The organism is Desulfobotulus sp., from assembly GCF_034006065.1.
In the GTDB taxonomy this organism is placed as follows: Bacteria; Desulfobacterota; Desulfobacteria; order Desulfobacterales; family ASO4-4; genus Desulfobotulus.
In genome coordinates this window covers 1-57671 of sequence record NZ_JAVETM010000017.1, presented here as the reverse complement: position 1 = coordinate 57671, position 57671 = coordinate 1, and the positions used below count along the sequence as shown (strand labels likewise).

47 protein-coding genes and 1 pseudogene (1 of these 48 running past the window's edge) are annotated in these 57671 nt (G+C 55.8%); 25 read left to right on the top strand and 23 right to left on the bottom strand.

Annotated features, from left to right (window positions below):
• From glnD to glnA, 4 genes are all read left to right on the top strand, one after another.
• Positions 1-1395, top strand: the 3' portion of a protein-coding gene (gene glnD, locus RBR60_RS08425) for a [protein-PII] uridylyltransferase (RefSeq protein ID WP_320355675.1). 1230 nt of this gene lie to the left of the window's left edge; the window shows 1395 of its 2625 coding nt (coding positions 1231-2625); the start codon falls outside the window, past its left edge; the stop codon is at positions 1393-1395.
• A gap of 129 nt (positions 1396-1524) precedes the next feature.
• A complete protein-coding gene (locus RBR60_RS08420; RefSeq protein WP_320355673.1) occupies positions 1525-2739 on the top strand; it encodes an ammonium transporter in 1215 nt (404 codons plus the stop codon).
• Between the two features lie 92 nt (positions 2740-2831).
• Positions 2832-3170 (top strand): P-II family nitrogen regulator, encoded by a 339-nt coding sequence (locus RBR60_RS08415; protein WP_320355671.1) that lies wholly within the window; start codon positions 2832-2834, stop codon positions 3168-3170.
• A 188-nt stretch (positions 3171-3358) separates the two neighbouring features.
• Positions 3359-4771: a type I glutamate--ammonia ligase gene (glnA, locus tag RBR60_RS08410; protein ID WP_320355669.1), complete on the top strand. Its 1413-nt coding sequence runs from the start codon at positions 3359-3361 to the stop codon at positions 4769-4771.
• 254 nt (positions 4772-5025) lie between these two features.
• On the opposite strand, the gene RBR60_RS08405 is transcribed toward glnA, so the two are convergent.
• Positions 5026-6582 (bottom strand): sigma 54-interacting transcriptional regulator, encoded by a 1557-nt coding sequence (locus RBR60_RS08405; protein ID WP_320355667.1) that lies wholly within the window; start codon positions 6580-6582, stop codon positions 5026-5028.
• Between the two features lie 248 nt (positions 6583-6830).
• Here RBR60_RS08405 and RBR60_RS08400 point away from each other — a divergent pair, with 248 nt between their 5' ends.
• Positions 6831-8093, top strand: a complete 1263-nt coding sequence (locus RBR60_RS08400) for an OmpA family protein (protein WP_320355665.1) — start codon at positions 6831-6833, stop codon at positions 8091-8093.
• Positions 8094-8229: 136 nt separating this feature from the next.
• Here the strand turns inward: RBR60_RS08400 and RBR60_RS08395 are convergent, their stop codons facing one another.
• Complete coding sequence (locus tag RBR60_RS08395) at positions 8230-8775, bottom strand: shikimate kinase (RefSeq protein WP_320355663.1); 546 nt, start codon at positions 8773-8775, stop codon at positions 8230-8232.
• Between the two features lie 442 nt (positions 8776-9217).
• Between RBR60_RS08395 and RBR60_RS08390 the strand changes: the two genes are divergently transcribed.
• From RBR60_RS08390 to RBR60_RS08380, 3 genes are read left to right on the top strand one after another with little or no spacing between them, the layout of a single operon-like run.
• Positions 9218-9745: a DUF4402 domain-containing protein gene (locus RBR60_RS08390; protein WP_320355661.1), complete on the top strand. Its 528-nt coding sequence runs from the start codon at positions 9218-9220 to the stop codon at positions 9743-9745.
• A 4-nt stretch (positions 9746-9749) separates the two neighbouring features.
• A complete protein-coding gene (locus RBR60_RS08385) occupies positions 9750-10226 on the top strand; it encodes a DUF4402 domain-containing protein (RefSeq protein ID WP_320355659.1) in 477 nt (158 codons plus the stop codon).
• A gap of 8 nt (positions 10227-10234) precedes the next feature.
• Positions 10235-11050, top strand: coding sequence for a molecular chaperone (locus RBR60_RS08380; protein WP_320355657.1), 816 nt, complete (start codon positions 10235-10237; stop codon positions 11048-11050).
• An 82-nt stretch (positions 11051-11132) separates the two neighbouring features.
• On the opposite strand, the gene RBR60_RS08375 is transcribed toward RBR60_RS08380, so the two are convergent.
• Positions 11133-15116, bottom strand: coding sequence for an SPOR domain-containing protein (locus RBR60_RS08375; RefSeq protein ID WP_320355656.1), 3984 nt, complete (start codon positions 15114-15116; stop codon positions 11133-11135).
• 222 nt (positions 15117-15338) lie between these two features.
• Here RBR60_RS08375 and RBR60_RS08370 point away from each other — a divergent pair, with 222 nt between their 5' ends.
• From RBR60_RS08370 to RBR60_RS08335, 8 genes are all read left to right on the top strand, one after another.
• The gene (locus tag RBR60_RS08370; RefSeq protein WP_320355655.1) at positions 15339-16118 is read left to right on the top strand and encodes a DUF3450 domain-containing protein; all 780 of its coding nucleotides are present in this window, start codon (positions 15339-15341) and stop codon (positions 16116-16118) included.
• Positions 16115-17554: a MotA/TolQ/ExbB proton channel family protein gene (locus RBR60_RS08365; RefSeq protein ID WP_320355654.1), complete on the top strand. Its 1440-nt coding sequence runs from the start codon at positions 16115-16117 to the stop codon at positions 17552-17554. Before RBR60_RS08370 ends, RBR60_RS08365 begins: the two co-directional genes overlap by 4 nt.
• The gene (locus RBR60_RS08360) at positions 17551-18147 is read left to right on the top strand and encodes a MotA/TolQ/ExbB proton channel family protein (protein WP_320355652.1); all 597 of its coding nucleotides are present in this window, start codon (positions 17551-17553) and stop codon (positions 18145-18147) included. Before RBR60_RS08365 ends, RBR60_RS08360 begins: the two co-directional genes overlap by 4 nt.
• On the top strand, positions 18147-18557 hold the full coding sequence (locus RBR60_RS08355) for a biopolymer transporter ExbD (RefSeq protein WP_320355650.1): 411 nt from the start codon (positions 18147-18149) through the stop codon (positions 18555-18557). Before RBR60_RS08360 ends, RBR60_RS08355 begins: the two co-directional genes overlap by 1 nt.
• 64 nt (positions 18558-18621) lie before the next feature.
• The gene (locus RBR60_RS08350; RefSeq protein ID WP_320355649.1) at positions 18622-19263 is read left to right on the top strand and encodes an energy transducer TonB; all 642 of its coding nucleotides are present in this window, start codon (positions 18622-18624) and stop codon (positions 19261-19263) included.
• A complete protein-coding gene (locus tag RBR60_RS08345; RefSeq protein WP_320355648.1) occupies positions 19260-20474 on the top strand; it encodes a tetratricopeptide repeat protein in 1215 nt (404 codons plus the stop codon). Before RBR60_RS08350 ends, RBR60_RS08345 begins: the two co-directional genes overlap by 4 nt.
• Before the next feature lie 123 nt (positions 20475-20597).
• Positions 20598-21761, top strand: coding sequence for a hypothetical protein (locus RBR60_RS08340; protein WP_320355646.1), 1164 nt, complete (start codon positions 20598-20600; stop codon positions 21759-21761).
• A 35-nt stretch (positions 21762-21796) separates the two neighbouring features.
• Entirely contained in the window at positions 21797-22228 is a 432-nt protein-coding gene (locus RBR60_RS08335; RefSeq protein ID WP_320355644.1) for a hypothetical protein, read from the top strand.
• An 80-nt stretch (positions 22229-22308) separates the two neighbouring features.
• Here RBR60_RS08335 and RBR60_RS08330 read toward each other — a convergent pair whose 3' ends face one another.
• Genes RBR60_RS08330 through RBR60_RS08315 form a run of 4 tightly spaced genes read right to left on the bottom strand, consistent with a single transcriptional unit; the run spans position 22309 to position 25505 of the window.
• Positions 22309-22959 (bottom strand): lysophospholipid acyltransferase family protein, encoded by a 651-nt coding sequence (locus tag RBR60_RS08330; protein ID WP_320355642.1) that lies wholly within the window; start codon positions 22957-22959, stop codon positions 22309-22311.
• A 58-nt stretch (positions 22960-23017) separates the two neighbouring features.
• Complete coding sequence (locus RBR60_RS08325) at positions 23018-24028, bottom strand: MlaD family protein (RefSeq protein WP_320355640.1); 1011 nt, start codon at positions 24026-24028, stop codon at positions 23018-23020.
• A 6-nt stretch (positions 24029-24034) separates the two neighbouring features.
• A complete protein-coding gene (locus tag RBR60_RS08320) occupies positions 24035-24733 on the bottom strand; it encodes a hypothetical protein (RefSeq protein ID WP_320355638.1) in 699 nt (232 codons plus the stop codon).
• Complete coding sequence (locus RBR60_RS08315) at positions 24726-25505, bottom strand: ABC transporter permease (protein WP_320355636.1); 780 nt, start codon at positions 25503-25505, stop codon at positions 24726-24728. The genes RBR60_RS08320 and RBR60_RS08315 overlap by 8 nt, the downstream gene beginning before the upstream one ends.
• A 180-nt stretch (positions 25506-25685) precedes the next feature.
• On the opposite strand from RBR60_RS08315, the gene RBR60_RS08310 reads away from it, so the two are divergent.
• Complete coding sequence (locus RBR60_RS08310; protein WP_320355634.1) at positions 25686-27287, top strand: SpoIID/LytB domain-containing protein; 1602 nt, start codon at positions 25686-25688, stop codon at positions 27285-27287.
• A 125-nt stretch (positions 27288-27412) separates the two neighbouring features.
• Here RBR60_RS08310 and htpG read toward each other — a convergent pair whose 3' ends face one another.
• Positions 27413-29329, bottom strand: coding sequence for a molecular chaperone HtpG (htpG, locus tag RBR60_RS08305; RefSeq protein WP_320355632.1), 1917 nt, complete (start codon positions 29327-29329; stop codon positions 27413-27415).
• A gap of 274 nt (positions 29330-29603) precedes the next feature.
• On the opposite strand from htpG, the gene RBR60_RS08300 reads away from it, so the two are divergent.
• Both RBR60_RS08300 and tkt read left to right on the top strand, forming a co-directional pair.
• Complete coding sequence (locus RBR60_RS08300; RefSeq protein ID WP_320355630.1) at positions 29604-30473, top strand: radical SAM protein; 870 nt, start codon at positions 29604-29606, stop codon at positions 30471-30473.
• Positions 30474-30784: 311 nt separating this feature from the next.
• Entirely contained in the window at positions 30785-32794 is a 2010-nt protein-coding gene (tkt, locus tag RBR60_RS08295) for a transketolase (protein WP_413815453.1), read from the top strand.
• An 82-nt stretch (positions 32795-32876) separates the two neighbouring features.
• On the opposite strand, the gene RBR60_RS08290 is transcribed toward tkt, so the two are convergent.
• Positions 32877-33374 (bottom strand): Lrp/AsnC family transcriptional regulator, encoded by a 498-nt coding sequence (locus RBR60_RS08290; protein WP_320355626.1) that lies wholly within the window; start codon positions 33372-33374, stop codon positions 32877-32879.
• A gap of 20 nt (positions 33375-33394) precedes the next feature.
• Positions 33395-34234 (bottom strand): class I SAM-dependent methyltransferase, encoded by an 840-nt coding sequence (locus tag RBR60_RS08285; protein ID WP_320355624.1) that lies wholly within the window; start codon positions 34232-34234, stop codon positions 33395-33397.
• Between the two features lie 447 nt (positions 34235-34681).
• Here RBR60_RS08285 and RBR60_RS08280 point away from each other — a divergent pair, with 447 nt between their 5' ends.
• Positions 34682-36451, top strand: a complete 1770-nt coding sequence (locus tag RBR60_RS08280; protein WP_320355622.1) for a PHA/PHB synthase family protein — start codon at positions 34682-34684, stop codon at positions 36449-36451.
• Between the two features lie 76 nt (positions 36452-36527).
• Here the strand turns inward: RBR60_RS08280 and mtnA are convergent, their stop codons facing one another.
• The 9 genes from mtnA to RBR60_RS08235 all read right to left on the bottom strand — a co-directional run bounded on the left by mtnA (position 36528) and on the right by RBR60_RS08235 (position 47134).
• Entirely contained in the window at positions 36528-37628 is a 1101-nt protein-coding gene (mtnA, locus tag RBR60_RS08275) for an S-methyl-5-thioribose-1-phosphate isomerase (RefSeq protein ID WP_320355620.1), read from the bottom strand.
• Positions 37629-38402 (bottom strand): glycerophosphodiester phosphodiesterase, encoded by a 774-nt coding sequence (locus RBR60_RS08270; RefSeq protein ID WP_320355618.1) that lies wholly within the window; start codon positions 38400-38402, stop codon positions 37629-37631.
• 45 nt (positions 38403-38447) lie between these two features.
• Positions 38448-40184, bottom strand: a complete 1737-nt coding sequence (gene ade, locus RBR60_RS08265; RefSeq protein ID WP_320355616.1) for an adenine deaminase — start codon at positions 40182-40184, stop codon at positions 38448-38450.
• Positions 40185-40231: 47 nt separating this feature from the next.
• The gene (locus RBR60_RS08260; protein WP_320355614.1) at positions 40232-41512 is read right to left on the bottom strand and encodes a response regulator; all 1281 of its coding nucleotides are present in this window, start codon (positions 41510-41512) and stop codon (positions 40232-40234) included.
• Positions 41512-42036: a hypothetical protein gene (locus RBR60_RS08255; RefSeq protein ID WP_320355612.1), complete on the bottom strand. Its 525-nt coding sequence runs from the start codon at positions 42034-42036 to the stop codon at positions 41512-41514. Before RBR60_RS08255 ends, RBR60_RS08260 begins: the two co-directional genes overlap by 1 nt.
• A 294-nt stretch (positions 42037-42330) precedes the next feature.
• A complete protein-coding gene (locus RBR60_RS08250; RefSeq protein ID WP_320355610.1) occupies positions 42331-43641 on the bottom strand; it encodes an amidohydrolase in 1311 nt (436 codons plus the stop codon).
• Entirely contained in the window at positions 43641-44462 is an 822-nt protein-coding gene (locus RBR60_RS08245) for a purine-nucleoside phosphorylase (RefSeq protein ID WP_320355608.1), read from the bottom strand. The genes RBR60_RS08250 and RBR60_RS08245 overlap by 1 nt, the downstream gene beginning before the upstream one ends.
• A 34-nt stretch (positions 44463-44496) precedes the next feature.
• Complete coding sequence (dapF, locus tag RBR60_RS08240; protein ID WP_320355606.1) at positions 44497-46446, bottom strand: diaminopimelate epimerase; 1950 nt, start codon at positions 46444-46446, stop codon at positions 44497-44499.
• A gap of 238 nt (positions 46447-46684) precedes the next feature.
• Positions 46685-47134, bottom strand: coding sequence for an Hsp20/alpha crystallin family protein (locus tag RBR60_RS08235; RefSeq protein WP_320355605.1), 450 nt, complete (start codon positions 47132-47134; stop codon positions 46685-46687).
• A gap of 365 nt (positions 47135-47499) precedes the next feature.
• Between RBR60_RS08235 and RBR60_RS08230 the strand changes: the two genes are divergently transcribed.
• The 5 genes from RBR60_RS08230 (at position 47500) to RBR60_RS08210 (ending at position 54337) form a co-directional block, all read left to right on the top strand.
• Positions 47500-48606 (top strand): M20 family metallopeptidase, encoded by a 1107-nt coding sequence (locus RBR60_RS08230; RefSeq protein ID WP_320355603.1) that lies wholly within the window; start codon positions 47500-47502, stop codon positions 48604-48606.
• Entirely contained in the window at positions 48603-49148 is a 546-nt protein-coding gene (locus RBR60_RS08225) for an isochorismatase family protein (RefSeq protein WP_320355601.1), read from the top strand. Before RBR60_RS08230 ends, RBR60_RS08225 begins: the two co-directional genes overlap by 4 nt.
• A gap of 130 nt (positions 49149-49278) precedes the next feature.
• Positions 49279-51030, top strand: a complete 1752-nt coding sequence (locus RBR60_RS08220; RefSeq protein ID WP_320355599.1) for a DEAD/DEAH box helicase — start codon at positions 49279-49281, stop codon at positions 51028-51030.
• A gap of 160 nt (positions 51031-51190) precedes the next feature.
• Positions 51191-52888, top strand: coding sequence for an FAD-dependent oxidoreductase (locus tag RBR60_RS08215; RefSeq protein WP_320355597.1), 1698 nt, complete (start codon positions 51191-51193; stop codon positions 52886-52888).
• 108 nt (positions 52889-52996) lie between these two features.
• Positions 52997-54337 (top strand): FAD-dependent oxidoreductase, encoded by a 1341-nt coding sequence (locus tag RBR60_RS08210; RefSeq protein WP_320355595.1) that lies wholly within the window; start codon positions 52997-52999, stop codon positions 54335-54337.
• A gap of 106 nt (positions 54338-54443) precedes the next feature.
• Here the strand turns inward: RBR60_RS08210 and thiC are convergent, their stop codons facing one another.
• The 4 genes and pseudogenes from thiC to RBR60_RS08190 all read right to left on the bottom strand — a co-directional run.
• Positions 54444-55748 (bottom strand): phosphomethylpyrimidine synthase ThiC, encoded by a 1305-nt coding sequence (thiC, locus tag RBR60_RS08205; protein ID WP_320355593.1) that lies wholly within the window; start codon positions 55746-55748, stop codon positions 54444-54446.
• Positions 55745-56806, bottom strand: a complete 1062-nt coding sequence (gene thiE, locus RBR60_RS08200; RefSeq protein WP_320355591.1) for a thiamine phosphate synthase — start codon at positions 56804-56806, stop codon at positions 55745-55747. Before thiE ends, thiC begins: the two co-directional genes overlap by 4 nt.
• Positions 56803-57459 (bottom strand): sulfur carrier protein ThiS adenylyltransferase ThiF, encoded by a 657-nt coding sequence (gene thiF / locus RBR60_RS08195; protein ID WP_320355589.1) that lies wholly within the window; start codon positions 57457-57459, stop codon positions 56803-56805. The genes thiE and thiF overlap by 4 nt, the downstream gene beginning before the upstream one ends.
• A 23-nt stretch (positions 57460-57482) precedes the next feature.
• Positions 57483-57671 (bottom strand): annotated as a pseudogene (locus RBR60_RS08190) (2-iminoacetate synthase ThiH); the annotation flags it as partial.

The window sequence follows — 57671 nt, the reverse complement described above, 5'->3', positions numbered from 1 at the left end:
TTTGATTACCATCCTCTGAACGAGATGCAGGCCACAGGCCTTCTCACCCGGCTGATCCCGGAGTTTGCCTCCATCATCAGCCGCATCCAGTACAACAAGTACCATCTGTATCCCGTGGCCAAGCACTCCTTACGCACCGTGCAGACCACAGCGGGTTTCGCCTTAAACCCTGACCAGATTTCCCTCACCCATGGAGCCCTCTACCACGAGACTTTCCTTGAGATCAAAAACAAGCGTCTTCTGCTCTGGGGATCTCTCCTCCATGACATCGGCAAAGGTGTAGTCAGCAACGACCACAGCAGCGCCGGAGCCGAACGAACCCGGGAGATTCTCGGCCGCCTGGGTCTGCGCTCGGACTATGTGGATACGGTGGTCTTTCTTGTTCAGGAACATCTTTTCCTCATCAAGGCCGCCACACGCCGGGACATCAATGACGAAGAAACCGTCATCGCCTGCGCCATGAAGATCCGGGATCCGGAACGCCTGCGCATGCTCTTTCTCCTCACGGTGGCGGATTCCGTGTCCACAGGCCCCAAGGCCTGGAACGAGTGGACGGCCAGCCTTCTCACCAGTCTTTATTTCAAAATTTTAAAAATGCTGGAAAAGGGCGAGTTGTCCGACGAGAAAGCCGTGGACCGCATTGAGGAAAAACAGCGCCGCATTCTGGAAGAAGCCGCAGAGACCGAGCGGGAAACCATGAAAAATCTGATCATGGGCATGCCCCCCGCCTACCTGCTGGAGCTTTCCGTGACGGACATCCGTACCCACCTGCGCCTGGGAATGCAAAGGGGTGAAACCCCCTTTGCCTGGCACATTGAGCGTTGCCCGGACGCCAATCTCCGCAGGGTACTCATCCATGCCGAAGACAAGCCCGGATTTTTTTCCAGAGCTGCAGGGGCCTTCACCCTGAACCGCATTGATATCCTCGATGCCCGCATCTACGGCTGGAAGGACGGGTCTGCCGCCAATCTTTTTATCCTCAAGCCCCCGCCGGATCAGATGTTTGAGGAGGAGGTCTGGGAAAAAACCAGAAAAGACCTTGCAGACCTTCTCAGCGGCAGGATTGAGATCGGCTCCATCGCGGCTAGCCCGCCGGTGATCCGCTCCAGAAAAGGGCTTCCCGTGGAGCCGCCCGTAATCCGCATCGACAACGAGAGTTCCAGCTTCTACACCATCGTGGAAGTGCACACCTACGATTTTCCGGGACTGTTGTTCCGGCTGACCAGCGCGCTTTTCCGGTGCAGACTGGATGTGAAAAGCGCCAAGATCGCCACCAAGGTGGATCAGGTGGTGGATGTGTTCTACGTCCGGGATTTTGACGGAGAAAAGATGGATTCACCGGAGCAGGAAGCCCTGATCCGGCAGACGGTGCGCAACGTTCTGCCCGATGCATGAGCCAGGTTTCAGAATCCATCCGGATACGATAACCCCGTAAAAAAGGAGAAAAAAGATGGGCTGTTCGACCCCGGCCAGAAAAAACAGCTTACCCCTTTTCCTTTTTTCCGAAATCAAAAGGAGAGTCTGATGGATACCGGAGATACTGCTTTCATGCTCATTGCAGCCGCCCTTGTCATGTTCATGACCCCAGGCCTTGCCCTTTTCTACGGCGGTCTGGTGCGTTCACGCAATGTGCTGTCCACCATTTTGCAAAGCTTCATCTGTCTTGGACTGGTCTCCCTCATCTGGGTGACCTACGGCTACACCCTGGCCTTTGGCACGGATGTGGGCGGCTTTATCGGCAACCTGGAATTTCTTTTCCTGAAAGGCGTGGATGCGGGTGCAGGCCCTTACTCGGATACCATTCCCCACATTCTCTTCTGTGCCTTTCAGCTGATGTTCGCCGTCATCACAGCGGCGCTGATCACCGGTGCCTTTGCCGAACGCATCCGTTTTTCCGCCTTTCTTGTCTTCACCTTCTTCTGGACCACCTTCATCTACCTGCCCGTATGCCACTGGGTATGGGGAGGCGGCTGGATCGGCGAACATGGCACCCTGGACTTTGCAGGCGGTACCGTCATCCACATCAACTCCGCCGTGGCGGCCCTGGCGGCGGCCATTGTCATCAAACCCCGTAAAAACTGGGGCAAGGAAGCCATGCAGCCCCACAACGTCTCCATGACCGTGATGGGGGCAGGTATTCTCTGGCTGGGCTGGTTCGGCTTCAATGCGGGCAGCGCCCTGGCCGCAGACGGCATTGCTGCCAATGCCTTCATGACCACCCAGATTGCCGCAGGTGCTGCCGCCTTCTCCTGGCTCATCTATGAATGGAAGAGCCATGGCAAGCCCACGGCTCTAGGCGCAGCCTCCGGCGCTGTGGCCGGTCTTGTGGCCATCACCCCGGCTGCGGGCTTTGTCAGCCCCATGTCCGCCCTTATCATCGGACTTGTGGCAGGTGTACTCTGCTGCGTGGCCATCCGCATGAAAGTCCGTTTCGGGTACGATGATGCCCTGGATGTGGTGGCCATCCACGGTGTGGGAGGACTCTGGGGCGCTCTGGCCACGGGACTTTTCGCCTCTCTCGCCATCAACCCCGGTGGGGCCAATGGCCTCTTTTACGGAAACCCGGCGCAGCTGGGCATTCAGCTCATCGACGCCCTTGCAGTGATTGCGTTTTCTCTGGTAGGTTCGCTGATTATCCTGAAGCTGATTGACCGCTTCATCGGCCTGCGCGTCAGCCCGGAAGAGGAACTCCAGGGGTTGGATCTCTCCCAGCACAGCGAGGTCGGGTACACCCTCTGATTCTCAAGGCCTTGCCTGCGGTATCCCCCCAGGGCAAGGTCAGCCAGAAAAAACGCATGCCCATAAAAATGTCTGAAGAAAGGAGCTCGTCCATGAAAAAGATTGAGGCCATCATCAAACCCTTCAAGCTCGATGATGTGAAGGAAGCCCTGAATGAAATCGGGATCCAGGGCATGACCATCTCCGAAGTCAAGGGCTACGGGCGGCAGAAAGGCCACAAGGAGATCTACCGGGGAGCGGAATATGTGGTGGATTTCATTCCCAAGGTGAAAATCGAAATCGTTCTGCCCGCAGAAAGGGCGGAAGAGGTGGTGGAGGTCATCCGCAAGGCGGCCGTGACGGACAAAATCGGTGATGGCAAGATCTTTGTCATGCCCGTGGAAACCGTGGTGCGGGTGCGCACCGGAGAAACCGGAGCGGACGCCATCTGAAAACATCCGGTTTTACAGATGGATGACTCAAGGATGCCCGAAGTCCTGGGGCAGAAAAGCAACAGCGTAAAAAAAAGCAGGTTTGTCAGGTTGTTCTGGCAGGAATCAGAGAAACACAGGCGGAAAAAAAAATTCTGGTTTTCCCGCCTATCCGACCCTAAGAAAAGAAATTGATAAGGAGAGGTATCATGACCCCGAAAGAAGTTCTGGCCTTTGCCAAGGAAAATAATGTGAAAATGGTGGATGTCCGCTTCATGGATTTCCCCGGCACCTGGCAGCACTGCTCCTATCCCCTGAGCGAGCTGGATGAGTCCACCTTTGAAAACGGCTTTGGCTTTGACGGCTCTTCCATCCGTGGCTGGCAGGGTATTGAATCTTCCGACATGCTGGTGATTCCCGATGCCAAAACAGCCAAGATCGATCCCTTTTTCAAGCACACAACCCTGGTGCTCATCGGCAACATCGCAGACCCCATCACCAAGGAACCCTACAGCCGGGATCCCCGTCACATCGCGGCCAAGGCGGAAGCCTACCTGAAATCCACGGGTATCGGCGATGTCTGCTTCATGGGACCGGAACCCGAGTTCTTTGTGTTTGACGATATCCGCTATGAATCCACCCAGCAGTCCTCCTTCTACCGCATTGACTCCAAGTCTGCCACCTGGAACACGGGTCGGGATGAAGGCCCCAACCTGGGTTATAAGCCCCGCTCCAAGGAAGGCTATTTCCCCCTGCCTCCCCTGGATAAACTCCAGGACCTGCGCTCTGAAATGCTTCTGACCCTCCAGAATGTGGGCATTGAGATGGAGTGCCATCACCATGAAGTGGCCACAGGCGGTCAGTGCGAAATCGACATGCGCTTCAAACCCCTTCTGGAAATGGGCGATCAGCTGGCCTGGTTCAAGTATGTGCTCAAAAATGTGGCCTACAGAAACGGTCACACCGTAACCTTCATGCCCAAACCCCTTTTCGGGGACAACGGCTCGGGCATGCACATCCACACCTCCATCTGGAAGGAAGGCAAGCCTCTTTTTGCAGGAAACCGCTATGCAGGCCTTTCCCAGGAAGGGCTCTGGGCCATCGGTGGCATTATGAAGCATGCCCGCGCCCTCTGCGCCATCACCAACCCCACCACCAACTCCTACAAACGTCTGGTGCCGGGTTTTGAAGCGCCCATCAACATCGCCTATTCCGGCAGAAACCGCTCCGCCGCCATCCGCATTCCCATTGGCAATGATTCACCCAAGGCCAAGCGTGTTGAGTTCCGTACACCGGATCCCTCCTGCAACGGATACATGGCCTTCTCCGCCCTGCTCATGGCCATGATCGACGGCATCCAGAACAAAATGGATCCGGGCGATCCCATGGACAAGAACATCTACGATCTGCCGCCCGAAGAGCTGGCCAACATCCCCAACGCACCCGGCGACCTGGAAGATGCCCTCAATGCGCTCAAGGCGGATCATGCCTTCCTCCTCAAGGGAGATGTCTTTACCGAAGACGTGATCTCCAAGTGGATCGCCTACAAGATGGAAAAGGAAGTCACGGAAGTACGGCGCAGACCTCACCCCCATGAGTTCCACCTGTACTACGACATCTAATCAGGATATTTCAGAATCCCACCGGATTCATCCATAAAGAAAGGGAATCGGAGGTCTTCACCTCTGGTTCCCTTCTTTTCTTTGTTTGCTGGAAAGTAACTATTCAGCAGAGCCCTCCTGACTTTGACAGCCTTTTAAAATCACCAGAAAAAGCCCATGGGCAAGGCACCTTTTATTGCTTTCTTCCCTCACTCCTGGCCCCTCTCCCGGAGAGAGAGGGGAAAATTTGTTGAATAGTTACGCTGCAAAAAAACTTACCGGTATTCCCGGTAATCAATGTCATAGGCCTTGGCCTTATATGAAAACTTGCGCACTGTGGTTTTGAGCAGGGTGGCAGCCTGGGTGACATTGCCCCTTGTGTTTTTCAGAGCGTCAATGAGCATGTCCTTTTCCAGCTTGGCCACAGCCTCCTCCAGAGAATGAAGGGGAAGGCTGTCCGTCTCAAGGCCTGTCTGCAGGGTAGGGGGCAGATGGTAGGTGTGAATCACCCCTTCCTCACAGAGGAGAACGGCCCGCTCAATGCAGTTTTCCAGCTCCCGGACATTGCCCGGCCAGTGATACCCCATCATCATGTCAATGGCAGGTGTGGAAAAACGCTTGATGTCCTTCTCATTTTCCTTGGCGTATTTTTCCAGAAAATGATCGGCAAGGAGCAGAATATCCGTTTTACGCTCCCGCAAAGGCGGCATGTAAATGGGAAAGACATTGAGGCGGTAATAGAGATCCCCTCGGAAACTGCCGTCTTCCACAGCCTTTTCCAGGTTCTTGTTCGTGGCGGTCACCACCCGCACATCCACCTTGATGGTCTTGTGCCCGCCCACCCGGTCAAACTCCCTTTCCTGCAACACCCGCAATAGCCGGACCTGCACATCCGGAGACACAGAGCCCATTTCATCAAGAAAAATGGTGCCTTTGTGGGCCAGTTCAAATTTGCCCTTCTTCTGGCTGATGGCACCGGTGAAAGCCCCCCGTTCATGGCCGAAAAGCTCGCTTTCAATGAGATTTTCCGGCAGGGCCGCGCAATTGACCTTCACAAAGGGCTGGTTGGCCCGGTTGGAATTGTAATGGATGGAATTGGCCACAAGCTCCTTACCCGTACCCGACTCCCCACGGATCAGCACCGTGGCGTTGCTCCTCGAAACCTGGGAAATCATCTGATAGACTTCCCGCATTTTGTTGGAATTGCCCACAATGTTGGTGAATCGGTATTTTTTTTCAAGTTCTTCCTGAAGCCTGCGGTTTTCCGCCTTCAGCCTTTCTTTTTCCATCTGGATACGCTCAAGATTGCTCACATGACGGGCGATCATGGTGGCAATGACGGAAAGAAGCTGCATCCCCCTCTGGAGATTGAACTCCGGCTGATAGGGCCTGTCCGTACTTAAGGCACCCATCACATGGTCCCCCTCCTTGATGGGAACACAGATGAATGAAAAATCCTCGTCCGGTCTGCGCACGGAAGTCCGGTTGAGAAAGGAGGGATCCTGGGAAATTCTTTCAATGGCAATGGGTTTTGCATCTTTGATGACAGATCCTGTAACCCCTTCGCCAAGCTTGTAGATTCCCTTGGCCATGGCCCCCTTACTCAGGCCATGGGCCACTTCAATGCGGATTTCACCGGTCACGGGGTTCAGGAGGGTGATGGTTCCCCGGAGCATGTTGCCGTGGTTGGCCAGGATGTCCATGACCGTATAAAGGGATTTTTTAAGATCCATATGTTCGCCAAGGGCTTTGGAGATCTCATAGAGAAGGGTGACCTCTTCAATATTGGCGGTGAGGGGATGAACTCTGACGGTTTCTGAGACGCTGGACATGAAAGCTCCTTGGAAAAAAGTTCTGAGGCTTCAGCTTTTAAACAAGGAAAGGGTTAAAATCAACAAATTTGTATGGCCTTTTCTGAAAAAATGCTTTTTTGGTCTGAAGACCCCCCATCCCTGACCCTGCATGGAATGTTCTGATTTCCCGCCATCACGCTTGCCAAGGAAGCAAACTGAGAGTAAGGTATAGCCTCGTGGCTCTGAAATCTTCCCTTTCACGGACCCTTTTTTCCTAAGGAGGCGTTATGCATCAAAATCATCTTCTGAAACCCATTGTCCTGCTTGGCCTTGCGGTTGGGCTTCTGGGATTTTCCCAGGCAGGGGCCTTTGAAAAGGAGGTCGTAGTGACTCCCATGGTGGGCGTACACGAATTCCACGATGATCAGGACCTTGATACGGGCTTAAGCTTAGGCGCGGGCCTTGGGTATCGTTTTGCTCCCCGCTGGATGGGGGAACTCATGGTTCATGGGGTCACAACAGAAGAAAAAAAGACCAAGGTTGATACCAAGGGCCTGCACATTTCCGCCAATGCCCTGCGCATTTTCAGACCAGACACGGGATTCCGCCCCTATGGAGCCGCAGGCCTTGGAATGCTCACCCGGGATCCCGAAGGAAAAAGCAGTGACAAGGATTTTGCCGTAAACGCTGGCGCAGGCTTTTTTGTGGACATTGTAAAGGATCTGGCCTTTCGTATGGATGGCCGCTTCATCCTGCCGCCCGACGGCATGGACTGGAACCTTGCCGCCCACGCAGGTCTGGCATGGACCTTTGGTCGGACCCAGGCGGTTGAGCCTGTGAAGCTGACCCCGCCCCTTGTCCTGGATTCCGACGGGGACGGCGTTCCCGATACCCAGGATCGCTGCCCGGATACTCCGGCAGGCGTGGTTGTGGACGCCAGAGGCTGCCCCCTGGACAGTGACGGCGATGGGGTTCCCGACTATCTCGACCACTGCCCCGGCACACCCGCAGGCGTGGCTGTGGACGCCAAAGGCTGCCCTCTGGACAGCGACGGTGACGGGGTTCCCGATTACCAGGATGCCTGCCCGGATACCCCCGCAGGCGTGGTTGTGGATGAACAGGGATGCCCCGTTGACAGCGATGGTGACGGTGTTCCCGATTATCTTGATGAATGCTCCAATACCCCCGCAGGCGCCCGTGTGAATGAGCGGGGATGCTGGGAAATACAAGGTCTTATTTTCACAACCTCCAGTACCACCATCCAGTCCCACCAGTACGATATTCTGGAAGAAGTCGCCGAGGTGCTGGCCCTGAACCCCGGTATCCGCGTTGAAATCGCAGGCCATACGGACAGCCGCGGTGCCCACGCCTACAACCTTCGTCTTTCCGAAGCCAGGGCCAAGGCCGTACGGGATCACCTTGTGGCCGAAGGCATCGGGGCAGAACGTCTCAGCGTGAAGGGCTATGGACCGGACAAGCCCATTGCGGATAATGATACGGATGCAGGCCGCGCACGAAACCGCCGTGTGGAACTTACCGTCCTGCCCTGAAAACAAAACCCATTTCCTGTCCTGATACAGATCCCCGCCTCCTTTAAAGGAAGCGGGGATCTGCATTTTCAGGCAGGGTACAACCAGCCCTACCGCCTTGGGATGCAGGAGAAAAGGAAGAGACGCTTTTTCCACATTAGCGACATTTTTCTGACACTCGCAGGGAGGATGGTAAAAGAGAATTTAGTTGCTCAAGACAGGCTTCCGGAGAAAGGCCATCACAGACCAGCGTCCCATGGGCCCAGGCTTCATAAAGAGGGATACGCTCTGCAAATAGGGCGGCAAGATCCTGACCCGGTCTGCGCACAACCCCCCGCTCATCGAGATTTCCCAGGCGCTGCAAAAGATTTTCCAGGGAAAGGGAGAGATAAAGGATAAATCCCGTTCTGGCCAGAGACTCCATAGCTCTCTGGCTGTATACCACGCTCCCCCCCGTGGCGATGACGGTGCGGGAAACCAAAAGTCCTTCCACATACCGGGCTTCCAGCTCCCGGAAGGCATCCAGCCCTTTTTGCCGAATGATTTCATGCAATCGCAAGCCTTCCCTGGACTGAATCACAAGGTCCGTATCCATGAAATCCATGCCAAGGATTTTAGCAACCAGCACGCCCAGGGTGCTCTTGCCTGCTCCGGGCATACCGATGAGGATGAGATTGGCATCGGAAGGCAGGGTTTTTTCCATGGGTCACTCCTCCAGGACTTCTTTCATGAACCATTAAAACAAGCACAGGGCTTTCCCTGGGACCAGAGGGTCGTTTTTTCTGGAAAAGGGGAAGCTTTTTCCCCTGCGTCCAAAAAGTCCCCCCTTCAACGGATGAAAACAAGCTTTGGAAGAAGCTGTTTTTTACATTTTTAAATCCATAAGATACCCATAAAAAACCTGGATCAAAAAAAGAAAAACATCCCAATCAGAAGATATCTTTTACATCTGGAACGGATTTTGCTTTTTTGGGACCTGCAAAAGCTAAAGTCCCATGGCAGGAATCCGATACCGTAGAAGGAAGGGCATGTAAGGTTTTCACCGTAACAGCAAGACAAGTTTTCTCTGCATGCTGCCAGCGCACCCATCAGACGCAGATGCTGCGGCGCAACTTGTTTCATTGTATCCTGAAAAAGGAGGTTCCATGAAAAAAAAATTTGCAGTTTGTCTGACAGCACTGATGGCTTGTGCATTGTTTGGGGCAGAGCACACCAAGGCCGCTTCTGTGAACATGACAGCCGAAGCCACCATTGAGTCGGCGGTTCTCAGCGGCAGCCAGGACCAGTCCTTAAACTTTGGGACCATTGTGGCAGCGGGAAGTGCGGCAACGGTTACCATTGACGCCTCCGGAGGCGGGGGCGTTCTTCCCGCAGTCACCGCAGGAACCGCATCGGTCAGCGGGGGCCATAACGGGCGTATCAATGTAACCACAACCCTGGATGCAAACATCAATATCACCTACCCAGGATCCATTCTGATTACCATAACTGGGGGGGGAGCTCAAACCATGACCATCAACAACATTGCCGCCAACTCCACGGCCTCTCCCATGGCCATCACCACGGCGGGACCGAACAAAATTTTTGTGGGAGGCGCCTTACAGGTAGGGGCAGGCCAGGTGGTGGGAACCTACAGAAACACCTTGGTCCCCATCACCTTCATCTATGAGTAAAACCATGCTCGCCCAGGTTTTTCTCCGAACTTTTGCCGCAGGATTGCTGGGCTGTTTTTTCTGGGCTTCAGCCTCTGCTGCGGATTTTGCCCTGGTTCAGGATATCTCCTTTGGCCATATCATCGCCAGCCCCTATGCCGACGCCATTGCCATGGACGCCAGCATGGGCCCCGCAGTACCCCGGAATACCGGCAGCGGATGGAGTCAGGTGTCGGGAGGAAGAAGTGGTCGCATCCGCTACAGACCCGACACCCTGGGGCAGCAGGTACAGCTCCTTTTTCCTGCAAAGCTGGACCTGAATAATGGATCCGGGGGCACGCTCCCCATAACTTCCATGAACACCCATTCCACCCAGATGCTTGTGGCTCTGGACATGACGGATCATTTTCTTCATATTGGGGGGGTTCTCCATGTACTCCCCGGCGCCTCCGGAACCTATAGCGGGACCATGACCATCTCCATTACGGTTTTAAACCCTTGAGAGGTTTTATGCTGCGATCTGCCCTTTGCATCTCCTGCCTGTTTTTTTTCCTTGCTTTTCCCATCGCCCTTGCTGCTGCGGAAAAAGGCGTTGTTCTTTCTCCCTTGCGCATGGTTATTGAAGGAAGGGATCGTTCTGCCACGCTGCGTATCATCAACCCCAACGACCGGCCGGTAACCTACCGCATTGATGCGGAGGTTCTGGATCAGGATGTATATGGCAACCTGAAAATCTCAGAAAATAAAGAGCGTACCGAAGCCATCCTTCAGATGATCCGGTTTTCTCCCCGGCAGGTGCTTCTGGAGCCAGGGGCCATGCAGGCTGTACGCATCATGGTGAAAAAACCCGCAAAACTGGCGGATGGAGAATACCGGGCCCACATCAAGGTTTCCCCCATGCCCGCTCCGGAAGCCCCGGACAAAACGGAGCCCACAGAATCCTCGGGAGAAACCCGGATTGATCTCCGTTTTCTTGTGGCCACATCCATCCCTCTCATCATTCGTCATGGGGAAACCGCTGTCCGCCTGGAAGCCCAGGGACTGGAAGCCCAGACATTTTCTGATGGCAAAAAAGCCTTCAAAACCCGCATCTTTGCCAAAGGCAACCGTTCCGCATACATGGATGCCGCCCTTTTCCATGGCACTTCCCTGGTGGGAGAAATGAAAGGATTTGCCGTATATCAGCCCTTGGGCGAAAGGGAAGTGATGATCCCCCTGAAAGGGGAGTTTCCTCCTGTCGGCAACCCCCTCCGCCTGCTCTTATATGACAGGGAAAAGGAAGGAACTCCTCTCATCCGGGAAATTCCCCTCACGCTTGAACCTTAAAAAAAAGAGGGCAATGAAAGGTCTGAAGTCAACCTTTCATTGTCCTCTTTTCTTCATATCCGCCCTCCCTTCTTCCCAAGCCCTATTCCAGGACCCTGGCATACCCTCCCTCTGCAGCCACCGCATCACGGAAACGTTCAGCCCCTTCCTTTTCCTTAAAATTCTGCACCAGCACCCGGTAGCCCGTGCTGTCCTTTGAGATTGCCATGGCAAGCTCTTCTCCCAGCAGGGAGCGGAAACGCTGCTCCAGGTGACGAATGCCTGCTTCTGCGTCCCTGCCCTTTGCAAAGCTTGCAAGATGCACGGAAATTTCCCCCTCCACAGCAGCGGGAAAAACCCGACCGTATCCTGTTTTTTTCGCCATCTGAGCGGCTATTCTCTCCGCATCCTCCCTGTTTTCAAAATCTCCGAGAATGACACGGTACCAGCGCCCCTTTTCCCCCAAATCCACAGGCTGGATACGGGCCTCTTCAAGAGACGCCAGCTCAGGCATCTGCCTTCTGGCCCATGCAATGCCCAGGAGGGCCCTTTCACGGCTCTGATAAGAACCCGCATGCACACCCAACCCGCCCTTTCTCCCGGACCCGGAAACTGGTGAGGCGGTCTTCGCCTCAAAAAGAACCCTTTCTTCCACGACAACATCTTCATTTTCCATCATTCCTCGGCCAGGAAGATCCTCTGAGATCCATGATTCAGGCCCTCGGAGCAGGGAAGAAGGAGGGGCTTTAGTGGCTTCAAAAAGTATCTCTGTTTCGGTAAGCAAGTCCCTTTGCGCTTCTGGGTCTTTCTGGGAGACGTCGGAAAACCACTTGCCCCGCTGGTACAGTAGAACTTCGTTTTCTTCAAAAACAGGTCTGACGGATCTGCGATTCTCCCCTTGCGCAGGCTCTGTCCACTTTCCTTCATTAAAAAGTACCCATTCCTCAGGCTCTTGCGTGCGCGTCAGCACAAAATCCCGACCACTTTCAATGCTGCCGGAAGCGTCTACACGTACAGGCTGATCCCTGCGGATCTCTCTGCCATCTTCTCCCCGAAGCACAGCCTCGACCCTGTACTCCCCGGGGGGAACCCGTTCAAAAAGGTAAAAGCCATCATATTCCGAAAGAACCCGGTCCACAATTTCGCCCTTATCATTTTTCAAAAACACCTCTGCCTGGCGCAGGGGAAGGGACTCGCCTGCGGCATTTTCGCCGTAAAGGACCCCATCAATTTCTCCCGTACGGATAACAGGAAAAGCAAAGGGTCTGACCTCGCCGGGTTTGGGCGTGATGGCCTCACCGGAATTCAGGGGAAAGAGGGCTGGATCTTCAAGACTTTCCTCATCAATCAGAATATCTGTTTTTTTGTGCGGGGAAAGGAGCAGAAGAGCAATGCCATCCTGATCCGTTACAGCGGAGACACCAGCCTGTGGAGCCCGAACCCGAACCCCCGCAAGGCCCTTACCTTCCTGCCCCCCCTTGGTATCCGAAGCTTCAGACACCCGGACAGCGGCATGGCCCTGGTGGCTGGCATTGAGGGGAAGGGGCCGCATCCCCCCTTTGTGGGGATCTGGGCCAAGGGCCATGTTCATACTTAAAGAAGCACTCCAGTCGCCACCATCATCCACTGAAATTTTGGGACTGATGCTCATGCTCTCCCGCCGCCAGTTGAGCTGGGCATCCAGACTGGTGCGGCTTTCATCCGTAAAAGCCTTCTGCAGATTACCCTGAATTTCCAGGTTATTACCAATATTTTTTGAGGCGGTGAGGCCTGCCTGGGTCAGCCCCTGTTCCTGGCCGTCCAGGCGATAATTTCCATGGCCCCGCAGGTACAGATCCTGAAAACGGGTGGACGCATTGAGGCTTCCCTGCAAGGTGTCCGGATTGGAATTCCCGCTGTTCTGGATATGGGTGAGGCCATGGGTCCAGTATACAGGCCCGGTACGCAGGCTGTTCAGAAGGTGCAACCTCGACTCGTAGCCATGATCCCGGTCCGTGTAGCGTCCTGACAACGTATAAGGTACACGAAAACCCTTTTCCGTACCCAAAGCACCAAAAAGGGAAAGTTCCGTTACGCTGCGAACGGGATTGGCCACACGGTGCCCCTCCAGCCTGTCCTGAAACTCCTGGCTGGCCCGGATACGGGTATCGCCAAGGCCGGTCTGACCGGACAAACGCAGAGCGCTTCCCCCTTCCAGACCCTGAATCCCATCCAGGCGCAGGGAGGCTCCGGGAAGGGCGGTTTCCAGGCCCCCGTGGATCCGGGTGCGGCGATCATCCATCCGGGTATCCGTTGCAAAACCACCGGAAAGCGTGACCCTCTCTCCCAACCCATATTCCATAACCCCTACGGCCCTGACCTTCCCCTTATCCGGAATCCCATCCTCATCCTCGGCATAGGTAATGGTATCCTGCCGGGTCAGACTGGCCGCATAACCGAACTCTCCTTTGGGCAACATGGCGCTGCCCACATCCATGCGACGAGTTTCTTCCCGTTTCTGGCCTTCGGGTCCGTAAAACACCAGCCTGAAATCGTTACTCCCGTAGTAAAGGTCCACCTCATCAAAAAGATAGCGCCCATCTTCTCCCACGGTACGCGCATCCATGAGCGTGTGACCTCTGTACAGTTCCACCTCCCATCCGGGAGCCAGGTTGCCTTCAAACCGGGTGCTGTCAAAATCTCGCTCCTGAAAGAGGGATCGGTTTTCAAGAAGTACCCCCTGCTCATTGCCGGATCGGCCGAGAATGGGCAGGGAAGGAGAAGCCACATCCCCAAGGGCAAAGCGCGTTGCAGCCAAGGGGCCTGAGCCCCTGGTATCGGTTTTTTCAAACCGAGTCTCCAGGCGGCGCAGGGTATGGCCCTCATTCCCTCTTGCAAAAAAATGCAGAGAGCCATCGGCAAGGTTTCCTGCGCCGGAAAGGGTATAACCCGCCTGTGAAGGAATATTCTCCTGACTGTTATGGGATGCGGACAGGGAAAGGTCCATGGCGGGCAGGGAGGTCGAAGCCGGAGGCGTTTTTTCTTCCATCACCGAAGGCCCCATGCCACTGCGTTGTGAAAGAAAACGTCCCCAGTGCTGCCGCCGCTCCATGCGCTCCTGAAAGGGGAGTTTTTCCCTTGGACTCAGGGTCACAGCCATCTCTGCATAATCAAAATCAAAATCCACGGGCAACCAATCCTTAAGGATCCGGGCATCCACATGGATATCTTCCCCATCCGTCACAAGGGCGGTTTCGGAGAAGGCGATGGGTTGTCCATCCATACGGAGATTTCTCTGGTTCACATCCAGGTAGAAGGCCTTGCCCTGAACCCTTCCTTCGGCATACCCCTGGGATGCATCCACACGAATGGGAATCTCCAGAAGGGAAGCCATGCCTCCCAGAGGGAGAAAAACCTGATCCCGGCTTCCATAGGCTCCCAGGCCTGAAGCCAGAATGTAACGATCCCAGTTCACATGCAGGACAAGGGCTTCGGGTTTTTCAGAAACAGGGGAAGAAAGGCTGGAAATCAGGGGACTTAGGCCCGGAGACAGGGGCCTTGTATTGGGCTTTTGGGTATCTGAAGACAACCCCGGAAGAAAGGCCCCCCTGGCTTCAGCCTTTTCCGATGGAAAAGCAGCCCCCCTGCCTTCCCCAGAGGATCCGAGTCCTCCTTGTTGTTCGTGGGAAAGAGCGTTGAAAGGAGACGCATTGGATTTCAGCGGTGGAGGTAGAGCATCCACCCCGCGATCAAAGGCCTGCGGCTGCCCTGGCCGCCATCCCGAAGCCAGAAGTGCACTCTGATCCCACAGATGAATCCCATCCTTTGAAAGCCTTGCGGTGAGTGCGTCAAAATGCTCCCAGCTTACGGGCCTTCCTTCCCTGGCCTTCTGCATCAGGCTGTTGCGTTCCAGGATCTGCGCCGCAAGGGTTCTGGCGCGTTCGTCATTTTGTTGGCGGATCTGCTGCCAGCGCTGCCATTGGCCCGTATTCTTCAAAAGCGCATCCACCGCTGCCAGGGCATAGCTTTCCTGCTTTCCATTGGGAGAAGATCCTTCTCCGCTCTGGATCTGGGAAAACCTTGTGCTGGGGGAAAGGGCGGATACCATGGCAACAGTTCCTGACAGGGATCAAAGACACAAAAAAACCCGGATAGGGGGCAATCATGGAAAATGCAATAAGGGTGCCGGAAAAGACTTCTTTTCGCAGTCTTTTGTCATGACTAAAAAATATAGCCCTTGCTATTTTTTCCTTGACCTTAAAAAAAAGCATGTCTATAAGTCGGGCAAAAACCCATTGGCACCAAAATATTTTTAGAAAAGACATATAAAATGCGTAGAAAATACAAAATTCCGATCTTCCTGATTCTTGGCCTGCTGTCGTTTTCCTCCCATGATCCAGCCAGGGCGGATACCCCCCCCGGTCTTATCCGGGAAACCCTGACAGAACACGAAAAAGCCATGGCTGCCGAAGGCCAGGCCCAGAAAACCCGGGAATCCTGGGCTGAGGAAAGGGGGCGCCTCCTTTCACGGCTGGAAGCTCTGGAACGGGAGCATCAGGATCTGGAAAGGCAGAAGAACCGCCAGCTCCGCGCCCGGAACCATCTGTCTGGCGAGGTAACTGAAATCAGACGGGAACTGGCGGAAGCCCAGCGTCTGGAAAAGGACCTTGATGGCAGGCTGGAGAGCCTGGTGCAGCGCCTTGAAGGAGCTGTGGCTTTTGATCTGCCTTTTCTGAAAGAAGAGCGCAGTCAGCGGCTTTCCATGCTTAAAGGACTCCTTGTGGACCCCGATGCCCCGCCTGCGGAGCGCCTGAGGCGGGTGCTGGAAGCCCTGCGCATTGAGGCGGATTACGGATTCACCACGGAAGTGAGGCGGGAAATTCTTCAGACAGATCAGGGCGAGGTGACAGCCCAGGTGCTGCGGGTGGGCCGTCTTGCCCTTTTCTACAGAACCGAGGATGGCCGGACGGGCCAGTATGATCCGGCCGAAGGCCGCTGGATCCGTCTCGAACAAAGCTGGGAAGGGCCCATGGCCCGGACGCTGGATGTGGCGACCCGCAGACGGGCGCCGGAACTGGTGGTCTTGCCCCTGGGAAGGATAGCGCCATGAAAAAAGGAACTCTTCTGGGAGGGATGGTCCTCCTTGCCGTTTTGCTGCTGACGCCCTGTCTTGCTTCTGCAACGGACATGCGGGAAGCTTCCCGCAGGGCCAGAGAAAGCAGGCTGGCTGCGGAAGCCGCAGCCCAGGCTGCGCGGGAGGCTGTTCTTTCTGACCGGGGAAAACTCCTTGGCCGCATTGCGGAGCTGGAAAGGAGCCGGAATCAGCTTCAGGCAGAAACCAGGGCTCTGGATACGGAAATCAGCGGTCTTGAAAAAGAAAAAATCAGCCTTGGCAGGGAGCGGGATCTCAGCCTTTTGGCCATGAAGGCCGTGTCCGGAACCCTGCGCACCGCAGCGCGGGAGCTGGACGGCATGCTCACGGAATCTCCCCTTACGGCAAAAAATCCGGAAAAACTGGCCCCTGTACGGGAGATCCTCAATCCCGGACGTTTTGCGGGTATTGATGATCTCGATCTCCTTGCCAAAGGATTTCTAGGGGAGATGGCGGATACCGGGGCTGTTCGTCTGGAAAAGGGCGAGGTTTTCGGGCCGGGCGGAAGTCTTGTTACAGCAGAAATCCTTACTCTCGGCCCCTTTACCGCAGCCTTCCGCACGGAAAAGGGGGAAGTGGGCTTTTTGCGCTACCTTCCGGAAAACGGAAAATTCCAGATGCTGGGCCGGGAACCTTCCCGCTCCGTACAGAAAAACCTTGAAAGCTACATGCAGGGCTTAAGTCCCTCCCTTTCCATGGACATTTCCGGAGGTGCGGCCCTTCAGCAGGTGCTTCACCGCACCACCCTGAAAAGCCAGATTGAAAGCGGTGGTTTTCTGGTCTGGCCCATTCTCCTCATCGGTCTTGTGGCCCTTCTCATCACCTGTGAGCGCATCTGGTTTCTTAACCGGGTGCACACCAACGCGGACAAGGTCATGGGCCGGGTGAACGCCCTGGCTGCGGAAAAACAGTGGGAAGCCTGCGAAAATACGGTCCGGCCCGGTGTGGGCAAGCCCGTCTTCAACATCCTCATGGCCGGTCTTTCCGGAAGAAAGGAAGACCGTCAGACCCTGGAAAGCATTCTTCAGGAGGCCATCCTGCGGGAGCTTCCCCGGCTGGAACGTTTTCTTCCCATGCTCAACGTCATGGCGGGTGTGGCTCCCCTCATCGGCCTTCTGGGAACGGTGACGGGCATGATTGCCACCTTCCATACCATCACCCTCTTTGGCACGGGGGACCCCCGGATGATGTCCGGCGGGATTTCCGAAGCCCTGGCCACCACCATGTTCGGTCTGGCTGTGGCCATTCCCATTACCCTCATTCACACCTTCCTTACCCGCCGGGTGGAACACATTGTGGGGGATATGGAGGAAAAGGCCGTGGCGCTCTGCAACATCCTCACCCGGGAGCACAGCAGCTTTCCTGCCTGCTGCAAGGGAAGGCTTGCCGGATGACGGGGGGCATGCAGGAGATTTTAAGTCATCTGGCCGCAGGCGGCGGCATTCTCTGGCCCCTGGCCCTGCTCTGCCTCGTCATGTGGGTGAGGATTTTCGAGCGTATCTTTTTTTTCCGCAGCCTTCTTAAAAAAGACCTGCTTCCGGAAACCGCTGTGCGCATGGCCCTTGGGACCACAGAGCCCCTGCCCCAGGGAGAGGGCCTTTCCCTGAGGCTTGTGCGGGATTTCCGGGAGCGTCGCTGCGGTCACTGCGTGCTGGATCGCAGTATCCTGAAAGAGTGCGGGCTCCGCATCCGGAAAGACCTGAACCGGGGCATCCCCCTCATCCAGGCCCTGGCGGGCGTTGCGCCCCTTTTCGGGCTTCTCGGCACGGTAACGGGCATGATTGCCACCTTTGATGTCATGGCCCTGTCCGGAACCGGGGATGCGCGGGGCATGGCCGCAGGGATTTCCGAAGCCCTTGTCACCACCCAGTGCGGGCTCATGGTAGCCATACCCGGCATTCTCATGGCCGTTTATCTCAGCCGTCAGGCCAAAAGGGCCACCCACAGACTGGATCAGCTTTACGCCACCCTGGAAAGGCAGCTTTGATGATCAACGTAAGACAGAGCATGAAGACGAGAAATCAGGGCAGCGAACTCAACATCGCGCCCCTCATCGACCTCATCTTCCTCCTTCTGATTTTTTTCATCGTTACCACCAGCTTTGTGAAGGAGACAGGCATTTCCGTGGACCGGCCCACGGCCAGCACCGGCGACCTCAAGGACAAGGGCAGCATTCTTGTGGGCGTGGATGCCGCAGGCCAGATTTTCATGGACAAGGAACCCATTGATATCCGGAGCGTACGGGCCAGGGTGGAAAGGGCGCTGGCGGAGATGCCCGAAGCCTCGGTGGTGATTGTCGCGGACAGGAAAACAGACACGGGCATTGTGGTGGAAATTCTCGACTACTGCCGTCTCGCCCGTGCAAAGGATGTGAGCATTGCCACCAAAAGTCCCTGAAACAATAAAGCCACTAAAGGGGTCAGACCCCTTTTGTGGGTATAAAAGGGGTCTGACCCCTTTAGTGGCTCGGCATCTGGCATCTCTGCTGCTGGGGGTCGCCATGACCGCAGGGCTTTTTGCCATGGTGCCCTGGATGATCGGAACCGCACCCGGAAAAAACGATCTGGAGCGTCTTGTTTCCGTGCAGCTCCGGGAGCTGAGGCCTCCGGAGCCAGAGAAAAAAGAGCCGGAACCGCCCAAGGTGGAGGAGGAGAAACCGCCGGAGCCGGAAATTCCCATGGAGCGCATGATGCAGAAGCCCCCGGAAGTGAAGCCTCTGGATCTGCCCGCCTTCCGGCCGGATCTTTCCCTTTCCGCCGTGGCAGGCCCCACCCTGGCTCCGCCTCCGCCGCCGGGCCCCATGACCTATGAAGCCGGAGAGGTGGATCAGACGCCCCGCACCCTGGTACAGATGCCGCCCGTGTATCCCTTCCGGGCGCGGCGCATGGGCATAGAAGGCTGGGTTCGGGTGCGTTTTCTTGTGGATACGGAGGGACGGCCCGGCAGCATACAGATTCTGGAGGCAGAGCCCGCAGGAGTATTTGAAGACGCCGTTGTCCAGGCCATTTCGGGATGGCGCTTTGAGGCGGCCGTCAAGGATGGCCGCAGGGTGGCCTCCTGGGTGGTGACCCCCATTCGTTTTCAGTTAGGAGGTGCGTCATGATACAACAAAAGGGGTCAAACAAAAGGGGTCAGACCCCTTTTGTTGCTTTGATTTTTCTGATTTTTTCCTTCTGTCCGGCCAATGCCTTTGCATCGGGCGGGGCCGACCTTCCCCGGGCCGTGCAGCAGGTGCTGGCGGAGGCCGGACAGGAGATGGCCGAAGGCCGTGTGCCCGAGGCCTTGGAGCGGATGTCACGTTTCTGTGACCGGCATCCGGATACGCGGCATCCGCTCCTTCTTTTTTTCATGGCCAACGCCCATCTGCAACAGCGTGCACCGGAAAAGGCCCTGCCCCTTTACAGGGAGGCAACAGCGCTTTCGCCTGAGGATACCCGCATCTGGCAGAATCTTGCCATTGCCGCCTACGAGACCCAAGCCCTCGGAGAAGCGGCCCTTGCCATGGAAAAAGCCTGGGAGAGCTGTCCGCAGAAAAAACCCTCCCTCCTTTACCACAGCGGTCTTTTTCATCTGATGGATAAAAAACCCGAAGCCGCCTGGAAAAAGCTCAGTCTTCTCATGACAACCGTGGAAAAACCGGAGCGGGAATGGGTTCGGGCCTATGTGCAGGCAGCCATGGAAACGGGCAACGAAAAAAAAGGACTCGGGGTTCTGGAGAAGGGACTTGAAAGGGCTCCTGAGGATACCCTCCTCTGGGAGCTGGCCACCCACCTTTATCTTCGGATAAAAGACTATAAAAAAGCTGCGGCTGCCATGGAAATCCGCATGGATGTGGCGGGCGAAGCCGGGCCGGAAGCCTATCGCCTCTTAGGGGATCTTTACGCCAATCTTAACCTGCCTGCCCGTGCGGCCGAGGCCTATGGGCAGGCCCGGAAGAAAGGAGACGTAAAAAGTGATCTTTTTGTCCGGGAGGTGCAGATGCTCCATGCGGCCCGCCTCCATGAAAAGGCCCTCGCCCGCATTGCAGAGGCGGAAAGCTCAGGGCCTGATCCCGCCCTTTCTGAGCTGGCCATGTCCATCCACATGGCGGAAAACCGCTATAAGGAAGCCCTGGAGGCGGGGGTGCGCTCCCTTGAAGCCGGAAACCGGGAAAAGCCCCATCTCCTCCTCACCTTAGGCTACTGCGCCTACAAGGCAGGGGATCTGAAAAAGGCCGAATCCCTCCTTTCCCGTATTCCTCCAAACGATAAAAATCGCCACCGGGAAGCGCGGCGACTCCTTGCCCACCTGAAACGGGAAAGCCAGGGGCTTTGACGCTTTGAAGACAGATGACGGGTTGGATCATACGCCATTGCGGAATCACGCAAAACTGAAAGCGGCATTTTTTAACTGTTTTCATCTTTACATGGCTCTTCTAAGGACATGGGGAAAAACCATATGCACACCCGCAAAACAGGCTCTCTTCTTCTTGTTCTGGCCGTTTTCGCCGGTTTTTCATCGGGCTGGTACATGGGATCCAGGAGATCGGAACATCCTGAAAATCCAAAAGCCTCCCATCAGATCAGAGCATCCTTTACGGAACAGCTTCCCGGCGGCTCTCCATCGGCAATGGAAAAGACCCCTCTCCATGGAACTGTCCCCCAGGATCTTCCTGACTGGATGCGTGCATCCCTGGACGCTGCCGGAATCAGAGAGCCCCTGACTCCCGCTCTCTGGGAGGCGTTTCTGGCAAAGACGGAACAGCGGGGCATTCAGCGGGTGGAGATGGAAACCGGGTATTCCCTGGCCTGTATGCTGTCCCGTGTGCCGGATCTCAGGCTTTCCCCATTCATGATGGAAGTGGTGAAAGAAAAGATCAATGAGCCGGATGCCAGCGGTCTGACACCCCTGGCCCATGCAGCCTTATCCGGGGATCCACGAACCATTGAAGCGCTTCTTGCCGCAGGAGCCGATCTGTATGGTGTCAGCTTTGATGAGAGCGGCCGGAAAATGACCCTCCTCAACTATGCCTTGCAGGCGACAAATAAATACGGATCTTTTACCGTATCCTATCTCATGGGAAAAAAAGGCTTCACCATGGAGCCCGCCGAAGACTATTTTCCGGATCTTATGGGGAATTTTTTGTATCAGCATCAGTATCTTCCTCAGGTGATCCATCAGATGGACATCAACACCCGGTACGGAAGTTTTTCCGCCTTTGAGCTGGGCTTAAAGTCCGGAATGAGTACCGAACTCATTGATGCTTTTCTGAATCAGGGGGTGGATGTGAAAGGCAGGGCGGGAGATGTCACTTCTGCCCTTCATATGGTGAGCATCAACAAAAACTTCCAGCCGGATCAGGCGCTCCGTATACTGTCCATGGGAGCAGATCCCAATGCGGCAATGCCCCAAACGCTGCAGACCCCTGTCCACTACGCAGTCATGTATAATCGTCCGGATCTTCTTGCCGTTTACATGCAGAATGGCGGACGTGCGGATGTAAAAGACCGCAGAGGAGAAACCCCTGTGGATTATCTGAAATGGGTACGACACAAGAACCCGGAAGAGATTGCCCTCCTTCGCAACATTCTGGAAAACAAGAACTCCGGAACTTCGCCATAAGATACCGTCCTTACAGGAAAAAAGGAGATAATCCATTGAAGAATTCGCATTTTCGCACATTGCTTCTGGCGACCCTGCTTTCCTATATCCTGGGGGGCATCCTGGAAATTTTCTGGTTCGAACGCTTTCTTCCCCCTGCTTTGCAGGCCTATCTGCAATCGCAGGAAGAGGCCCTCACCACTCTGCAGATTATTACCAAAGGCATGATCGCATTTTTGCTTCTCTCATGTTTTATCCTGTCCATCGTGGGGCTCTGGCGTTTTCGGCCCTGGGCACCCAAGCTCTTTCTTGCCCAGTGGATTGCAGGCTGCCTCCTCACGGTGGATTTTCAGCCCCTCGTCATCTCAGGTCCGGGAGTCTTTCTGGCTTCCCTTACATCGCTGCTGGATGGGCTTCTCATCGGCATTCTCTTTTTCACCCCTTTACGAGCTCGTTTCAGGTTCTCTGGGTCACAATGTCCGAGCTGATCAGGTTGGACGGATAGCCAGAAAAACAGATAAAACCACGGACGCCAGAAAAAAATTCTGGCGCCCGTTTCCTCCGATTTTCAGTACAACCAGGGTCGCATCCGCGCTTCAAGGGCCTTGCGGGTTTCCTCAAAGGTTTTTGCATCCGCATCCATGGGCGGAGGCAGAAGGGGGGCTTCAAAGGAGATAATAACGCTGGAAAAGGGCTTGGGAATGACAAAACGATCCCAGCTTTTCGCCTGCCAACGTTTTTCCGCCCTGAGAATCATGGGAACCAACAGGGCCCCGCTCTGTTGGGCAATGCGGATGGCACCCGGCTTCACCACGCCGATGGGTCCTGTGGGACCGTCCAGAATATGGGCACCGAGACCGTTTTGACGCACATGCTCAATCATTTCTGCCATGGCCTCGCCGCCGCCCCGGGTGGAAGAACCCCTTGCCGTATACCAGCCCACGCGATTGGCCACATTGGCGATAATCTGCCCATCTTCACTGCGACTGATCATAAGCCCCGGACGAAAACGGCCAAACCATCCCCCGTACCGGGCAATGGCCGGGAAAAACTGCTGATGCCAGTGGCACAGAAGAATTCTTTCGCCCTTCCCAAGGCGACTCAGAACCCCATCCAGGCCCTTGACCTGATAGCGGTAGGTGGCGCTGATCAGGCGGATGATAAAAAGAAGACCAATGGCCACGAGGGGATTGCCCAACTGTTTTCTTAAGGCTTTCATTGCATTTTCCTTCTATGCGTTGCGGTTGTCAGTCTTTTCAGCGTCTTTTTTTCTCACCTTATCTTCCGTCCGCATCCAGGGCTTCGGCTGGAGCCTCTTTGGGAATATTACCCCGGATCAGAATATTTTTCTGGACAGAATCCACTACCTTATCCAGTTCCCGCAAGGTTTCCCTCACCTCCTGAATGCCCGACCGGGTGCTGCGGGCAATGGCGGGCACATCCTTTCCTGCGGCTTCGATGTCGTCCACCAGACGTGATATTTTGGCCAGCTCACCATGCAGGGTTTCAAGGACCGCATCCAAAGCCTCTCCCACATGCGAGCCCATGGTCTGAATCTGTTCAAGGTTCTCATTGACCAGATCCACGGTTCTCGGCGTTTTACCCGCAGCCTCCTCCACATGCCCGAGAATGCGGCTTACTTCCGCCATGCGGGCATGGACCTCTTCCATAAGTTCCCGAGATTTCAGGATGGAGCCTAAGGTCCCTCTGCCTTCCTGAAGATCGGAAAGAATCTGGTTCACCGTATCCATGGCGGTGAAAACCGGGCCTTGGGGATCCTTGAGCGCAGCGGTCATTTCCGCAAGATCCTGTACCGCGCCGATGACCATTTTCGCGGTTTTCTCCACCTGAAATTCCGCCAGGATATCGGCTATGGATTTCTTTTCCTGGGAGAAAATTTCTCCGCCATAGGGTATCAGCTCTGCGTCACTGCGTCCTCCTGTGCGGATGGCCACAAATTCCGATCCGATGAGGGTGGGGCTTTCCACCGTGGCAATGGTGTCTTCCCGGATGCGGGAGCTGTAAGTTTCCAGAATATCCAGATCCACCCGGACATGGTTACCCGTAACCGTCACCCGCCTCACCCGGCCCACATCCGTATTGTAAAGCTTCACCGCAGCACCCCGCTGGAGATTGTAACTTTCCTCAAATACGGTGTAATAGGGAATGTAACGCTCAAACCATCCCTTGCCCTTACCAAGAATGAACAGGGTGGACAGCAGCAGGGCAATGATCACCACCATGAAGGTTCCCACAACCCGCTCTCTGCGGCTGAATTCCAGATCCATGGGGATTTACTCCTTTTCATCCAGGGGATACACCTGCAGGAAATCCTCTTCCAGCACCCATTTCCGGGTGCGCCATCCTCTGCCCAGATTCTCGTCATCCGTCCAGAAGACCAGGGTGACACCTTCCCGGCTGCATTCTTTCAGGGTGCGCAGGAATACTTCCTTGCGATTTTTTCCCACAAACTCTTCCGGTCTTTCCACAAGAATGAGATCCGGCTGCTTGGCAAGACCCCGCACCACGATGGCCGCCCTTCGACCCATGGTGCTGATGGCCGCAGGCCGGAGGTGCAGCTTATCGTCAATGCAGAAGAAACGACAAAGGGCCAGGCATCGTTCATCCATCTTCGGATGCATGGTATTCTGATGCCAGGCTTGACCCATGAGAATATTTTCCTGGAGGCTGCGGTTGGTGATGAGGGTGGTTTCCGTACTGATATAGGCAATGCGCCGCTTGACAGGGAGCAGGGCCTGGTAGGCCGAAAAATCCAAGGCCTCACCATCCAGCAGGTACCGACCGCTGAGGGGCTTCTGGAAAGTGGCAAGAAAACGGAGAAAAAGGCGCACCCTGTCCGAAGCTGTGGACTGAATTTCGCACACGTCCCCAGGATCCAGGGAAAGGGAAAAAGGCCCCATGCTCTTTTTGTCCAGGGGAAGCACAATGTTTTCCAGCCGGATGGAAAGGCCCCGCTTGGCTTCTTCAGGCATAAAAAACCACCGAGATAAAAATATTGGCCAACAGGCAGAAGATAAAGCTTTCCATGCAGGCCTTGGAGGTATTAATGGCAATCCAGGTGAAATTCCCCTGACAGGAAAGCCCGCGAAACATGCAGATCACAGAAATAATGATGCCAAAGCAGAAAGCCTTGATGAGACTGACCCCGATATCCAGGCCTGTGATGGCCTGGGTAAAGCTGAAAAGAAAACGGGAAACCTGAATGTCGCTGAAGGCCAGAATCAACCCGGCACTGCCCACAATGGCCACAAGGTCAAACACCACAAAAAGACAGACAATGGCCATGGTGATGCCCACAAGCCTGGGCAGACAGATGAGCCGCAGGGGATCAATGCCCGCCATTTCGAGAGCCTCGATTTCCCGAAGCACACTCATGTAGCCCAGTTCAATGGTCACGGCTGTTGCGGAGCGTAAGGTAACAATGAGAGCTGTGAGGATGGGCCCCACTTCCCGCACCACAAGGATCACAGCAAGACGCCCGGCGTCATACTGGCCTGCGAGGAGGGACAGTTGCAGCATCAGGGGAATACCGATGATGAGCGCGATGGGAATGATGATGGGCAGAGCCTGCACTGCGGTAAAGTAAAGCTGCTCCACAACACCCCGCCGCACCATGATGCGCCCCTCCTTCTGCCTGGAAAAAGTCAGGAGAAAAAGACGCCATGTCAGGGCGAATATACGGGTGTTGTAGTCCAGAAAAGCCAGGGTACGGCGGCCTGCCCTACCTGTCATGGACACCGGCATGGGGTCTTCCTTTTTTCCATGGAGAGTTTCTTGTCAAAGCAGGGAAAAACCATTATCCCTAGAATTCCGTATTCTGTACTTCCTACATGAAACGGAATTCCAAGGCAATGTGTCTTGTGCGGATCCCTTATAGGAAGACAAGGCTTCTGTCTGAAAAAGAACAAAGCAGAAACCTTTTTCATGTATGTTCTGAAAAATCTCCGGGAGAGTCCCGGTTTTTGTTTTGAGGCCATGAAACAATCTGAATTTTTCCATCAAAGACTTTACGGAAAAACAGCAGCGTCCGGGCTTGCCCGCAGGCTGCCCCTCTTTTTCCTGGGGCTGATGCTTTTTTTGCGCCCTGTCGCTGCAGGGGCCTGGCCGGAGGAAGTGGCCTGGGCCCTCCATGAAGACCGCCCTGAACTGGCATTGCATGTGCTGCGATCCTGGTCCCATCTCTCCGCAGATCCCGAAGACCGGGCTCTGGCCCTGTGGATGGAAGCCCGGATCCTGGCCCTTCACATGGGAGACACAGGCGGCGCTGAAACTGCGCTGGACCGTGTGCTGACCGCTTATCCCGGAAGCCGTATTCAAGGAGATGTTCGTTTTGAAAAGGGATTTCTGGCCCTGCAAAGGGGGGAAAGGGAACGGGCCTCCCGTGAATTTGCGGCCTTTGTGGCCGCTTTTCCCGATCATCCCAGACGCCAGAGCGCCGGAGATTTTCTGAGGGATCTCCGCGGTCAGATATCCGAACCCCTCCTTGGCTCGCCGGACCGTATCCGGGTGGCCCTTTCCTTTTCCGAAAATCACGCCCAGCTTTCCGGCAAGGGGCTTCATCTGAGGGATATGGCCACAGGCGGCCTTGTGTTTTCCGGGGACCGCTTAACCCTCCTTCTGGACGAAGGAGGCCACATTCGCCTTGATGGCCGCATCGTGGGGCAACCCCTCATCCTGGACAGCGGAAGTGAAGGTTTTGTTCTCAATGGCAGACGGCACCGGGGCAGTCTTCAGGTTCATGGGGCTGGCGGCCGTCTGCTCCTTGTCAATGTCCTGGATCTTGAAAACTACTTAAGAGGGGTTGTGCCTGCGGAAATGCCACCTTCCTGGCCCATGGAAGCCCTCAAGGCCCAGGCTGTGGCCGCCAGAACCTACGCCTTGCACCATATGCGCAACAGGGCCTATGCCGCCTATGATGTAAAAGCAGATACCCGCTCCCAGATGTTTATCACAGAAAGGGAGGATCCCAGAAGCGATGCGGCCATCACCGCCACCCAGGGCGAAGTGCTGACCTGGGCAGGGCAGGCGGCCTTTACAGCCTTCCACGCGGACAGCGGTGGAAACATTGAGGCTGCGGAAACGGTCTGGGGAGGAGAATTCCCCTATCTTACGGCCTTTTCCGATCCATGGACACGCAATACACCCAACGCGTTCTGGACCTGCGTGCTGACAGAAAAGGAGATGCAACAGGCTTTGCCGGAGCTGAGGGGAAAAGGCCGAATCCTGGATCTGCGCGTGGAAGGGAAAACCCCTTCGGGCAGGGTGGAGACCCTCGTCGCCAGAACCAGCAAAGGAGAAATTCGCATTCCCGCCACCCGTTTCCGCACTCTCATAGGCCCCATGGTGATCAGAAGTACGGATTTTTCTCTAAGCCATAAAAGGGAAGGATTTCATTTTCAGGGCAGGGGCTTTGGCCACGGCGCGGGCATGAGTCAGTGGGGTGCCAGGAGAATGGCGGAGGAAGGGAAGAATTATCAGGACATTCTGCGTTTTTACTATCCCCTCCTGCACAGGCAGCGCATGTAAATAAAACGGGCCAGGAAGATGAACCTCCCTGACCCGTTTCACTTTAAAATCGCGCCTTCACCCGGCCTTCTCTCAAAGAGAGGGTGGCATAAGGCATTTTTATTTCAGGCAATCACCTTCAAACCCTACAGGGTTTTTGCCATGAGATCCCCCACCATCTTTGCAAAACGAGAGGGATTTTCAATCCTGCCCCCTTCGCTGACCACGGCCAGATCATGGAGCATGGCGGCCCAGTCCTTCATGGCAGGGTCTGCCGGGTCTTTGGCAAAACGCTCCTTGAGTCTTGCCATGACCGGATGCCCGGTGTTCAGTTCCAGCACCCGTTTCTGCTTGGGCATGTCTTTTCCCGAAGCCTGCATCACCTTTTCCATGAAAGCACTCATGGCAAAGGCGTCTGCGGAAAGGCAGGCCACCGAATCCTTCAGCCGGGCCGAAGCCTTCACTTCCTTCACTTCCGCATCCAGTTCCTTCTGAATGAAGGTGAAGAGACCCTTGAAGCTTTCCGCCACCTCTTCCGAAGGTTTTTCCAGCTCCAGATCCCCTTTTTCAGCACTTTTGAGATTTTTTCCCTCAAAATCCCTCAGGCTGTCCACCACCCACTCATCCACAGGATCGGTCATGAGCAGTACCTCATAATCCTTGGCCTTCAGGGCTTCCAGGTGGGGGCTGTTCATGAGGGCCGTAAGGTTTTCACCGGAAAGGTAGTAAATGGATTCCTGACCTTCGGGCATCCCCTCCACATAGGCCTTCAGGCTTTTGAGCTTGCCCTCGGATTTTGTGGTGGGATAGCGCAGAAGCTCTGCAATTTTTGTTTTATTCTCGTAGTCCGTGGGAATGCCGGCCTTCAGCATGGGGCCGAATTCCTTCCAGAAATCGAGGTATTTTTCCTCATCCATTTTGGAAAGAAGCTCAAAGACCCGCTTAACAATGTTTTTCCGGATGTTGCGCACAAGGCTGTTCTGCTGGAGGATTTCCCGGCTCACGTTGAGGTCAAGATCCGGCGCATCCACCACGCCATGGATGAAGCCTAAGTATTCGGGCAGAAGCTCCTTGCAGTCGTCCATGACAAAGACCCGCTTGCAGTAAAGGTGCAGGCCGTGCTTGCGATCCCGCTGGAAGAGATCAAAGGGGGCTTTGGAGGGAATAAAGAGCAGCACATCGTACTCCACGGCTCCTTCCAGATGCAGATGCAGTTTCTCCGCAGGGGTATCCCAGTTTTTGGAGATGTGGCGGTAAAACTCCGTGTATTCCTCCTCTGTGACCTCCTCCTTCTTCCGGGTCCAGATGGCTTTCATGGAGTTTAAGGTTTCATCCTTGCGCACCTTGCGCATGGTTTCCTTGGGTTTTCCCTCCGCATCCTTTTCCTGCTCGTTTTCGGGAATGGGATCATACTTGTCCACTTCCATGAGAATGGGATAGGCGATGAAGTCTGAGTGACGCTTGACAATATCCTTTAAAGTCCATTCTTCCGTGAAGTTAAGATCCCCCTCCTCGCCGTCTTTCAGGAAAAGGGTGATGCGGGTACCGCGCTGGGGTTTTTCCATTTCCTCCACGGAAAAATCTCCGCTTCCTTCGGATTCCCAGCGAACGCCCTTGTCTGAGGATACCGAACGGCTTTCCACCACCACCTTTTTCGCCACAATGAAGGAAGAATAAAAGCCCACCCCGAACTGACCGATGAGCTCCGGTGTGAGAAGACCTTCCCTGCGGGAGGCTTCCAGGGCCGCCACAAAACCTGCGGTGCCGCTTTTGGCGATGGTGCCGAGGTTTTCCAGGGCCTCGTCATAGCTCATGCCGATGCCATTATCTTCGATGACCAGGGTGCGGGCTTCCTTGTCCGGTGTGATGCGGATATAAAAATCCGCATCTTTTCCAAGCAGTTCGGGATCGGTCTGGGCTTTGAACCTGAGCTTGTCAATGGCATCCGAGGCGTTGGAGATCAGCTCTCTTAGAAAAATCTCCTGATTGGAGTAGAGGGAATGGATGATGAGGTGAAGCATCTGCTTCACTTCCGTTTGAAAGGCGCGGGTTTCCTGCTTCATGACCAGCTTTCTCCTCATATGGAATCTTCAAATCAAAACAACAGAACACAGGTTTGGATCAATTCCGACAAAAAATGGGGTGAAAAACAGCCTTGTCAAGGGAAGGACTTGCAAGACAGCCTGGCTGTTGTATGTTTTAAAAGCTTTCCTGCCCTTCGGGGGCTTGGGGAAGAATCCTGATGCGGTAAACATACAGGGGCCTTTGGGAAGAATCCCGAACTTTCATCTTTCCCTGGCCCTTACAATTAAAAATATCTATCCGGGAAGGAAATTCATGGATTATCAGGGCATGATTTTCAGGCCACCCAGTGAAGCCGACTCCATTCTGCTTCAGGTGACCGTGGGATGCTCCCACAACAAGTGCCGTTTCTGCGAAATGTACAAGGCCAAGCGTTTTTCCATCAAAACCGATGAACAGATCTTTAAGGACATCGACTATGCGGCCAGAAAATACCGCTTTATCAAACGTCTTTTTCTCTGTGATGGAGACGCCCTGATTCTGCCCATGAAGCGCCTTGTGCCCATCATGGAAAGAATCCGGGAAAAGCTGCCCTGGCTGGAGCGGGTGGGCACCTACGCCAACACGAAAAGTATTGCTACCAAAAGTGTGGAAGAACTCAAACAGCTTAAAGATCTCGGACTGACCATCGCCTATTTTGGTCTGGAAAGCGGAGATGACGTAACCCTTGAGGCCATCTGCAAGGGTGCGGACAGCGCCCGCATGATTGAGATGGGTCGTAAGATCCGCTCTGCAGGGATCAGGCTTTCCATCACCGTACTCAATGGGGTGGCGGGAAGGGAACGCTCCATGATCCATGCCCAGGAGACGGGCCGTGTGCTTTCGGCCATTGATCCGGAGTTTGTGGGAGCCTTAAGCCTCATGCTCACACCGGGGGCCCCTCTCAACAAGGACCATCAGGAAGGCCGCTTTCAGCTCATCGGTGCAGAAGAGATGCTTCAGGAACTGGGGATGATGATCGCCACCACCCACCTTTCCGACGGGCTTTTCCATGCCAACCATGCCTCGAACTATCTGCCCATTCGGGCCCACCTGCCCAGGGACAGGGACAAAACCCTGCAAAGAATCAATGACGCCCTGTCAGGCAAGATCAAACTGAAACCCGAATATCTGAGAGCCCTGTGAGAAACCAAACCCCCTTGGGCATCAACCGGCAAGGAGGATCCTGACATCCGCCTGCCGGTTTTTTTTATGCTTAAGGGATTTTCCCCAAACCCGCGCCCACGGCGGCCCGCATACCCGCACATTTTTCCTAATGAATTCATGGCAGATCCATGTGTATGGGCTTTTGCACAGCAGGGGGATTCTGTCAGATTTTCGTTGGGAATCTGTTATGAAAAGCTTTAGGAAAATTCTTGCATCCCTGGGGCATCCGGTGTAACCAATGCCCGGATTCCCCCTGAAAAAGGGATGCTTTTTCTTTTTTTTCCAAGGAGATGACCATGTGTTCCACCCCGTCCACGGACGCACTCTGCGTTACCACCCTCCGCACCCTGGCCATGGATGCCATTGAAAAGGCCAACTCCGGGCATCCCGGCGCTCCCATGGGCCTTGCCCCCGCAGCCTATGCGCTCTGGACCCGGGTGATGCGCCACAATCCCAAAAATCCCGCATGGCTGGACCGGGATCGCTTTGTACTGTCCGGCGGTCATGGATCCATGCTGCTCTACGGCCTCCTTCACCTTGCCGGATACGGGGTTTCCCTGGAAGACCTGAAAAATTTCCGCCAGCTGGGCTCCAAAACACCGGGGCATCCGGAATTCGGCCACACCCCCGGCGTGGAAACCACCACAGGCCCCTTAGGCCAGGGGATTGCCAATGCCGTGGGCATGGCCATGGCCGAGCGCCATCTGGCGGCCCGCTTCAACAGACCCGGTTTTGATCTGGTGGATCACTTCACCTATGTGATGTGCGGAGACGGAGATCTCATGGAAGGGGTGGCTGCGGAAGCCATGTCCCTCGCGGGGCATCTCAGACTGGGCCGCCTCATCTGCCTTTATGATGCAAATGATATTTCCATAGAAGGCGCAACCTCCATTGCCTTTACGGAAAATGTGGCCGCCCGCATGGAAGCCTGCGGCTGGCATACCCAGACCGTGACCGACGGCAATGACCTGGAGGCCATCACAACAGCCCTGGAAACAGCCAAACGTGTGACAGACCAACCCTCCCTCATTGTACTCAAAACCCGCATCGCCTATGGCAGCCCCAACAAGGAAGGCTCCGAGGAAGCCCACGGTGCCCCCCTGGGAGCCCAAGAGGTGAGGCTCACCAAAAAGGCCTATGGCTGGCCCGAAGATTCAGACTTTCTCGTGCCGGACGCGGTCTATGCCCACTTTGCGGCAGTGCAGGCAGAAATGCAGGCAAAGGAAGATGCCTGGCTTGAGATGTTCCAGCGCTACGCCTCAGAATACAAGGACATGGCCAACCTCTGGCTGGACGCCATGACGGGCTTTCTCACCGAAGGCTGGGACAAGGAGATCCCCTGGTTTAAGCCCGGAGAGAAGATCGCCACCCGCGTAGCTTCCGGCAAGGTGCTGAACGCCATCGCCAAAAGGGTACCCACCCTCATGGGCGGCTCCGCCGATCTGGCCCCTTCCAACAAAACGTTTCTGGACGGAGAAGGAGAGTTCCAGGCATCAAGCCCTGAGGGCCGCAACATTCGCTTTGGTGTCCGGGAACACGCCATGGGTGCCATCATGGCAGGCATGTTCCTCCATAACGGCATCCGTCCCTATGGCGCCACCTTCCTCGTCTTTGCGGACTATATGCGGCCTGCCATCCGTGTGGCCAGCCTTATGCGCCTGCCCCTTATCTATGTGTTCACCCACGATTCCATTGCCGTGGGCGAAGACGGCCCCACCCATCAGCCGGTGGAGCATCTGGCTTCCTTGCGGGCCATTCCCAACCTCACGGTCTTCCGTCCTGCGGATGCCAACGAAACCGCCGTGGGCTGGAAGGTGGCCATGAAGAGCAACTCCAGCCCCACAGCCCTCATTCTGAGCCGTCAGAACCTTCCCGTACTCAACACAGATGGTAAGAGGGGAAGACCGGAACGGGGGGCCTATATCCTGGAGGATGCGGACGGAACGCCGGACATCGTGCTCATTGCCTCGGGCTCCGAGGTGCATCTTGCCGTGGAAGCCCGCAAAATTCTTCTTGAAAAAGGGATTCAGGCTCGGGTGGTGAGCATGCCCTCCTGGGAGCTTTTTGAAAAGGATACGGAAGACTACAGAAAACGCATCCTGCCCCCTGCCTTAAAAAAGCGATTGGTCATTGAGGCGGGAATCGCCATGGGCTGGCAGAAATACGCAGGCGATGAGGGAGACGTGATTTCCATTGAAACCTTTGGCGCTTCGGGTCCGGATAAGGAAGTGCTGCGCCATTTCGGCTTTTTTGTGGAAAATGTGGTGAACCGGGCGGTGATTCTCTCCCGGAAAAAATAAAAACCCGGCTTTTGAAAACACGGAGGGGGATGCCACATGATTGTGCATCCCCCTCCGTTATGGATGCTTTCGAAATCTTAAATCAATCATCCATGTCTTCCATGGCGTCCCGCTCATTAAAATACTGCATGGAAGTTTTTTTCAGCTCCCGGATACTGAAAAGCATGGTGTAGTCCTGAAGGTCTGCGGCTCTGGCCATCTCCGCCACGGTGCTGCGGCAGGCTTCCTGGGTTCTGGCATGCACCATGGTGTAAAGGTTGTAGGGCCAGCCGGGTTTGGGATCTCTGCGGTAACAGTGGGAAACCGCCTCAAAACCCGCCATGGTCTCTCCGATGGCAAGAATCCGATCTTCCGGCGCTTTCCAGGCCACCATGGCATTGGCGGAGAAACCGGATTTCTGATGCCTGAGGGTGGCCCCGTAACGGCGGATCAGTTTTCTTTCATTGAGGCTTTGCAGGATGGCGAGAAAGGTCTCTTCCTCCATTCCCAGGCCCTTGGCAAGAAGGTTGTAAGGCCTCGGATCCAGAGGGATATCGCCCTGAATGGCGGCGATCACTTTTTTTTCTTCGTCTGTCAGCATGCCAGCTCCACTTGAAAATCTCATGGGGAAAGCGTGGATGGGGAAGAGGCGGTCCCGGGAGCTCCCAGGGCATAGGCCAATACGGAAAATCCGAATCGCACCGCCGGATAAGAACACAAAACATTCAGCCAGCCCAGCCGGGGTTCGGGCTGACTCAGGTAGTAACAGCTTTCACACAACCGGATATCCGGCATCCAGCCTTCCAGCTCTCCGGGGAGAGAAAGACCCCAGCGGAAACGTGCGCCTGTCACCCAAAGAGTGGGGTTGAAAGCGCTCATCATCACCTGATAGGGGCTTACCGCATCAAAAATGAGAAAGGAAGACCCAAAGGTTTTGCGGATACTGTGAACGAACCCCCGCACACAGGCCTCGGAAAGGTACATCAGCACCCCCTCGGCAATGATCAGAAGGGGACGCCCCGAATGCTGGATACGCTGGCACCATTCCGGATCATCCAGGGAGGCATCCATCATGTGATAGCGCTCCGTTTCCCGGAAAAAACAGCGCCGGATCTGCATCACCTCAGGCAGATCCATCTCATACCAATCCAGCTTGCCTGTGTCCATCCGGAAAAACCGGGTATCCAGTCCTGCCCCCACATTTACCACAACGGCATCCGGATGAACGGCCAGAAAATCCCCAACCATGCGATCCACTGCGGCCACACGCAAAAGCGTGGCCACTTTCATGAGGGTATGCCCCTCAAGCCTTCTGAAATTATAGGGAAGCTGCTCCACAAGATCCAGAGCCATGGGATCATGGACCAGGGGATTGGCCGCTTGGCACTCCTGAGCCCGAAAATAAAGGGGAAGCATCAGGGTTTGGGAAACGGCCTCAAGGGGGGGGATGGAAGAAAGCATGGGGACCTCCCGGAAAAACGGAGCAGGCAAAGGGGCTTTGGACCATGCAATAAAATTCTGTTGAAGCATTCATCCGGTTTCATGGTATATTTCAGCGTATTTTTATTTCTCCTACCATAAACCATGAAAAAAGTCTTTTGCTAAAAAGGAACCCCCGTTTCCCGGCAGAGACCGCGATAAAAAGGGGCGGCAATCCGGACATTGCCCCAAAGCCCCAAGGCATGGTATGGAGAAAACAAGCTTAAAGGGCAAAGTAAAAGGCTTTCCACTTCATCAGACCCGATGCAGCCTTCGGGAAAAACGATGGCATCCCCCTCCCAATGTGGAAAAAAGATGCCTCGCATGGCCCCATCCGGAGGCCCAGATCCCGGACAAAAAGAAGCTCTTCTGTGCAGATCCGCCCGCCATCAGGACGTCCCACCCCGCATATGACAGCAAGGAGGATGCATGAAAGCCCAGAAAAAACCCATCATACGCAACCCCAAACCCGCCACCCTGAATCCGCCGGTGCAAAAAGAAGAGGAGGCCGGAGATCCCATGCTGGAGGCCGCCCATATCATCGACCGGAATTTCCGCAAATCCATGGTGCGTTTTACCGGCCCCATTGATATTCCCGCCTTCAGCCGCGCCTATTTTGACGCCCTGGTCCATCTTGCCTGGAGTCCTGGCACCCGTTTTCGTATGATGCTGGAAAATGTCCAGTTTTTCTCCGATCTTTTCGCCATACAAAGCGGTATGGCCAAATCCGGGGTGGATCGTCGGTTCCGGGATCCAGAGTGGGAAAACTGGCCCTATTCCCTTTACAAGGATCTTTTTCTGCGCCTGGAAGAACATCTGGAAACACGTTTTAAAGACATCCGGGGGGTGTCCGAGCACTCAAACCTTCTCGTTCAGTTCCTGACACATCAGATTACGGCCATGATGAATCCCCTCAACTTTCCCCTGTCCAACCCCGAAGTGGTGCGCACCACCCTGGAGCAGGGAGGTCAGAATATCACAAAGGGTATCCAGAACCTTATAGACACCCTCAGTACCCATGGCGGCGAACTCGTGGTGCGTCACAGCCGGGAAGACTTCCATCAGGTGGGAAAAACCCTGGCCTGCACACCGGGTAAGGTGGTGTACCGAAACCGTCTCATTGAACTGATCCAGTACGCGCCCATGACGGATAAGGTGCAAGGAACTCCCATTCTCCTGGTACCCGCCTGGATCAACAAGTTTTATATCCTGGATTTAAGCCCTCACAACAGCATGGTGCGTTATCTTACCGAACAGGGTTTTACGGTCTTTATCCTCAGCTGGAAGAACGTGGATGGCAGTTACCGCCATGACGGCATTGACAGTTATGTGAAAAACGGCCTCGTTGAATCCATTGCTGAAATCCGTAAGATCACCGGCAGTGAGGGCGTACACCTTGCCGGTTACTGCATGGGGGCCATCCTCTGCTCCATCGCAGCCGCCTATCTGCGGGGCCAGGAGGATACCTCCATCCAGACACTCTCCTGCTTCGCCGCCCAGCTGGATTTCAGTGACGCCGGAGATCTCAGAAGTTTCATTGATGAAAGCCAGATCACCTTCTTAAAGGATCTCATGGAAGAGGAAGGGTATCTTCCCAAAGCCAACATGATGCAGACTTACAGCCTGCTGAGGCCCAGGGATCTTTACTGGAATTATCTCATTGATGAGTTTTTCCTGGGCAAGGAGCCTTTTAATCTGGATTTCCTTTTCTGGAACGATGACGGCACCCGCATGCCCATGACCTTGCACATTGACATTCTGGAGCGCCTTTACCTGGAAGATCAGCTCACCGAAGGCAAATTCCGCATGGCCGACGGACGCAGCATTGACTTAAGAAACATTGATATGGACCTTTACTCCGTAGGCACCATGAAGGACCATATTGCCCCATGGAAGTCCGTATACAGAATTCCCCACTTTGTCACCTCTCCCATCAAGTTTGTTCTGGCCTCAAGCGGTCATATCGCAGGCATCATCAATCCTCCGGGAGAAAAGGGGCATTATCACACCGATGGGATTCTGGGGCAGGGACCGGAACACTGGCTGGCCACAGCCCACATGCACGAGGGAACCTGGTGGCCGGACTGGGTAGCCTGGCTGAGGGAGCGCAGCCAGCCGGAAACCGCCAAACTGCCCTGGCCGCCCATGCAGGGCAGGGATCTGGGGCCCGCTCCCGGAACCTATGTCATGGAAAAATAAGAAGATAAATAAATGGGAAAGGGCGGAATCATCTCCGCCCTTTCCCATTTTGATCAAAAAAACGGCATTTTACGGCTTATAAAGACGGAAAAAGACTACGAATACCCTCTTCACTGGCGCTGCATACGCCCTTTTCCGTAATCAGGCCTGTCACCAGACGGGCCGGTGTCACGTCAAAGGCAAAATCCAGGGCCGGACTGTCCTCCGGTGGCACCAGCACCCTCTGGATCTTCCCATCCCCATCCTTTCCCTGCACATAACGCACCTCATCGGGATTTCTGGTTTCAATGGGAATTTCCGCACCCGTTTTCATCTTCCAGTCGATGGTGGAAGATGGCAGGGCCACATAAAAGGGAACGTTGTTGTCCTTCGCGGCAAGGGCCTTCAGGTAGGTGCCGATCTTGTTGGCCACGTCCCCGGTGTATGTGGTGCGGTCCGTTCCCACAATGACCATGTCCACCTCCCCCCTTTGCATGAGGTGCCCGCCTGTGTTGTCCGCGATCACGGTGTGGGGCACCCCGGCCTGCCCCAGCTCCCAGGCGGTCAGTCGGGCGCCCTGGTTCAGAGGCCTTGTCTCATCCACCCAGACATGCACGGGAATTCCCGCCCTGTGCGCCGCATAGATGGGCGCTGTGGCGGTGCCGTACTCCACGCAGGCCAGCCATCCGGCATTGCAGTGGGTGAGGATGTGAACGGGCTTTTGGGGTCTCTTGTCATAAATGCTGCGAATAAGACAGAGGCCATGTTCGCCAATGGCCTGACAGCGACTGGCCTCCGCATCCGTGATCATCGCAGCTTCCGCATACATGGCCTGGATGCGGTTTTCATTTGCAGGGGTAAGGCGCACTTTTTCCATGAGAAGATCCGCAGCCCAGGCCAGATTCACGGCTGTGGGGCGAGCGGCTTTGATGCGTTCGCAACAATCTTCCATCCAGGCATCCGTGATCCCGCCCTCCGGAGCCGTGCATGCGGCCAGATACATGGCCCAGGCCGCAGAAGCACCAATGAGGGGGGCTCCCCGCACGGTAAGGGTTCGGATGGCTTCAATGGCATCTTCCACCGTATGAAGATCAAGAATTTTCAGGGTATGGGGCAAAAGGCGCTGATCAATCACCTGAACCACGCCTTCACGGGTCGGGTGGGGCCAGATGGGACGGGTGAGGGATGTTCCGGACATTCAGATTCCTTTGGGTTCGATTTTCTGAAAAAGGGTGACATCATCGGAAAAAAAACCGTCCACCCCCATGGAAAGGAGGCGTACTGCATGCTCCGACGCATTCACCGTATAGGGATAAACCCGTATGCCAAAGGCTTTCATGCGAAGGACATGATCGGGTCTGAGATTTCCATAAAAAGGGTGCCAGGAAAAGGCCCTGATCTCACGGCACAGCCGAAGCAGGGGCCGGGCGTTTTTCCACCTGCCGCTCAGAACCCCCAGAAGGGGCGGATCTGCAAGATTGGAAAGGTGACGGAGAAAACCATGATGAAAGCTTGAGATCAGAACCCGGCCTTCAAGGGGCCGAAGGGCGGCGGTGAGGGCAGCGGTCATTTTTCCCATGGATCGTCCACCCATCACCGCTTCGGGCTTGACCTCCACATTCAGCCAGCACCCTGGGGGCACGGAGGCCACCACCTCGTCCAGAAAGGGGATGGGGGTTCCGGAAAAGGTCGGAGAAAACCACGATCCCGCATCCAGAAGACGTAAATCCACGGCTTTTTTTTCCTGCAAAGGGCCTTTTCCACTCGTGCAGCGATCCAGAGAAGCATCGTGGTGCACCATAAGATGGCCGTCCCGGCTCCAGAGAATATCCAGCTCCGCCATCCGCGCTCCGGCCTCCCAGGCCGCTTCAAAGGCCGGTAAGGTGTTTTCCGGGAACAAGGCCCTGTATCCCCTGTGTGCAATAAGCAAAGGAGAAGGGGGAAAATCCGGTACTGTGAAAAAAGGTGTCAAAGGGACTCCTCAAGGGGACAAAAGGCTAAAAAAATCCGGCCCATCTCAGGGATTGGTTTGGATCTCGGCATCCGCAAAAACGGAAATCCGCTCAAAGCGGTCCACATCCACAAGCCCCTGGTCCGTGAGCTTTAAGGAAGGGATCACAGGCAGAGAAAGAAAGCCAAGGGTCATAAAGGGATCCGCCAGGGTGCAGCCCAGCCCCCTGGCTTCCCGGATCAGGCCCGCCAGGGCCCTTTCAATCTCTTCCATGGTGGCTGTGGACATGAGCCCTGCAATGGCAAGGCGCAGGGAGGCCGCAACCTTTCCTCCTTTCACCACCACCATGCCGCCTTTCATGGCAATGACGGCCTTTGCCGCCACTTCCATATCCTCATCCGAATCCCCAGCCACAATGAGATTGTGGGAATCATGCCCCACGGTGGAAGCCAGTGCGCCCCCGCGGATTCCCAGGCCCCGGACAAAACCAATGCCGCATCCGGCCTTTCCCGTATACCTTTCCACCACAGCAAGCTTGGCAAGATCCCGGTCAGGATCCGCCACAACCCTGCCTGCTTCTGTTCTGGCGTCCATGACCAGGGAGCCTGTCACCACCTGGCCTGGCATCACATCAATGACACGGATTTTCAAGCCTTCCGCTTTCAGGGAAAAATCCAGCTGTTCGGGTTCCAGATGCATGGATTCCGGCGGGATGGGTGTTTCGGGCAAAGGGAGACCCGGTACAAGCCTGCCATTTTCCGCAACGCATTGGCCTTTTACATACACAGCCTCAATGTGCAGCCCCTCCAGATCGCCGATGACCAGAAAATCCGCCCGTTTGCCCGGCGCAATGGCCCCCCTGTCCTTGAGCCCGAAATACTCGGCAGGATTGAGGGTGGCCATCTGTATGGCCATCACAGGGTCCACCCCTGCGGCAATGGCCCTGCGGACAATGTCATCCATGTGCCCTTCGTGCAGAAGATCGTGGGGATGGCGGTCATCCGTGCACCACATCATACGCCGACAGGTCTGGTCGTTCAACGCGGGAAGGAGGGCATCCAGATTCTGGGCGCAGGTACCTTCACGCACCATGATGTGCATGCCGCTCCGCATTTTTTCAAGGGCCTCTTCCGGTGTGGTGCATTCATGATCCGAGGAAATGGCCGCAGCCAGATAGGCATTGAGACCTTTTCCGGAAAGACCCGGCGCATGACCATCCACAGGCTTTTTCTTCTGATGCGCCGCCTGAAGTTTGGCATGCACTCCAGGGTCCCCGAAAATAACACCGGGAAAATTCATCATTTCCGCCAGGGCCACAACCCGGGGATGATCAAAAAATTCAAGGAGATCCCCGGCCTCCAGCCGGGCTCCTGCGGTTTCCATGTGTGTGGCGGGCACACAGGAGGGCAGGGTGAAAAGAAGGTCCATGGGCTGGTTTTCACTGGCGTCCAGCATATACTGAATGCCCTCCTTTCCCAGGACATTGGCGATCTCATGGGGATCTGCAGCCACGGTGGTGGTGCCCCTGGGCAGGACGGTTCTCACAAACTCCGAAGGGGAAGCCATGCTGCTTTCAAGGTGGACATGGGCGTCAATGAAGCCAGGCGCAAGGTGACGTCCGCCAAGGTCCCGCCTTTCCCTTGCTTCGTAGTCGCCGAATCCCACAAATCGGCCCTGGTGAATGGCAAGGGCGGTTTCAAGGATCTCACCCGTATACACATTCACGACCCTGGCCCCGGTCAGAAGCAGATCCGCAGGCGCATCCCCACGGGCTACGGCCATCCATTCCTGAAACATATCCATACGTCACACCCTTTTTTCGGTTTCAGAAGAAAAACTGCAAGGCAGGATCAGAACCTCTCCGGACGTCGGCCCCATTTTTCCACCATGGCGTAAAGAGCCTCGGGCTTGGCGGGCTTGGTGATGACATCATTCATGCCCGCATGCAGGCAGGCTTCCCTGTCTTGTACGTTGACATGGGCTGTGAAGGCCACAATGGGAAGGGTACGGAGCGCTTCTCCGCAGAATCCTTCCCGGATTCTGCGCGTGGCTGAGATGCCATCCATTTCCGGCATCTGTACATCCATGAGGATGAGATCATACCGCTGGGTTTTTAATTTTTCCAGAACTTCCAGGCCGTTTTCCGCAAGATCAGGAAGATAGCCTTTTCTTTCCAGGAGTTTGAGGGTGATTTTCTGGTTGATGAGATTGTCTTCCGCAAGGAGAACCCGAAGGGAGGGAGAGGAAAAAGGACTTGCATCCTGAAGAAAATCCGGATCCGGGGGACGCCGACCTGGTATTTCCGGAAAAAGGTTCTTTTTCGTGGGTACATCCAGTCCTTCCATTTTCTGAACATAGTCCTGCATGTCCTCCAGAGCCGCCTGCATGCGCTCTGCCACCTCCCCAAGGGCCGACAGGTGGAAGGCCTGGCTTTCCTCTCCGCCCTTTTCTCCAAGGAGATGCAGCTCTCCCACCAGGCCGTTCAGGGGCGTTCTGAGGCTGTGAGCCATGCGCCGCAGAAAGGCGGAATGCTCTTGGGGGGAAAAGCCACTGGGGGCCTGAACCCTGGACGATCCGGATGCAGAATGGGAATCCCGGCCCATATCCCGGGCCACGCAGCGAAACCCATGGATCTGGGCCTCACCGTCTTCCTTGGGAGAAAGGCTGAGGCGAATGGGCAGGGTCTCACCGTCGGGTTTTATCATGGAAAGGGAAAGGATGGCCGTACCTGCGGTGCGGCCCATGGCTTCCATGCGCCTGCGCAGAAGGTTGGCGTCTTCCGCATCCAGCCAGGAAAAAAAGCCCTGGGTGCGGATGTCTGCCGCAGATCTCCCGGAAATACGGCAAAGGGCTGTATTGAAAAAAGAAACCCGGCCATAACGGTCCAACTCAAAACAGGCGTCTTCCACGATTTCCAGAAGGTCCCTGTGTTGTTTTTCCGTCATACGAAGGGTTCTTTCCACCACCTGCTGCATTTGCAAAAGTCTCTGGGCTTCCTGGGTCTTTTCATGGCAAGCCCGGGTTCTTTCTTCCACGCGCCGTTCAAGGTCTTCATTGAGGCTTTGGATTTTCTGGCGCTGCACCTCAAGGTTGTGCTGAAAAAGAAAGTTTTTGTAAGAAGCGGATTCCATCACAAAGGCCCGATCATACTGGCCACATAGGCACAGAAAAGCTGAAGCGCATAGGCGGTGAAAAGTTTCGCGTCCATAGGCATCCAGGGGGCGGAGGCAATGAAAAAGGCAAGAATCAGGGCCCCTGTGACGCCCGCCCAGAAAACGCAGAGCCGAAAGAGGCTGTAGCCCACAAAAATGACAAGAAGGAGGGCGAACATGAAGTGGGACAGGGCGGACGGATCCGGAGCCATGGTCACCATGAGAATCATGCTGAGGGCGCAAAGCCCCATGAGGCCGCAGACAAGGGGTTCCAGATGGCGCTGAACCCAGGGATTCCGGAAACTCAGAAAAAGAACGAGAAAAGCCAGGGGTAAAACGATGAGATAACGGATCAGCCAGATCACATAAAGCTCTTTTTCCGGGAGGATGGCCGCGTCCAGAGGGCCAAAAACCCCGTAAAAAAAAAGACCAATCCAGATCCCCATGCGCCGGGCGGGCAGTACGGAGGTATTGAAGGCGGATAAAAAGGTCCGGGCTGGCATGTGGGCCTCTTCAGAACCTTGTTTTCTTCTGAATACGGGGATACAGGCAAGGGAAGGAGTCATGAAAAACCTCATATGAAGGATGGTGAAATGAGGTTGTCTCGTCTCCACACAGGAGCCGGAGATAAGGAGACGGGAAGAGGGCATGGGCCGTCGTGCTTCTCCCTGCGCCTTCGGGTGGAAAAAAGTTTATACCGCAGCGCAAAAAAAATCAAACACGCCAAGCCCCTACCCGCCCCGGCCGAGAATCCCCCTGCCGGTACAGACGGCAAGAACCGCAGGCAAAGGGCTTTTTTAGTCTTTCCCGGTCATGGTAACCGCAGCCTCCCTGGCCTTCGCGCATATGGCCTCCGCATCCAGCGTGGTGAAGGCGCGGTTTCGGTATACACCCTTTCCTGCGATGAACACGTCGGACACATCCTCCCTGCCTGCGGCATACACCACATGGGAGCAGGGATGATACAAAGGCGTCATGTGCGGGCTGTCCGTACGGATCAGGATGAGGTCAGCCTGTTTACCGACCTCAAGGGAGCCGATGCGGTCGGCAAGTCCCAGACACCGGGCCCCCTCGATGGTAGCCATGCGTAAAACCGTGCGCGCATCCAGGATTGTGGGATCTTTGCGGTTGACCTTGTGCAGCAGCGCTGCGGCCCGGATCTCGGAGAACATGCTGAGGTCGTTATTGGACGCAGCACCGTCCGTGCCCAGCCCCACGGAAATTCCTGCGGCCAGCATTTCCGGAACCGGCGCAATGCCCGAAGCAAGTTTCATGTTGCTCTGGGGATTGTGGGCCACATGGCTTCCTTTTTCTGCAAAAAGGGCAATGTCCCTTTCATCCATGACCACGCAGTGGGCAGCAAGGGTTCTCGGCGAAAGAATTCCGAGATCCGCCAGATGGGCGGTGGGGCTTTTCCCGTAGGCTTCCTGGATGCGCCGTGCTTCGGAAAGGGTTTCGGCAAGGTGAATGACAAAGGGAAGGTTGTATTTTTCCGAAAGATCAAAGGCCCTTGTGAGAAGTTCCGGCGCGCAGAGGTAAGGCGAGTGGGGTTTCACCGCGATGGTGATCCGGGGATGATCCTTCCAGGCCAGGGCCATGGCCTCCACCTGGGCAAAGCCCTGCTCCAGGGGGCCATAGGCGGGCGAGGGAAAATCATAGAGCACTTCTCCCACAACGGCCCGCATGCCCGCATCCCTGGCCGCTTCGGCCACGCTTTCCTCAAAAAGGTACATATCACAGAAGGTGGTGGTTCCCGAACCCATCATCTCCAGGCAGGCCAGCTCGGCCCCCAGGCGGACCAGATCTTTTGTGAGCCTTGCCTCCGCAGGAAAAATATGGTCTTCCAGCCATCGCATCAGGGGAAGGTCATCGGCAAGTCCCCGGAAAAGGGTCATGGAGGCATGGGTATGCACATTGACAAAACCGGGCATGAGAATCCCTCCCTGGGCATCCAGGCGCTCTCTGGCCTGAATGGAACCCAGGGAAGCCAGGGGCCCCAGGGCAAGAATGGTCTCCCCCTGTATGGCCAGAGCCCCTTTTTTCACCACCGTGTTTTCACGATCCATGGTGAGAAGCCATGCATTTTCAATGAGAAGATCGGCCTGCATCACATCCTCCCGATCAAAGCGGTCAAAAACGCTTCCAGCCGCAAAGAGGCCTTATCCGCCTCTTCCACCACAGCTTCCAGGGTCGCGGCTTCGGGCCTGTCCGGGTCGTTGATGTTGGTGATGGTGGAAAGCCCCAGAACCCGCATGCCGCCATGGCGGGCGGCAATGACTTCCATGACCGTGGACATACCCACCGCCTGGGCGCCGATGGTTTTCAGAAAACGAATCTCCGCCGGTGTTTCAAAGGAAGGACCCTTCAGGCCCGCATAAACCCCCTGCTGCAGAAAAAGCCCCATATCCCCCGCCACGCGCAGGGCAAGACGCCTCAGGTCAGCGTCATAGACGCAGGACATATCGGGAAAGCGCGGCCCCCAGGCCCCATGGTTGGGCCCGATCAGGGGATTTTCACCGGTAAGATTGATGTGGTCCTGAATCAGCATGAGGTCGCCCACCCGGAACCCAGGCCCCACCCCGCCTGCGGCATTGGTGACAATGAGGGTATGAACACCGAGAAGGCGCAGAACACGCAGGGGAAAGGCAATGTCTTTTGCGCTGTAGCCCTCATACAGGTGAAAACGGCCCCGCATCACAGCCATATTCTTTCCGGAAAGCTGCCCCAGCACCAGCTCGCCTGCGTGGCTTTCAACCGTTGACAGGGGAAAACCGGGAATCCCGGCATAGGGCAGGATGGCGGAAACATCCATGGTTCCCGTACTCTTCCCCAGACCGGTTCCGGTCATGATGAGAATCTCCGGCTGTATGGCACTGTGCTTGCGGATAAAATCCGCAGCCGTGTTCACGGCATCGCAGAGTTGGGGCATGTTTTTTTCCTTTAAACGAAGGTGTTTTGAGGTTTCATTCGATGCGGATCTGAGTCTCAAAAACCCTGACCGCAGGTCCCCGCTTATAAATATGGTTGGACCTTTCATCCCAATCCACAAAAAGACGGCCTCCGGGAAGGAGCACTTCCGCCCTGCGCTCCAGCCGTCCCGTGAGTACACCCGCCACAACCACCGCACAAGCCCCCGTGCCACAGGCCAGGGTCAGGCCAGCGCCCCTTTCCCAGACCCGCACCCGCACTCTTTGCGGAGAAAGGATTTCCGCGAACTCCACATTGGTTTTTTCGGGAAAGGCTTCATGGGTTTCCAGGGCCGGGCCCCAGGATTCAATGGGAATATGTTCAATGCTTTCCATGAAAATCACCGCATGGGGGTTTCCCATGGAAACGGGCGTGACCTGAAAGGTCTGATCCAATACCTGAAGAGGAACCTCTATGGCCCTCTCGCCCTGGAAACGAAAGGGAATCTCATGGGGAAGAAGCCTCGGTTCCCCCATGTCCACGCGTACGGTCTGCACCTGATCTTCGGCATCGTTTTCCAGAATGCAGACCACCGGGCCGGAGCGGGTTTCAATGTTCATGATTTTCTGACGCAACCGAGAGGTCTCGTAAAGATATTTCACAAAGCAGCGGATACCGTTACCGCACATGCCTGCTTCCGAACCATCGGCGTTAAAAATACGAAAAGCCACATCACAACAAAGGGAGGGCAAGGCCAGGATCAGCCCATCCGCACCCACGCCAAAGTGCCGGTCGCACAACTGCCGGGCCAGTTCTCCGTATTCCTTTTTTTCCGCAATACGGCCGTCTCGGTCATCCAGCAGAAGAAAATCATTTCCGAGACCGTGCATCTTGGTAAGGCTAATCTCCATGGCTTTCTCCTTTTTGTCCAGAAAGGGGGCGGGTCCCAGGGGCCGGGCCAGGGCCGGATAAAAATGAGGGTTGCCTTCAAAATTAAGAACCCGCATCCAACCGTCCTCCCGGATCAGGTAGGGAAAATCCGGATGCAGGGGAACCTTGCCCCCACCTCCGGGCAGATCAATCATGTAGGGCGGTACGGCCATACCGGAAATATGACCGCGAACCTTCCGGTACAGAGCCAGCCCCTCCGCAAGGTCAAGGCGAAAGGGCAGGATGCCCGCCACAGGGTCCGGATGATGAAGATAATAAGGTTTTACCCGCATCGCCAGCAGCCTGCGGAAAAGGGTGGCCAGAACCTTGCTGTCGTCATTCACGCCCCGGAGCAGAACGGACTGGCATCCCACAGGAATCCCCGCATCCACAAGAAGACCACAGGCCCGGCGGCTTAATTCCGTAATCTCCGCAGGATGGTTGAAATGGGTATTCACAAAAAGAGGGGCGAATCTGCGGAGCATGGCCACAAGCTCAGGCGTGATACGCTGGGGCAGGGTACAGGGCATGCGGGTGTGAATGCGCAGGGTCTCCACATGGGGAATACGGCGGATGGCGCTCAGGAGGGTCTCAAGGCGCTCGTCGGAAAGCATGAGAGGATCGCCGCCGGAAAGGATGACATCCCGGATTCCGGGCTGATCTTCAAGGTAGGCAAGGGCAGCCCTTTCATCCAGTACGTTTTTTTTTCCAAGATCCCTTTTGCGCATGCAGTACCTGCAGAAAAGCGCACATTCCGAGGATACGGCCAGAATCACCCGGTCCGGATAACGATGGAAAAGACCCGGTACGGGCGACTGGGCTTCTTCGCAGAGACCGTCAGGCAGAAGGCCCGGAACCTCTTCCAGTTCTTCTTTCCGGGGAACGGCCTGAAGAAAGAGGGGTTTGCCATGTTTCCGGATAAGATCCAGATAGTAGGCATTGATACGGGCCGGATACCGGGCTGTGACCTGTGCCAGCATTTCCGGATCCAGATCCAGGGCAGAGGCCAGAGCCTCGGGGCTTTCCAGTCTGTCCTGAAGAAGATGTTTCCATTCTTGCGAAGGGGGTACGTTCACAAATCTCACTACCTTAGGAAGGATGAAGGCCCCAAAAAAAGGCCTGAAAGGGCAAAAAAAGTCCTGGATCCCTACAGCCTTTTGTTTTTAGCCCGAAAGCCCTGCCATGTAAATTCATTCAGGGAAAAAACTTCCCCTTTCTAAAAAAACAAAAGGCCCTGCATCACGTACAGGGCCTTGGTGTGCATAGATTGGCGATCCTGCGTCCCTTGGGCATGCCAGGGACTTAAAAGACCGATCAGCCTTCTACGGCAATGGCAATCTTTCTGGGTTTTTTCTCCTCAGGTTTGGGCACCTCCAGTCGCAGAACGCCATTCTGGAAGCTCGCTTTAATCTGATCCAGGTTGACGTCCACGGGCAGGGTGAAGGCCCTGTGGAAACGTCCGATGATCCGCTCTTTACGATAGTAGCGCTCTTCTTCCACCTCACGAACTTCCTTTCGCTCGCCCTTGAGGGTCAGCACGTTGTTTTCCACCTCAACGTCAATATCCTCACGGGTGACTCCGGGCAGTTCGGCTTCCAGGATAATGGCATGATCGTTTTCAAAGATGTCCACCGAAGGCCGCCATGCGCCCATGGCATTTTCATCCAGATCCCGGGCCTTGTTAAAGGCCTCGTCAAACATGCGGTTAATGCGTTCCTGCAGAGTGGCCACATTACGGAAAGGTTCCCAGCGTACCAGTGTCATGGAGCACCTCCTTTTTAAGAATAAGACTTCGTTTATATTTTATCTTTTTTAAAAGATTAAAGACAATCGAACAAATCTGAAACTATGGTGCAAGGAATTTTTATTCAAGCCACTTTTTTATCATATATTTTATAATTTTTGTTCTGCGCTGCTTCGTAGCTGTTATTAACTCATCCTTGTTTTTTTATGAAAGCTATATTCTGCCATGGCAAGAACTTTTATGGCTCAAATTTAAGCACAGAGGTCCGGGTGTCAAGGGCAGGTTTCCGCAGATTTTTTCACATCCCCTTTTTTGCAAAACAAGAAAGATAGGCGTATGATGTCCGCCATCCTTTCAGGATTTTTTTATGTAAGGAGTGTGCGCCATGCCCTTTTGGGATGAAAAGCCTTTTTTGAATCTCCTGCGCCATCTCATGGCCACACCCGGAGCCACGGGACAGGAAGAGGCTCGCAGACGCGTGCTGGAAGCTTTTTTTCTGCGCTCCGGCATTCCCTTTGGGGTGGATGCCGCGGGGAACCTTGAGGTGATTTTTCCCCAGGCCACAAGCAGGGATGCCGTCATTCTGGACGCCCACATGGATGTGGTGGGTCCGGGTTGCGGTGCCCTCATTGTGGAAAAAGAACGGCTGCGGGGACCGGGGGTGGCGGACAACCTTGCGGCTGTGACCTTTCTGGCCCTCCTTGCCCAGAAACTGCACGCCCATCCCCTCTGCCTGAAACGCCCTCTGCACCTTCTTTTTTCCGTATGTGAGGAAGGAGAAGGCAATCTTCTGGGCATACGTCATTTCATTTCCCGGACCCCCAGGCCGCCCCATGCCTTTTTATGTCTGGATCTCGGAATGGAAAATTTTTCCCTCTGCGGAACCGGCTCCCTGCGCTACCGGGTTCGGGTGGAAGGACCGGGCGGCCATTCCTGGGAAGACTGGGGCCGGGAGAACGCCATTTCCGCCCTCATCCGTTTTCTTCTCAAGGCCGAAGCCCTTGCCGATACCCGGGAGGTTTCCCGTGAAGATCGGCTCACCTGCAATATCGGAAGCATTGAGGGCGGAGAAGGCATCAATGCCATTGCAAGAAGGGCCGAGGCCCGCCTGGAATTCCGCAGCACGGATCCTTTGCGCCTGGATCGTCTGAACCGCAGGCTCAGAGCCATGGCTCCGGGCTTTCCCCTGGCCCCGGTTTTGGAAAACATCGGTCACCGACCCGCCGCAGCGGCTGTTCAGCCCAAGTTCCTCCGCCTTGCCCTGAGACAGGCCGGAGAGGCGGAAGGACTGGCGCTTCAGGAAAAACCCATCAGCAGCAATGCCAATGCCACTTTGGCCGCAGGCTGGCCTTCGGTGACCTTTGGCATCTGCCGCTGCGGCAACATCCACAGGCCCGATGAATTTCTCGAACGAAACAGCCTTGAAACGGGCTGGCGGTTTCTCCTGGGGATTCTGAAAAAACTGGACACCCTGGATGAGGAGGTTTTGTGACGCATTTTTTTTCAGCCCGTCCCTGCCTTGTGGTGGTGGACATACAAGAGCGCCTGCTGCGGGCCATGCCGGATCCGCAAAGCCTTGTGCATGCATGCACCCGCCTCCTCCGGGGCGCGCGGCTTCTGGGCATGCCCATCTGCTTCTTTCAGCAGAACCCCGAAGGACTGGGGCCTGTGCCGCCCGAACTCCGGGATCTGGCCGGAGACGCCCCCCTTTTCACCAAAAATCATTTTTCCGGCCATACGGACAAAAGCTTCAGAATCTGGCTGGAAGCCCTTGGTAAAAGAGAAGTGGCCATCTGCGGCATGGAAACCCATGTCTGCGTGGCCCAGACCGCCATGGGCCTGGTCCGGGATGGTTTTCAGGTGCATGGAATCCGGGACGTCATGGCTTCCAGGCATCCGGGAGACCGGGAAACAGGGCTTTTGCGCATGCAGGCCTTCGGGGTTTTTCCCGTGTCCGTGGAGGGATTGCTCTTTGAGGTTCTGGGCCGGGCGGATGTACCGGAATTTAAAGATTTCCTTGAGATTGTGAAGTGATCTTTATAAGATCCATGATTTGTGCGAATCTGTACAAAAGGGTGCACCCCGAAAACTCCCCCTGCGCCAGGCGGAGGGGATTCAAAAGGTGCGTGGACAGGTATTTTAATCATTTGCAGAAGGTATCCTTTTGATTCGAGCTATTTTTGTCAAACTGAAAGACCGTATTTTTGGAAAGGGCAAAGCCAAGGGCGGCCCGGAAACCACCGCAGAGTCTCCGATCTCACCGGCTTCGGAAAAGGCGGCGCGGGATCGCCTGCGCTCTGACGCCCCAAAGGAAAAAAACCGCAACCGCAGAAACGAAACCCCTCTGGACTCCGCAGAGGGAGAAGAGGGCAGAAAAAAAATCAGGCCCGGAAGGTCCGAATCCTCTGCCCCACCGGAACCCCCGGAATGGATGCCGGAACACTTTGAGGTCCCTGAGGTGGAAGGCAAAACCCGATTTCACGATCTCGGGCTTCCGGCCAAACTCATGCGCGGGGTCCATGAGCTGGGATTTCAGTACTGCACCCCCATCCAGGCGGACATTCTTCCCGGAACCCTGGAAGGTCGGGACGCCACAGGTAAGGCCCAGACCGGAACAGGGAAAAGTGCGGCCTTCCTTCTCGCCCTTTATACCCGGCTCATGAAAAACCCCAGGGATAACCGCAGACCCGGCGTTCCCAGGGCTCTGATTCTGGCCCCCACCCGGGAGCTGGCCCTTCAGATTGAAAAGGATGCCAGAGGCATCGGCAAATACACGCCCATCAAGGTGGCGGCCATTTTCGGCGGCATGGGCTATGAACATCAGAAACGCATCCTCGCTGAGCAGGTGATTGACATCATCGTGGCAACACCGGGCCGCCTTCTGGATTTTAAAAAGCAAGGGCTTGTCCGTCTTTACAAGGTGGAAATCCTGGTCATTGACGAGGCCGACCGCATGCTGGACATGGGGTTCATTCCCGATGTGCGGCAGATTGTCTATGAAACCCCCCGCAAGGAACAGCGCCAGACCCTCTTTTTCAGCGCTACCCTGTCCGACGATGTGATGCGCCTGGCCCGGCAGTGGACTCTCGATCCCGTGAATGTGGAGATCGAGCCTGAGGTCATTGCCACGGAAACCGTGGATCGCAAAAACTACATTGTCACAGCGGATCAGAAATTCGCCCTGCTCTGGAACATCCTCACCCGCCAGAACCTGGAACGGGTCATGGTGTTCACCAACCGGAAAAGCGAGGCCCGCAACCTCAGTGAAAGGCTCAAGCGCTACAACATTTCCTGCGCCATGCTCACGGGAGATGTACCCCAGAACAAACGCATCCGGGCCTTGGAAGATTTCCGGGAAGGCCGTTTCCGGGTGCTGGTGGCAACGGATGTGGCGGCAAGGGGCATTCACATTGACGGCATCAGCCATGTGGTGAACTACAACCTCTCCCAGGATCCCGAACAATTCGTTCACCGCATCGGCCGTACGGGAAGGGCCGGAGCTTCGGGTATTTCCGTAAGCTTTGCCGATGAGGAGGACTCCTTCTATATTCCCGCCATTGAGGAGTATATCGGCGCACCCTTTGAGTGCGAATATCCGGATGAGGCGGATCTCGAATTGCCCCCCCCTCCGACCAAAGTTCAGGGGACACGCAGGGAAACTCCGGAAAAACACGCCGATGGGGAAACCCAACCCCGGCCTCCCCGCAAGCGTCGCCGCAAACCCCGCCCCCAGGGAGAGGCCGATGGGGATCAGCCCCTTTCATCGCTACCCTCCGCCAGCCCGACGTCCCCATCCGGGGAAAAAGATGAAACGGCACCTTCCGCACCCCGGAAGCGCCGCAGACGTCGCAAGCCTTCGGGGGCTGCGGGAAAAACGCTTCCGGATACGGATTCCCGACCTCCGGAAGCTTCCTGAAAAAAAGATCCGCATCCCAGGAGCGGGGCATCCCCGCTCTTTTTCTTTTTTATCCGCCCCCGCAGAATTCCTGTAACCAGTTTATGGGCATAAGCTCATTAGCCTCCGGTACAATCTCCTCGTTTTTCAAAGTTCATCACCCCCAGATAAAGGAGTCCGGATGAAAAAGCGTGTTGTGGTCATCGGCGGTGTGGCCTGCGGCCCCAAGGCAGCCAGCCGTATCAAGCGTCTCATGCCCCAAGCGGAAGTCACCATCATTGAAAAAGACGAGCTCCTTTCCTACGCGGGCTGCGGTCTTCCCTACTATATCTCCGGCGAAGTGCGGGATTGCTCCGAGCTCATGAGCACTCCGGCGGGTGTGGTGCGGGACACCCACTTTTTCCGTGCGGTGAAGGACATTACCGTAAAAAACCGCACGGTGGCGGAACGCATCGACCGGGAGAAAAAAGAGGTTCATGCCCTTTCCATTGAAACGGGCGAACGCCTTGTCTTTCCCTATGATGATCTGGTGCTGGCCGTGGGCAGCCATACGGTGAAACCGCCCATCCCAGGTAGCGGGCTCAAGGGCGTGAATTTCCTTTCCACGGTGGAGGATGCCCGCAGAATCCGGGATCAGGAGGGAAGTCTTGCGGGAAAACACGCGGTGATCATCGGTGCCGGACTCATTGGTGTTGAGGTGACCGAAGCCTTTGTGAAGCAGGGCATGCAGGTTCGTATTGTGGAGCAGACGGAGCATCTTCTGGAAAATCTGGTGGACCCTGAAATTGCCTTTCACCTGAAAAATGAGATGCTGAAAAACGGTGTGGCCCTGAACTTAAAAGACCGGGCAAAGGAGATTCTGGGGGACGATCAGGGCCGGGTACGGGCCGTTGTCACGGAGAAGGATACCTACCCTGCGGACATGGTGCTCATTGCCGTGGGCGTCCGGCCCGAAGTCCGGCTTGCCCAGGATGCGGGGCTTGCCATCGGAAGCCTCGGTGGCATTCTGGTGGACAGTCACATGCGCACCAGTGATCCATCCATCTATGCAGGCGGGGACTGTGTGGAAAACCTGAGCCGGATCACGGAAAAGCCCTTGTACGCGCCCATGGGTTCCACGGCAAACAAGCATGGCCGGGTCATTGCGGACAATATCTGCGGCAGGCCCACAGCCTTTCCCGGTGTTCTGGGAACGGCCATTGTGCGGGTCTTTGATATCTCCCTTGGCCGCACAGGATTAACGGAGAGGGAGGCAAAGGCCGAAGGCTTTTCCGTGGTGACGGCCCTCACTCCTGCGCCGGACAGGGCCCATTTCCTGCCTTCGGCAAAGCTCATCATCATCAAGCTTGTGGTGGAAAATCCTTCGGGCAGAATCCTCGGCTGTCAGGTGGTGGGCTATGGGGATGTGGCCAAGCGCATTGAGGTGGCCGTGGTTTCCATGAGCCACAAAGGCACGGTGTACGACCTTGGCAGCTATGACCTGGCCTATGCGCCCCCCTTCAGCCCGGCCATGGACAACATCATTGTGGCGGCCAACATCGCGGAAAACAAGATCAGCGGCATCGGCAGAGGTCTTTCTCCCGAAGAGGTCAGGGCTCGCATGGATGCGGGGGAGGATTTTATTTTTCTCGATGTGCGCTCCCCTGCGGAATTTGAGCAGATGCGCATTGAGGATGACAGGGTACGCCTTGTGCCCCTGGGTAAACTCCGGGAACGCCTTAAGGAAATTCCCAAAGACAAGGAGATTGTGGCTTTCTGTAAAATCTCCTTGAGGGGATATGAGGCCCAGCGTATTCTCGATGGTGCGGATTTCAAGGATGTACGCTACATGGACGGTGGTGTTGTGGCCTGGCCTTATAAGAAGTTTGTGGCGTCCTGACAAAACGGTCTTTCCTGGCTTCCCTGCATTCGTCCGGACACCCCATGATGAAGGCCGAAATCCTTAAAAAAAGAGGCTTTCGGCCTTTTCCCCATGAAAGGAGTTCCCATGCATTTTGTCATCATCGGAGGCGATGCGGCGGGTATGAGTGCTGCCAGCCGGGCGCGGCGCAATGCGCCGGATATGAGAATCACCGTCCTGGAAATGACCCGGGATGTTTCCTACAGCGCCTGCTCCATGCCCTATGTCCTTGCAGATGAAGAAGGCGACATGGATGCCCTCATCATGCGGGCTCCCGCCGTGTTCCGGGAAAAACAAAACATTGACCTGCGCCTTGGCCACAGGGTCACTTCCATTGATGCCAGGGCAAAAAGGGTTCTGGGAGAAGATGCCCAAGGCCAGGCCTTTGAAATCGCCTTTGACAAACTGCTCATTGCCACCGGCTCCACGGCCAACATGCCCCTCATTCCCGGCCACAACCTGCCCCAGGTCTTTGTGCTGAAGAGTCTTGATGACGGCCGCAGGGTTGCGGCCTTTATCGGGGATAACAAGGTAAAAAAGGCCGCCATCATCGGTGCAGGCTACATCGGTCTTGAGATGTGCGAAGCCCTCACGGAAAGGGGCATCATCGTCCAGCTCATCCGCAATGCCCCGACTCTTCTGCCCTGGCTGGCTCCGGAGCTTGCGGGTATGGTGGAAAAAACCCTGATCCAAAAAGGCATTCTCATCAACCATGGCTGCACCACGGAGCGCATCGAAACCAAAGGGGAGCGGCTTGACATCTGCTGCAGGGAAGCCTGTTTTGATGCGGACATGGCCCTCATGGCCATCGGTGTCCGGCCCAACAGCTTTCTTGCAAAGGAAGCCGGGCTGGCCTTAGGCGCATCCGGCGCCATTGCCGTCAACCGCTGTCTTCAGACCAGCCATCCGGACATTTATGCCGCAGGCGACTGCGCCGAGTCCTTTCATGTAGTCACAGGGGAAAAAACCTGGATTCCCATGGCCCTTACAGCCAATCGGGCGGGATGGGCCGTTGCGGATCACATCACCGGCAGACCTGTACGCATGGAAGGGGTGGCGGGAACGGGGGTGTTCAAGATCTTTGATGTGGAGGTGGCCCGCACAGGCCTCACCCTCAAAGAGGCCCTTCGGGCGGGTTTTGATGCGGTGGAGGTGGTGGTGAAGTCCTACTCCAGAGCCAAAACCGTTTCCGGATCAAAACCCGTGTGGGTGCACATGGTGGGCGATAAACAAAGCGGGCGACTGCTTGGGGTATCCATGGTGGGCCAGGACAATGAGGCCCGACGCATCAATGCTGCAGCCGTGGCACTGCATGGAAGAATGCGGGTGGCGGATTTCAGCACAGCGGATCTTGCCTATGCTCCGCCCTTCAGTCCGGTCTGGGACCCCCTGCTGGTGGCGGCCAATCAGCTGCTTAAAACCTTGTAAGCCCAAAAAGGAAGACTTTTTTGCAGCCCCAGCCTGGATGCATTTTTCAGGGCCCCAGACAAGAGGATTTTTTCTCTTACCTGCGGCCCTTTTTCATTTCCTGTCCTCAGTCCTGAAGCTGAATGTCCTTGCCTTCCCGGATGCGGTTCATGTTCCGCACCGCGCACATGCGACCGCACATGCTGCAGGAATCCTCATGTTCCGGCATGGAGGAGGCCCGGTAGGCTTTTGCCTTGTCCGGATCGAGGGCCAGGCGGAACATGCCTTCCCAGTCCAGGGCCGCCCTTGCCCGGCTCATGGCATCATCCCACTTTCTTGCACCGGGAATTTTCTTGGCAATGTCTCCCGCATGGGCGGCGATGCGGGAGGCGATGATGCCCTCTTTCATGTCGTCCAGATCCGGAAGGCGCAGGTGCTCCGCAGGGGTGACATAGCAAAGGAAATCCGCGCCGCTGGCTGCGGCAATGGCCCCGCCGATGGCGCTGGTGATGTGGTCGTAGCCCGGTGCGATGTCGGTCACCAGCGGCCCCAGCACATAAAAGGGCGCACCGTGGCAGAGGCGTTTTTCCAGCATCATGTTGCCTGCGATCTCGTCCATGGCCATGTGACCGGGGCCTTCGATCATGACCTGCACGTTGCGCTCCCAGGCCCTTCGGGTCAGTTCTCCGAGGGTGATGAGCTCCTGCACCTGACAGGCATCTGTTGCGTCATGCAGACAGCCGGGACGGCAGGCATCCCCAAGGCTTAAGGTCACGTCATGGGCCTCGCAGATGTCAAGGAGCCTGTCGTAATGCTCGTAAAAGGGGTTTTCCGCGTCATTGAGCTGCATCCAGGTGTAAAGGAGGGAGCCGCCCCGGGACACAATGCTGGTGATGCGCTCATTTCTTTTGATTTTTTCTGCGGTTTCCCGGTTGAGGCCCGCGTGGATGGTGAGAAAATCCACCCCGTCTTCCACATGGGTTTCCACCACCCGGAAAAACTCCTCCACAGTGATGTCTTTGATATTCTTATCGTAAAAACCCACGGCATCATAAATGGGCACGGTGCCGATCATGGCGGGGGACATCTCCACAAGGCGTTTTCTGAATTCCTGCGTCTTGCCGAAGCAGGAAAGATCCATGATGGCTTCGGCTTTGAGCTTCAGGGCAAGCTTCACCTTTTCCATCTCCTGCTCCACATCGGAGCAGTCCTTGGAGATGCCGAGATTCACGTTGATCTTGGTGCGAAGCCCTTCGCCCACACCTTCGGCACTTAAATTCTTGTGGTTCTTATTGGCGGGAATGATGATCCGGCCTTGGGCCATCAGGGCCATGAGACGTTCCGGGGCCATGCCCTCCTTTTCGGAAACCGTACGGATTTCCGGGGTGAGGATGCCCTTTCGCGCTGCGTCCATCTGGGTGGTATAGGTCATGATGTTTTTCCTTTTTCAGACAGGATGTTTCGGATTTCTCTTATTTTTCCGCCAATGTTGTCCGCCCCCGTAATTTCCGTGACAAGGCAGATGCATTTTGCCCCGCGCTTTGCCACCTCATGGATGTTGTGGGCCTTGATCCCGCCGATGGCCACAAAGGGAAGGGGAACTTCCCGCACCACATGATCGAGATAGGAAAGCCCCACGGGATCGCAGACATCTTTTTTCGTGTGGGTTTCAAAAATGGGGCCGACGCCGATGTAGTCCACGCCGGATGCAAGGGCGGCTGCGGCCTGATCCGGGCTGTGGGTGGAAAGGCCGATGGCCATGGTTTCACCGATCAGGCCGCGCACCGCAGGAACGGGCCAGTCGTCCTGACCGATGTGCACGCCGTCCGCGCCCACCATGAGGGCCAGATCCACATCATCGTTCACCACAAGCCTTGCCCCGAAATCCGCCGTCATGTTGCGGATTTCACGGCATTCGGCATATTTTTCGGCCAGGGTTTTGTCCTTTTCCCTGTACTGCACAAGGCGGATGCCCGCCTCCAGCATCTCCCGCACCACAAAGAGGTTGGAGCGGCCCTTTGAATGTTCCGAAGCCGTAATGGCGTAGAGATCCGTGTCGAGAAGGGTCTTCCGGTTTTCCGGGATCAGGGCCGCAAGAAGCTTCTGTTCCAGGGTGTAGGTCTCGTAGCGGCAGGCTTCAAAGAAACGGGAAAGCCCTTCTTTTCCAAGTACCTTTGCCTGTTCCTCCAGACTGCGGAGCCCTTCCTGCACCCGCTTGCAGTTGGCTGTGGTGAGATCCCCGAGGTTCCGGGGAGAGGCGGTTTCCATGGTTTGTGAAAGGGCAAGGCCGGGATCCCTTTCGCTGTTTCTTGCCTTCAGGAGTTCCCGGCTTAAACCTGCTGTCTCCTGACGCAGACGGTGGCGGAGGCTTCTCAGGGCTTCGGCAAGGGAGGCGTTTTCCGGGATGAAGCGGAAAAGGTCTTCCAGAACCCGCAGCCCCTCGCAGCAGCGGTTCAGGTTGGCGTCAAGAATACGATGGGAAGAGGTCATGGCATGTCCTCCGTTGAAATGAGGGTTCCGATGAGGTGAAAGAGCACAAGATCCGCCTGCATGGCTGCGGCAATGCCCACGCGGGGGGACATGGGCGGGATGCGGGCATCCGAGGGCGTCCGGCCATCGCCCACCACCACAAGGTTTCTGCCGAAATGCCGGACAGAGAGGGTGTCCGGAGCGCCGTACCCGCCGATGCCGGAGGCGGCCACAAGGGGAATGCCCTTTGCGGCGAGGGTTTCCACGAAGAGAGCCTTGGTTCTGGCCTCATCCAGGGCTTCCACCACAAGATCGCAGCCCTGAAACACGGAAAGCAGGTTCTCCCGGTCAAGCCTCAGGGTGTAGCCCGTAAAGACCAGCTCCGGATGGATGCGCAGGAGGTTGGCCTTCAGGGCCTCCACCTTGGGCAGGCCGATCTGATTTTGAAAATAAAACTGGCGGTTGAGGTTGGAAGGGGAAACCGTATCGAAGTCCGCCACCACCAGCGCACCGATGCCCGAGCGGGTGAGGTGCTGGGCCACATTGGAACCCAGCCCTCCGGCTCCGGCAATGCCGATACAGGCCCTTTTCAGGCGGGCAAGGGGCTCCGGCGGCAGGTGGGTGCGGAGGCCGGTTTCAAAGGATGCGGATTTGGAACCGGGTACAGGGCGCATGGATTCTCCTTTTTCCGATGGCCTCATGGGATGGCCCGCCAGTCCTGATACACGGGCTGGTAGCCCCTTTGGATGATGGCCGCCGCCATTTCCTCCACGGAGCGCTCATCAGAAATATCGAACTGGCCTGTGCCCGAATCCTTTTCACTGTGCCCGCCCACGGCCGTGGTCACCCCTGCGGACATGCGGGTGACCCCTAAGGGCATGAGGTG

What these genes read in the sequence shown, in the direction of transcription:
- RBR60_RS08420 (WP_320355673.1), top strand. Translation starts at nt 1,525, where the DNA reads ATGGATACCGGAGATACTGCTTTCATGCTCATTGCAGCCGCCCTTGTC.
- RBR60_RS08415 (WP_320355671.1), top strand. Translation starts at nt 2,832, where the DNA reads ATGAAAAAGATTGAGGCCATCATCAAACCCTTCAAGCTCGATGATGTG.
- glnA (WP_320355669.1), top strand. Translation starts at nt 3,359, where the DNA reads ATGACCCCGAAAGAAGTTCTGGCCTTTGCCAAGGAAAATAATGTGAAA.
- RBR60_RS08405 (WP_320355667.1), bottom strand. Translation starts at nt 6,582, where the DNA reads ATGTCCAGCGTCTCAGAAACCGTCAGAGTTCATCCCCTCACCGCCAAT.
- RBR60_RS08400 (WP_320355665.1), top strand. Translation starts at nt 6,831, where the DNA reads ATGCATCAAAATCATCTTCTGAAACCCATTGTCCTGCTTGGCCTTGCG.
- RBR60_RS08395 (WP_320355663.1), bottom strand. Translation starts at nt 8,775, where the DNA reads ATGGAAAAAACCCTGCCTTCCGATGCCAATCTCATCCTCATCGGTATG.
- RBR60_RS08390 (WP_320355661.1), top strand. Translation starts at nt 9,218, where the DNA reads ATGAAAAAAAAATTTGCAGTTTGTCTGACAGCACTGATGGCTTGTGCA.
- RBR60_RS08385 (WP_320355659.1), top strand. Translation starts at nt 9,750, where the DNA reads ATGCTCGCCCAGGTTTTTCTCCGAACTTTTGCCGCAGGATTGCTGGGC.
- RBR60_RS08380 (WP_320355657.1), top strand. Translation starts at nt 10,235, where the DNA reads ATGCTGCGATCTGCCCTTTGCATCTCCTGCCTGTTTTTTTTCCTTGCT.
- RBR60_RS08375 (WP_320355656.1), bottom strand. Translation starts at nt 15,116, where the DNA reads ATGGTATCCGCCCTTTCCCCCAGCACAAGGTTTTCCCAGATCCAGAGC.
- RBR60_RS08370 (WP_320355655.1), top strand. Translation starts at nt 15,339, where the DNA reads ATGCGTAGAAAATACAAAATTCCGATCTTCCTGATTCTTGGCCTGCTG.
- RBR60_RS08365 (WP_320355654.1), top strand. Translation starts at nt 16,115, where the DNA reads ATGAAAAAAGGAACTCTTCTGGGAGGGATGGTCCTCCTTGCCGTTTTG.
- RBR60_RS08360 (WP_320355652.1), top strand. Translation starts at nt 17,551, where the DNA reads ATGACGGGGGGCATGCAGGAGATTTTAAGTCATCTGGCCGCAGGCGGC.
- RBR60_RS08355 (WP_320355650.1), top strand. Translation starts at nt 18,147, where the DNA reads ATGATCAACGTAAGACAGAGCATGAAGACGAGAAATCAGGGCAGCGAA.
- RBR60_RS08345 (WP_320355648.1), top strand. Translation starts at nt 19,260, where the DNA reads ATGATACAACAAAAGGGGTCAAACAAAAGGGGTCAGACCCCTTTTGTT.
- RBR60_RS08340 (WP_320355646.1), top strand. Translation starts at nt 20,598, where the DNA reads ATGCACACCCGCAAAACAGGCTCTCTTCTTCTTGTTCTGGCCGTTTTC.
- RBR60_RS08330 (WP_320355642.1), bottom strand. Translation starts at nt 22,959, where the DNA reads ATGAAAGCCTTAAGAAAACAGTTGGGCAATCCCCTCGTGGCCATTGGT.
- RBR60_RS08325 (WP_320355640.1), bottom strand. Translation starts at nt 24,028, where the DNA reads ATGGATCTGGAATTCAGCCGCAGAGAGCGGGTTGTGGGAACCTTCATG.
- RBR60_RS08320 (WP_320355638.1), bottom strand. Translation starts at nt 24,733, where the DNA reads ATGCCTGAAGAAGCCAAGCGGGGCCTTTCCATCCGGCTGGAAAACATT.
- RBR60_RS08315 (WP_320355636.1), bottom strand. Translation starts at nt 25,505, where the DNA reads ATGCCGGTGTCCATGACAGGTAGGGCAGGCCGCCGTACCCTGGCTTTT.
- RBR60_RS08310 (WP_320355634.1), top strand. Translation starts at nt 25,686, where the DNA reads ATGTATGTTCTGAAAAATCTCCGGGAGAGTCCCGGTTTTTGTTTTGAG.
- htpG (WP_320355632.1), bottom strand. Translation starts at nt 29,329, where the DNA reads ATGAAGCAGGAAACCCGCGCCTTTCAAACGGAAGTGAAGCAGATGCTT.
- RBR60_RS08300 (WP_320355630.1), top strand. Translation starts at nt 29,604, where the DNA reads ATGGATTATCAGGGCATGATTTTCAGGCCACCCAGTGAAGCCGACTCC.
- tkt (WP_413815453.1), top strand. Translation starts at nt 30,785, where the DNA reads ATGACCATGTGTTCCACCCCGTCCACGGACGCACTCTGCGTTACCACC.
- RBR60_RS08290 (WP_320355626.1), bottom strand. Translation starts at nt 33,374, where the DNA reads ATGCTGACAGACGAAGAAAAAAAAGTGATCGCCGCCATTCAGGGCGAT.
- RBR60_RS08285 (WP_320355624.1), bottom strand. Translation starts at nt 34,234, where the DNA reads ATGCTTTCTTCCATCCCCCCCCTTGAGGCCGTTTCCCAAACCCTGATG.
- RBR60_RS08280 (WP_320355622.1), top strand. Translation starts at nt 34,682, where the DNA reads ATGAAAGCCCAGAAAAAACCCATCATACGCAACCCCAAACCCGCCACC.
- mtnA (WP_320355620.1), bottom strand. Translation starts at nt 37,628, where the DNA reads ATGTCCGGAACATCCCTCACCCGTCCCATCTGGCCCCACCCGACCCGT.
- ade (WP_320355616.1), bottom strand. Translation starts at nt 40,184, where the DNA reads ATGGATATGTTTCAGGAATGGATGGCCGTAGCCCGTGGGGATGCGCCT.
- RBR60_RS08260 (WP_320355614.1), bottom strand. Translation starts at nt 41,512, where the DNA reads ATGGAATCCGCTTCTTACAAAAACTTTCTTTTTCAGCACAACCTTGAG.
- RBR60_RS08255 (WP_320355612.1), bottom strand. Translation starts at nt 42,036, where the DNA reads ATGCCAGCCCGGACCTTTTTATCCGCCTTCAATACCTCCGTACTGCCC.
- RBR60_RS08250 (WP_320355610.1), bottom strand. Translation starts at nt 43,641, where the DNA reads ATGCAGGCCGATCTTCTCATTGAAAATGCATGGCTTCTCACCATGGAT.
- RBR60_RS08245 (WP_320355608.1), bottom strand. Translation starts at nt 44,462, where the DNA reads ATGCCCCAACTCTGCGATGCCGTGAACACGGCTGCGGATTTTATCCGC.
- RBR60_RS08235 (WP_320355605.1), bottom strand. Translation starts at nt 47,134, where the DNA reads ATGACACTGGTACGCTGGGAACCTTTCCGTAATGTGGCCACTCTGCAG.
- RBR60_RS08230 (WP_320355603.1), top strand. Translation starts at nt 47,500, where the DNA reads ATGCCCTTTTGGGATGAAAAGCCTTTTTTGAATCTCCTGCGCCATCTC.
- RBR60_RS08215 (WP_320355597.1), top strand. Translation starts at nt 51,191, where the DNA reads ATGAAAAAGCGTGTTGTGGTCATCGGCGGTGTGGCCTGCGGCCCCAAG.
- RBR60_RS08210 (WP_320355595.1), top strand. Translation starts at nt 52,997, where the DNA reads ATGCATTTTGTCATCATCGGAGGCGATGCGGCGGGTATGAGTGCTGCC.
- thiC (WP_320355593.1), bottom strand. Translation starts at nt 55,748, where the DNA reads ATGACCTATACCACCCAGATGGACGCAGCGCGAAAGGGCATCCTCACC.
- thiE (WP_320355591.1), bottom strand. Translation starts at nt 56,806, where the DNA reads ATGACCTCTTCCCATCGTATTCTTGACGCCAACCTGAACCGCTGCTGC.
- thiF (WP_320355589.1), bottom strand. Translation starts at nt 57,459, where the DNA reads ATGCGCCCTGTACCCGGTTCCAAATCCGCATCCTTTGAAACCGGCCTC.